The sequence below is a fragment of the Lactobacillus crispatus genome (genome assembly GCF_018987235.1).
GTDB classification, from domain to species: domain Bacteria; phylum Bacillota; class Bacilli; order Lactobacillales; family Lactobacillaceae; genus Lactobacillus; species Lactobacillus crispatus.
Map to the genome: position 1 here is coordinate 1,845,486 of NZ_CP072197.1, position 57,671 is coordinate 1,903,156.

At 37.5% G+C, this 57,671-nt stretch carries 45 protein-coding genes, 1 tRNA gene, 3 rRNA genes and 5 pseudogenes (1 of these 54 only partly in view); 12 read left to right on the forward strand and 42 right to left on the reverse strand.

From position 1 onward, the window contains the following. The 7 genes and pseudogenes from J6L97_RS08950 to J6L97_RS08980 form a co-directional block, all read right to left on the reverse strand. Nucleotides 1-920, reverse strand: partial view of an ATP-binding cassette domain-containing protein gene (locus J6L97_RS08950; RefSeq protein WP_081036399.1) — the 5' portion only. 268 nt of this gene lie to the left of the window's left edge; 920 of the gene's 1,188 nt are visible here — the first part of the coding sequence; its start codon is at nucleotides 918-920; its stop codon lies off the left edge, out of view. A gap of 52 nt (nucleotides 921-972) precedes the next feature. Further along, a complete protein-coding gene (locus J6L97_RS08955; RefSeq protein ID WP_057726134.1) occupies nucleotides 973-1,317 on the reverse strand; it encodes a hypothetical protein in 345 nt (114 codons plus the stop codon). Nucleotide 1,318: 1 nt separating this feature from the next. Then, nucleotides 1,319-2,860: an ATP-binding cassette domain-containing protein gene (locus tag J6L97_RS08960; protein ID WP_057726132.1), complete on the reverse strand. Its 1,542-nt coding sequence runs from the start codon at nucleotides 2,858-2,860 to the stop codon at nucleotides 1,319-1,321. A gap of 21 nt (nucleotides 2,861-2,881) precedes the next feature. After that, nucleotides 2,882-3,412 (reverse strand): lanthionine synthetase LanC family protein, encoded by a 531-nt coding sequence (locus J6L97_RS08965; RefSeq protein WP_081036398.1) that lies wholly within the window; start codon nucleotides 3,410-3,412, stop codon nucleotides 2,882-2,884. Nucleotides 3,413-3,430: 18 nt separating this feature from the next. Then, nucleotides 3,431-4,050: pseudogene (locus tag J6L97_RS08970) on the reverse strand (transposase family protein). A 42-nt stretch (nucleotides 4,051-4,092) separates the two neighbouring features. Next, a complete protein-coding gene (locus tag J6L97_RS08975; protein WP_118992340.1) occupies nucleotides 4,093-4,950 on the reverse strand; it encodes an IS982 family transposase in 858 nt (285 codons plus the stop codon). Nucleotides 4,951-5,029: 79 nt separating this feature from the next. Beyond that, nucleotides 5,030-5,686, reverse strand: a complete 657-nt coding sequence (locus J6L97_RS08980) for a lanthionine synthetase LanC family protein (RefSeq protein ID WP_057727091.1) — start codon at nucleotides 5,684-5,686, stop codon at nucleotides 5,030-5,032. Nucleotides 5,687-5,757: 71 nt separating this feature from the next. Between J6L97_RS08980 and J6L97_RS08985 the strand changes: the two genes are divergently transcribed. Further along, the gene (locus J6L97_RS08985) at nucleotides 5,758-6,936 is read left to right on the forward strand and encodes an IS256 family transposase (protein ID WP_005728142.1); all 1,179 of its coding nucleotides are present in this window, start codon (nucleotides 5,758-5,760) and stop codon (nucleotides 6,934-6,936) included. Nucleotides 6,937-6,974: 38 nt separating this feature from the next. Here J6L97_RS08985 and J6L97_RS08990 read toward each other — a convergent pair whose 3' ends face one another. The 3 genes from J6L97_RS08990 to J6L97_RS09000 form a co-directional block, all read right to left on the reverse strand. Then, complete coding sequence (locus tag J6L97_RS08990; protein ID WP_057727075.1) at nucleotides 6,975-8,666, reverse strand: lantibiotic dehydratase; 1,692 nt, start codon at nucleotides 8,664-8,666, stop codon at nucleotides 6,975-6,977. Nucleotides 8,667-8,777: 111 nt separating this feature from the next. After that, on the reverse strand, nucleotides 8,778-9,956 hold the full coding sequence (locus J6L97_RS08995) for an IS256 family transposase (protein WP_005728142.1): 1,179 nt from the start codon (nucleotides 9,954-9,956) through the stop codon (nucleotides 8,778-8,780). A 75-nt stretch (nucleotides 9,957-10,031) separates the two neighbouring features. Next, complete coding sequence (locus tag J6L97_RS09000; RefSeq protein WP_150398790.1) at nucleotides 10,032-10,523, reverse strand: lantibiotic dehydratase; 492 nt, start codon at nucleotides 10,521-10,523, stop codon at nucleotides 10,032-10,034. Nucleotides 10,524-10,688: 165 nt separating this feature from the next. Between J6L97_RS09000 and J6L97_RS09005 the strand changes: the two genes are divergently transcribed. Continuing rightward, a complete protein-coding gene (locus tag J6L97_RS09005) occupies nucleotides 10,689-11,723 on the forward strand; it encodes an IS30 family transposase (protein WP_123811765.1) in 1,035 nt (344 codons plus the stop codon). Nucleotides 11,724-11,938: 215 nt separating this feature from the next. Here J6L97_RS09005 and J6L97_RS11245 read toward each other — a convergent pair whose 3' ends face one another. From J6L97_RS11245 to J6L97_RS09020, 4 genes are all read right to left on the reverse strand, one after another. Beyond that, the gene (locus J6L97_RS11245) at nucleotides 11,939-12,070 is read right to left on the reverse strand and encodes a hypothetical protein (RefSeq protein WP_256381431.1); all 132 of its coding nucleotides are present in this window, start codon (nucleotides 12,068-12,070) and stop codon (nucleotides 11,939-11,941) included. 242 nt (nucleotides 12,071-12,312) lie between these two features. Then, nucleotides 12,313-12,726 carry a bis(5'-nucleosyl)-tetraphosphatase gene (locus J6L97_RS09010; RefSeq protein WP_054833081.1) on the reverse strand — a complete coding sequence of 138 codons (414 nt, stop codon included), beginning with the start codon at nucleotides 12,724-12,726 and terminating at the stop codon, nucleotides 12,313-12,315. Nucleotides 12,727-12,845: 119 nt separating this feature from the next. Further along, a complete protein-coding gene (locus J6L97_RS09015) occupies nucleotides 12,846-14,057 on the reverse strand; it encodes an MFS transporter (RefSeq protein WP_057726874.1) in 1,212 nt (403 codons plus the stop codon). 15 nt (nucleotides 14,058-14,072) lie between these two features. Further along, nucleotides 14,073-14,339, reverse strand: a complete 267-nt coding sequence (locus J6L97_RS09020) for a hypothetical protein (protein WP_054833080.1) — start codon at nucleotides 14,337-14,339, stop codon at nucleotides 14,073-14,075. A gap of 11 nt (nucleotides 14,340-14,350) precedes the next feature. Between J6L97_RS09020 and J6L97_RS09025 the strand changes: the two genes are divergently transcribed. Then, on the forward strand, nucleotides 14,351-15,193 hold the full coding sequence (locus J6L97_RS09025; RefSeq protein WP_057726875.1) for a helix-turn-helix domain-containing protein: 843 nt from the start codon (nucleotides 14,351-14,353) through the stop codon (nucleotides 15,191-15,193). A gap of 455 nt (nucleotides 15,194-15,648) precedes the next feature. On the opposite strand, the pseudogene J6L97_RS11355 reads toward J6L97_RS09025, so the two are convergent. The 3 genes and pseudogenes from J6L97_RS11355 to J6L97_RS11360 form a co-directional block, all read right to left on the reverse strand. Continuing rightward, a pseudogene (locus J6L97_RS11355) lies at nucleotides 15,649-15,771 on the reverse strand (P8 family protein); the annotation flags it as partial. A gap of 53 nt (nucleotides 15,772-15,824) precedes the next feature. After that, nucleotides 15,825-16,556: a carboxymuconolactone decarboxylase family protein gene (locus tag J6L97_RS09030; protein ID WP_054832963.1), complete on the reverse strand. Its 732-nt coding sequence runs from the start codon at nucleotides 16,554-16,556 to the stop codon at nucleotides 15,825-15,827. Nucleotides 16,557-16,737: 181 nt separating this feature from the next. Then, on the reverse strand, nucleotides 16,738-16,860 hold the full coding sequence (locus J6L97_RS11360; RefSeq protein WP_374197047.1) for a hypothetical protein: 123 nt from the start codon (nucleotides 16,858-16,860) through the stop codon (nucleotides 16,738-16,740). Nucleotides 16,861-16,951: 91 nt separating this feature from the next. Between J6L97_RS11360 and J6L97_RS09040 the strand changes: the two genes are divergently transcribed. Next, complete coding sequence (locus tag J6L97_RS09040) at nucleotides 16,952-17,401, forward strand: APC family permease (protein WP_081036425.1); 450 nt, start codon at nucleotides 16,952-16,954, stop codon at nucleotides 17,399-17,401. Between the two features lie 24 nt (nucleotides 17,402-17,425). Here the strand turns inward: J6L97_RS09040 and glmS are convergent, their stop codons facing one another. Both glmS and adhE read right to left on the reverse strand, forming a co-directional pair. Beyond that, entirely contained in the window at nucleotides 17,426-19,237 is a 1,812-nt protein-coding gene (gene glmS / locus J6L97_RS09045; RefSeq protein WP_054832964.1) for a glutamine--fructose-6-phosphate transaminase (isomerizing), read from the reverse strand. A gap of 196 nt (nucleotides 19,238-19,433) precedes the next feature. Next, nucleotides 19,434-22,057 (reverse strand): annotated as a pseudogene (gene adhE / locus J6L97_RS09050) (bifunctional acetaldehyde-CoA/alcohol dehydrogenase). 313 nt (nucleotides 22,058-22,370) lie between these two features. Here adhE and J6L97_RS09055 point away from each other — a divergent pair. Beyond that, complete coding sequence (locus J6L97_RS09055; protein WP_057726876.1) at nucleotides 22,371-23,744, forward strand: amino acid permease; 1,374 nt, start codon at nucleotides 22,371-22,373, stop codon at nucleotides 23,742-23,744. Between the two features lie 31 nt (nucleotides 23,745-23,775). Here the strand turns inward: J6L97_RS09055 and J6L97_RS09060 are convergent. Continuing rightward, nucleotides 23,776-24,295: pseudogene (locus J6L97_RS09060) on the reverse strand (DapH/DapD/GlmU-related protein). A 108-nt stretch (nucleotides 24,296-24,403) separates the two neighbouring features. Between J6L97_RS09060 and J6L97_RS09065 the strand changes: the two are divergent. Next, on the forward strand, nucleotides 24,404-25,285 hold the full coding sequence (locus J6L97_RS09065; RefSeq protein WP_081036426.1) for a LysR family transcriptional regulator: 882 nt from the start codon (nucleotides 24,404-24,406) through the stop codon (nucleotides 25,283-25,285). Between the two features lie 42 nt (nucleotides 25,286-25,327). On the opposite strand, the gene J6L97_RS09070 is transcribed toward J6L97_RS09065, so the two are convergent. The 15 genes and pseudogenes from J6L97_RS09070 to J6L97_RS09145 form a co-directional block, all read right to left on the reverse strand. Then, nucleotides 25,328-25,696, reverse strand: coding sequence for a DUF956 family protein (locus tag J6L97_RS09070; protein ID WP_057726877.1), 369 nt, complete (start codon nucleotides 25,694-25,696; stop codon nucleotides 25,328-25,330). A gap of 3 nt (nucleotides 25,697-25,699) precedes the next feature. Continuing rightward, a complete protein-coding gene (locus J6L97_RS09075) occupies nucleotides 25,700-26,620 on the reverse strand; it encodes a PTS system mannose/fructose/sorbose family transporter subunit IID (RefSeq protein WP_005720854.1) in 921 nt (306 codons plus the stop codon). Between the two features lie 28 nt (nucleotides 26,621-26,648). After that, on the reverse strand, nucleotides 26,649-27,458 hold the full coding sequence (locus tag J6L97_RS09080) for a PTS mannose/fructose/sorbose transporter subunit IIC (protein ID WP_005720853.1): 810 nt from the start codon (nucleotides 27,456-27,458) through the stop codon (nucleotides 26,649-26,651). Nucleotides 27,459-27,479: 21 nt separating this feature from the next. Then, nucleotides 27,480-28,487 carry a PTS sugar transporter subunit IIB gene (locus J6L97_RS09085; RefSeq protein WP_057726878.1) on the reverse strand — a complete coding sequence of 336 codons (1,008 nt, stop codon included), beginning with the start codon at nucleotides 28,485-28,487 and terminating at the stop codon, nucleotides 27,480-27,482. A gap of 295 nt (nucleotides 28,488-28,782) precedes the next feature. Then, nucleotides 28,783-28,855 (reverse strand) — tRNA-Asn (locus J6L97_RS09090). Nucleotides 28,856-28,868: 13 nt separating this feature from the next. Continuing rightward, nucleotides 28,869-28,985: ribosomal RNA gene (rrf, locus tag J6L97_RS09095) — 5S ribosomal RNA — on the reverse strand. A 70-nt stretch (nucleotides 28,986-29,055) separates the two neighbouring features. Next, nucleotides 29,056-31,963: ribosomal RNA gene (locus J6L97_RS09100) — 23S ribosomal RNA — on the reverse strand. A gap of 205 nt (nucleotides 31,964-32,168) precedes the next feature. Further along, nucleotides 32,169-33,732: ribosomal RNA gene (locus J6L97_RS09105) — 16S ribosomal RNA — on the reverse strand. Together the 16S, 23S and 5S rRNA genes with 1 tRNA gene alongside form the textbook arrangement of a ribosomal RNA operon. 710 nt (nucleotides 33,733-34,442) lie before the next feature. Further along, a complete protein-coding gene (locus J6L97_RS11135) occupies nucleotides 34,443-34,571 on the reverse strand; it encodes an LPXTG cell wall anchor domain-containing protein (RefSeq protein WP_198563424.1) in 129 nt (42 codons plus the stop codon). Between the two features lie 179 nt (nucleotides 34,572-34,750). Next, nucleotides 34,751-37,023, reverse strand: a pseudogene (locus tag J6L97_RS11380) (MBG domain-containing protein); the annotation flags it as partial. After that, nucleotides 37,005-37,340, reverse strand: coding sequence for a hypothetical protein (locus tag J6L97_RS09125; RefSeq protein ID WP_054832995.1), 336 nt, complete (start codon nucleotides 37,338-37,340; stop codon nucleotides 37,005-37,007). The gene J6L97_RS09125 and the pseudogene J6L97_RS11380, both read right to left, overlap by 19 nt. Further along, nucleotides 37,325-38,209, reverse strand: a complete 885-nt coding sequence (locus J6L97_RS11145; RefSeq protein ID WP_223876380.1) for a YSIRK-type signal peptide-containing protein — start codon at nucleotides 38,207-38,209, stop codon at nucleotides 37,325-37,327. Before J6L97_RS11145 ends, J6L97_RS09125 begins: the two co-directional genes overlap by 16 nt. A 211-nt stretch (nucleotides 38,210-38,420) precedes the next feature. Beyond that, a complete protein-coding gene (serS, locus tag J6L97_RS09135; protein WP_013086796.1) occupies nucleotides 38,421-39,728 on the reverse strand; it encodes a serine--tRNA ligase in 1,308 nt (435 codons plus the stop codon). Between the two features lie 230 nt (nucleotides 39,729-39,958). Then, nucleotides 39,959-40,510, reverse strand: coding sequence for a GNAT family N-acetyltransferase (locus tag J6L97_RS09140; RefSeq protein ID WP_005727319.1), 552 nt, complete (start codon nucleotides 40,508-40,510; stop codon nucleotides 39,959-39,961). Continuing rightward, entirely contained in the window at nucleotides 40,510-41,115 is a 606-nt protein-coding gene (locus tag J6L97_RS09145) for a TVP38/TMEM64 family protein (protein ID WP_005727220.1), read from the reverse strand. Before J6L97_RS09145 ends, J6L97_RS09140 begins: the two co-directional genes overlap by 1 nt. A gap of 157 nt (nucleotides 41,116-41,272) precedes the next feature. Here J6L97_RS09145 and J6L97_RS09150 point away from each other — a divergent pair, with 157 nt between their 5' ends. The 4 genes from J6L97_RS09150 (at nucleotide 41,273) to J6L97_RS09165 (ending at nucleotide 44,849) form a co-directional block, all read left to right on the forward strand. Next, a complete protein-coding gene (locus J6L97_RS09150) occupies nucleotides 41,273-42,067 on the forward strand; it encodes an alpha/beta hydrolase (RefSeq protein ID WP_054832998.1) in 795 nt (264 codons plus the stop codon). Between the two features lie 2 nt (nucleotides 42,068-42,069). Next, complete coding sequence (locus J6L97_RS09155; protein WP_057726973.1) at nucleotides 42,070-42,930, forward strand: helix-turn-helix domain-containing protein; 861 nt, start codon at nucleotides 42,070-42,072, stop codon at nucleotides 42,928-42,930. Nucleotides 42,931-43,075: 145 nt separating this feature from the next. Next, entirely contained in the window at nucleotides 43,076-43,690 is a 615-nt protein-coding gene (locus J6L97_RS09160; protein ID WP_425255973.1) for an ATP-binding protein, read from the forward strand. 124 nt (nucleotides 43,691-43,814) lie between these two features. Next, nucleotides 43,815-44,849, forward strand: coding sequence for an IS30 family transposase (locus J6L97_RS09165; RefSeq protein ID WP_123811765.1), 1,035 nt, complete (start codon nucleotides 43,815-43,817; stop codon nucleotides 44,847-44,849). A gap of 106 nt (nucleotides 44,850-44,955) precedes the next feature. On the opposite strand, the gene J6L97_RS09170 is transcribed toward J6L97_RS09165, so the two are convergent. Continuing rightward, a complete protein-coding gene (locus J6L97_RS09170; RefSeq protein ID WP_054833084.1) occupies nucleotides 44,956-45,459 on the reverse strand; it encodes a nucleoside 2-deoxyribosyltransferase in 504 nt (167 codons plus the stop codon). A gap of 166 nt (nucleotides 45,460-45,625) precedes the next feature. On the opposite strand from J6L97_RS09170, the gene J6L97_RS09175 reads away from it, so the two are divergent. Together J6L97_RS09175 and J6L97_RS09180 are read left to right on the forward strand one after the other, a co-directional pair. Further along, nucleotides 45,626-47,008: an NAD-dependent succinate-semialdehyde dehydrogenase gene (locus tag J6L97_RS09175; protein ID WP_057727067.1), complete on the forward strand. Its 1,383-nt coding sequence runs from the start codon at nucleotides 45,626-45,628 to the stop codon at nucleotides 47,006-47,008. Between the two features lie 271 nt (nucleotides 47,009-47,279). Continuing rightward, nucleotides 47,280-48,509, forward strand: a complete 1,230-nt coding sequence (locus J6L97_RS09180) for an IS110 family RNA-guided transposase (RefSeq protein WP_080668519.1) — start codon at nucleotides 47,280-47,282, stop codon at nucleotides 48,507-48,509. A gap of 234 nt (nucleotides 48,510-48,743) precedes the next feature. On the opposite strand, the gene J6L97_RS09185 is transcribed toward J6L97_RS09180, so the two are convergent. From J6L97_RS09185 to J6L97_RS09210, 6 genes are all read right to left on the reverse strand, one after another. After that, on the reverse strand, nucleotides 48,744-49,760 hold the full coding sequence (locus J6L97_RS09185; RefSeq protein WP_057726836.1) for a zinc ribbon domain-containing protein: 1,017 nt from the start codon (nucleotides 49,758-49,760) through the stop codon (nucleotides 48,744-48,746). A 113-nt stretch (nucleotides 49,761-49,873) separates the two neighbouring features. After that, nucleotides 49,874-53,632: an MMPL family transporter gene (locus J6L97_RS09190; protein ID WP_054832918.1), complete on the reverse strand. Its 3,759-nt coding sequence runs from the start codon at nucleotides 53,630-53,632 to the stop codon at nucleotides 49,874-49,876. 4 nt (nucleotides 53,633-53,636) lie between these two features. Next, nucleotides 53,637-54,212 (reverse strand): TetR/AcrR family transcriptional regulator, encoded by a 576-nt coding sequence (locus J6L97_RS09195; RefSeq protein WP_005727331.1) that lies wholly within the window; start codon nucleotides 54,210-54,212, stop codon nucleotides 53,637-53,639. 131 nt (nucleotides 54,213-54,343) lie between these two features. Then, nucleotides 54,344-55,288: a serine hydrolase gene (locus J6L97_RS09200; protein ID WP_057726835.1), complete on the reverse strand. Its 945-nt coding sequence runs from the start codon at nucleotides 55,286-55,288 to the stop codon at nucleotides 54,344-54,346. A gap of 15 nt (nucleotides 55,289-55,303) precedes the next feature. After that, on the reverse strand, nucleotides 55,304-56,221 hold the full coding sequence (locus tag J6L97_RS09205; protein ID WP_057726834.1) for a magnesium transporter CorA family protein: 918 nt from the start codon (nucleotides 56,219-56,221) through the stop codon (nucleotides 55,304-55,306). A 118-nt stretch (nucleotides 56,222-56,339) separates the two neighbouring features. Then, nucleotides 56,340-57,641 carry an extracellular solute-binding protein gene (locus J6L97_RS09210; RefSeq protein ID WP_005723945.1) on the reverse strand — a complete coding sequence of 434 codons (1,302 nt, stop codon included), beginning with the start codon at nucleotides 57,639-57,641 and terminating at the stop codon, nucleotides 56,340-56,342. Between the last annotated feature and the right edge of the window lie 30 nt (nucleotides 57,642-57,671).

Below are 57,671 nucleotides of genomic sequence, written 5' to 3' on the forward strand. Positions count from 1 at the left end.
ATCACAGATTCAATTTCTTTAACAGAAAGATCTAGATCTACTTTTTCTAGAATTTTATCAACTTCACTATTCAAGCGAGCATTAAACATAGTAATATTATTTTTTATACTGCTAGGAAAAAGTGTTACATCTTGTGCAATATAACCAATCCGATCAAAATCAGGAATAATATCTTGATTTTCACTATTGCGATATTGAATCTCACCTTCACTTGGTTTTTCTATACCTAGTAATAATTTGATAAACGTAGATTTTCCACAACCACTTACACCTGTAAGTAATATATGCTCTCCTTTTTTTATACAAATATCAGGATACTCAATCTTATCTCCATCAGTAAATTTCTTAACTAAATTGATTGATCTAATTAACTTTACTTTATCAGGATCCTTTTTATCCGTCGGTTCAGGCTGTATCTTAGTCAAATTAGTTATTTTACTTCTTAAATCATAGCTAGAATTTAACAGATTAATATTATTAGAGAAGTCCCATAATGAGTTGAAAATATCATTAGCAAAATAACTTGCTGTTACAATTGCACCAAATTTTATCTTGCCTTCAAAGTACAGTATTCCAGCTATTAATGGCACTATCACACGTCCCATAACATCTACTATTCCTTGAATAAATTGAGAAAAAGTAATAATGCGCATTTTATTTATTTCGCTATCTTCCAATTTACTTGATGAGGTAGCAATAACTCTAGGAAATATTTTCTTAGCATGATATCTTTTTAATTCACCAAGTCCCGATCCCCATTTTGCAATTGTATTAAGAAATCTATTGTTGGCAACAGAGACCCTATTTGTAGCATTAATATTTAACTTTTTCAGATATTTAGGTAATAAAATTGATATAAAACCAATCACTAGAGTTGAAAATACTAAAATCGGTGCTAAAGTAAACAACGTACCTACCATTAAGAAAATATCTAGCAAATCACACCAGAAATAAAATATATTAGTATAATAATTATCGTCTATCAGTTGTTAAGTTAGTTTCCATTTTTGCTAAGTCATGTTCATTTTTTCGGTAAAATGAATATACTATCTTTTCTCTATAACTATGAAAAAGATCTTGCGTCTGATTTACAAATAAAATCCTTCCATAATTATAAACTCCATTAGATAAGCCTACCAATACAAAATGCATGATGCTTAATTTTAAGAATAAATACCAATTATTATCTAAGATGGAATTCATTTGAGGATCAATTATATAAATGCTTAATGTTGATATAGATTGTGAAAATAATAGAATTATACTAATAATAAACGCCCGTATTCTATTTATTTTTAGCCAAGCTATAAAATTCATTCTATCCCTCCAATTCTTCTATCTTTCTTTTTAATGCTTTAATCTCATTAATTGATACATCTTCATCTTGAATCAGTTGACTCAATCTAAATTTCATTAATTGCAGATCGTTGTTAAATTTTGGTTGCTCATCTCTTACATAAAACTCATTAATAAGTTGATTATTTTGAATTTTTAAAGTTTTAAAATTCAAATTATTGACAAAACTTTGATCATGCGAAACTAATATTAAAGCAAACGGATACTTCTTTACAAACAATTCTAAAGCTTTAATAGAATTTATATCTAGAAAATTAGTTGGCTCATCTAATACCAGGAAATTATAATCTCCCAATAAAATCTGAGCTAATTTATAACAAATTAATTCTCCTCCACTCAAAGTACTAATTTTATTAGACATTACTCTAGTTAAATGCAAATCACCTAAAAGCTGCATTGTTGTCGTATTATCAAAAATACTTTGCTTTTGAATTTCAGATATTAATGTATTATCATCTTTAGCTTTTGAAGATATATTTTGACTAAAATATCCGATTTTAGCTTTAGAACTTCTCCAAGAATCTAATTTTTTTTCAACCAATTGTGCTAAAAAAACAGACTTCCCACTACCATTTTCACCAAATAGAACTAATTTATCACCATTAGCAATTTTGATTTCATTATTAATTTGAAACAGCCTCTTACCTTTAATACTAATTTCCTGCTTATTAATTCTCACCAAACTTTCTTTCTGATTTAAGGATTCATCTTTAATAAAATTCTTTAAAGTAATAGGATGATATATTTTTGGCTTTTTTAAATTTTGGCTTTTTTCAACAGCTCTATTTTCTAACTGTTTGCTAACTCGAAATAGCCTCTTTTCTATTCCACTACTATCCTTTATTTTCCAATCTGATTGCGAAATATTTTTCTTCTTCTTAGTAGCGTGTAGTGCACGTTCCCTATATATATATTGTGCTCGTCTTAATTTTTTTATCTCTCTATTTTCTTCTATATATACTCTTTCTTTTTCCTTTTCTTCTTGCCTTACTTTTTTCTGATATTGAGAATAGCTTCCTTTAAAAACTCTAATATTTTTATCCTTGATATCCCAAATAACATTAACTACCTTATTTAAAAAGTCCCTATCATGACTAACTATTATCATAGATTTATGTACTTTATTTAACTCACTAACCAACCATTTTTGCTGATTAATATCTAAATTAGAGGTAGGCTCATCCAGTAATAATAATGAGTCAGGAAACATTTTTAATTGAATCAATGCATTGATAATGCTAGCTTTTTCTTGCTCTCCTCCACTTTTTTCACTATATGAAATTATTTGTGGAACCATAATGAGCTTACAATTTTTTATAATATTACCTGAAACTGTAGCTAGATCTTTTTCTCCCATTAAAATTCTTAGAAAACTAGTCTTACCTACCCCATTATTACCAATAAGACCTATTTTCTGATCGTATTGTACATTTATGTTAACATTCTTTAGTAATACTTTATCTGAGTAGGCTAATTTAAAATTACTTAATCTTATAAGTTCCATCTTAATATTCACCTATTTTCTCTAATACAGTGCTAGCATTTTTAACCAGTTATCATTATTTTCATACTTTCTGTTAATTAATGTTAATACTACACCTGTAGACCCAGTCAAAAAGCCTATATCATCTTGAAATATTTCTTTAGATCCTAATTTAAATGGAGTTGGATAATCATAATTTCTAAACATAAAATCATAGTCATAATCAGCAAGCTCCATGATTTTACTTGTTATCTTATCTTCAAAATATTTTAAATTTGCATTATGCATCTTTCGATTTATATTTTCAACACATAATAGCAATCCCGAAAATCCATGGCAAATTGTAGCTGAATTTAAATCTAACTTTTTAGTATCTATCTTCGTTAATGTTAGTATCCCTTTCTCTGCATTTTTTTGAGTTTTACTATCTTTTAGTAAACTTGCACTATCATATAATGCATTAGCAATTCCTGGAGACCCATAACACCAACTTGCTCTAGGGAATTCATCATAACTATTAATGTCGTTTTTTCCTTTTCTTGTTGGCCACCAAAGCTTCTCATTTAAAACTATATTATTATACGCGTGGTGCTAGTTAAATCGTTCTAGACAATATGCCATATTATAAGCTAAAATAGCTATTTCTAGCCGCTGTTGAAAGCCTACTGGACTTCTTGCTCGATTATTCTCAGCGTTGTAATAACTAAGCAAAGAAAAGTCGCTTTCAATGCTTCTTCTAATTGCCATCATCGCTTACTATTGCGTGGACCTTGAAGCCATAATAATAGACTTTCTCGGTTGCTTTATAACCAATATCAGCTACGCCCCGAAAGATCTTGACACGATAATTGCGAACAGGCTGGGAAACTATCAATAATCAAAAATTCTCCAGCTGTCTTTACTTCTTGATTCCAAGCCTGACGGATACAACGAATTAGAGGCAAGAGCATTCGAGCTCGACGGTTAAAGCGAGAATGAGATAAGCCAACGAAGAATTTACAGAATCTTCGTTGAGATTCAATTCCAATTTCAGTTTGCCAAATGAGCATCGCTAAGATAGAACTATCAGGAAGCTTGGTCTGATCAACATTTTTACGATGTTTAAGTCCATCAGGCGCATAAAGCTTATACAGCGAGCGACAAATCACATTTAACCGATTAAAACTAACTTGTAAATGGTGAGAAAAACGCTTAAGCTTGAGATAGTTCAATTAGATCAGACTCTTTTCTATTTAAATTACTTACGCGTGGTGCTAGTTAAATCGTTCTAGACAATAAGCCAAATTATAAGCTAAAATTGCAATTTCCAACCGGCTTTGAAAGCCTATCAGACTACGTGCTCGATTGTTCTCGGCATTGTAATAGGTCAGAAGCGAAAAGTCGCTTTCAATTGTTCTGCGAATAGCCATCAATTGATGATCATTGTGCTTTTTAGCTCCTGTCATATTTTTACGATATGGTGTCCAAAGTTCATAACCCATTTGTTTTAGCTGTTGATGCAGTTCTTTGCCTAAATAGCCTTCGTCGCCAAGAAGATAGTAATTAGATGGATGTGCATTTTCCATCAGTTCAACTGTCTCCTTGGCATCATGAACTGATGCTTTTGTTACGACATAATCAAGAATGTAACCGTCATCGCTAACAATGGCATGAACTTTGAAACCATAGAAGTAAATTTTCTTGGTGGCCTTATAACCAATGTTGGCATAACCGCGAAAAATTTTAGCACGATAGTTGCGAATTGGTTGGCAAACAGGTACCGGAAAGCTGTCAATGATCAAGAAATGTCCATTCAGGTCAACCTTTTTATTCATTTCTTGCCGTATCTGATAAATCAATTGCAATAGCTGACGTGAACGCCGATTAAAACGTGAGTGTGATAAACAATTGAAACATTCACAGAATCTTCTTTGTGATTCAATTCCTGTCTTAGCTTGCCAGATAAGTAAAGCCAAAATCAGACTGTCCGTAGTTTTAATTTGATCAATATTTCGCCGATGAGTAAACTCAGCCGGTGCATACAAACGATACCAGTGCCGACAAATTATCACTAAATCTTTAAAACTAACTTGTAAATGGTGGCTAAAACGCTTAAGCTTAAGGCAGTTCAATCAGATCAGACTCTTTTCTATTATTACTATTTACAAGTCGAGTCTAACAAGATTGGACTTTTTTATTAACTAAAACGATTTAACTAGCACCACGCGTATTATTATCGTTATATAGGCTTAATAATTTACTTATAGCTTTTTTAGAATTAGCTGAACCCATTCTTTTGCGTTCTATTTCAGTTAATGCAGAAAGAGGTCCAGCAAGTCCGTGAGATAAACTAAAATTAACTGCTCCACTTGGATACATTTTAGACAAATATGGTAAAATCATTTTTTCAGATTTTATACAAAATGATCCACTATTAATAAAGTTCGTTAAATCATCCACCAAATAATTGAATATTAATTTATTATCTTGGTAAATATCTGTATTAAGCAAATATAAAATTATAGCTGTATATCCTTCAATTAAATCATAATCTGCTTCAACCAAATGACAAGTTAGAGAGCGCTTCAATTTCTTTCTATATTTTTGAATAACGCTGATATATAATTTGTTAAACTTATACTTAAGACTTTGTATTTTCTTATTTTTATCATCCGAATAATTTATTGCATATCCAATACCTGTTAAACCATTAAAGACACTCATAGTTACATTTTTCTTGGGAAAGTATTTTATTATTTGCTCTAAATAATATAACTTTAGATCAATATATTGTTCACCTGTAATTTTGAGACTGTAAAATAGTTTGTGTAAGGATGAATGATTCCTTAAATTTATTTCTTTAAACATTAGAAAAAGGAGTTCCTTTCTCGTATGATTGGTTTGAACAAAAAAACACATACAGAAAGAAGAACTCCTTCATGAATGATTTTACCAAAGATTTTGCTCAAGCTCTATTCAATCCAGACAAAATAAATGATTTATTGCGCAAAGAGCTACAACAGGCTGTTAATAACTTGCTAGAAGCTGAGTTGACTGCCTTTCTAGGCTATGATCCCTATGCCAGAAATGGCTGGAATACTGGCAATTCTAGAAATGGTGCTTATTTCCGCAAGGTTGATACCCAGTTTGGACCAATTGAAGTGCAAGTGCCTCGAGACCGCAACGGTCAGTTTCATCAGCACACGCTGCCTGACTACAAGCAGCACTCTGATGTTTTGGAAAGCACGATTATCAAGCTATACTCCAAAGGCGTAACTACCAGAGAAATCGCTGACTTGATTGAGAAAATGTATGGCAGTCATTATAGTCCAGCTCAAGTATCAAATATTTCCAAGCAGATGCTCCCCAAGATTGAGGCTTATCACAAGCGCAAGCTAAGCGACAAGTTTTTCTGTGTCTATTTGGATGCGACATACCTTCCTTTGCGCCGAGAAACGTTTGAGCGTGAAGCAGTATATATTGCCATTGGCATTAAACCTAATGGACATAAGGAAGTCATTGACTACTGCATTGCTCCTAGTGAGAACATTGAAGTTTGGACAGAGATGCTTCAAAACATGAAGTCCAGAGGCTTGAAGCAAGTTGAGCTTTTTCTTTCTGATGGTGTTGTTGGCATGAAAACAGCCTTGGCCAGGACTTATCCTAAAGCTCATTTTCAACGCTGCCTGGTTCATGTCATGCGCAATATCTGCGCTAAAGTACGCGTCGACGATCGTGAAAAGATCATGAACGAATTCAAGCAGATACATCAACAGACAAGCAAAAAAGAAGCTGCAGCTGTCTTGCACAAATTCTATGCCAAATGGAATAAAGCTTATAGCCATGTCATCAAAGGTTTGAAGGAAATTGAGCCCGATCTGCTAGTCTTCTACAATTATCCCAAACAAATCAGAGCTTCAATTTATTCAACCAATATGATTGAATCCTTTAACAACGTCATCAAGCGTAAAGCTAAGCCTAAGGCAGAATTTCCAACTGAACAGTCGCTTGATGCATTTATTGGCATCCAGGCAATGAGCTACAATGACCGTTATTTCAATCGAATTCATAAAGGCTTTGGTCAGGTTCAGGACACCTTAGAATCCTACTTTGATTAAATAAATAATTAAAAAATCAATTTACGAGAAAGATCTATTTACACAAAAGATTTGACAGTTTCTGGATCTCTAAATACTAAATAATGAAACAACTTTATATACTTTTCATCATGCATCTTTTTGTATAAACTAGACAATTTATATGTAATTAATGTATTTAGATCATTCCTAGAACAGTATACTTTTAAATATAACCAATCGTCTCCTAAAATAAATTTTCTTTCTCTACTATTAAAAGCGACATCTAATTCTCTAGTTATTAATGGAACGGATGTTGTATTTTTTAAATTGTTATCAGTAAGAGAATAAACATATTCTGCCAATTTATTACTATTTTTCAAAATTGGCTCATAAATTGAAACATTAGTTTTGCTCAGTATTTCCCTAATCAATTCATTTCTATGAATTTTTAAATTTAAATTCAATAATAATCTATTATCATTTCTTTCTAAAAATACTAACTTAGGTACTTCCCATCTTTCCATAAAGGCATCAAATTTTGCTGTTAACTCTGACTTAGAAGCGAAATTGCCTAATGTATACTTATTAAAATTCCATCTTAAAGGTGTCAAGATAATATTCTTGTAATAAAATGCAGGTATCCTTGGAAAATTATCAAAGTTTTCCAGTAATCTAATAATATAAAAAGGATTACTTTCCTTATTATGAGACGCTTCAATAAGAAAACTAGCAATATATGATAAGTACTCACCATTTTTATAATTTATCATAGACGTAGCAGAGAAAAACAATCTCTTTTTCGTCACTCTTGATTTGAAATAAAAATAATAACTCTCTCCATCCCTCTCTACACCAACAAGAATATCTTTTATATCTATGCTATTCTTATCTGGACCTGTCGTACCTACATTAACAACAGAATTATTGGTATTAGTTAGCATCACATTTAAAACACGTTTATTTTTAGGTGTATCAACAACTTCTATCTCTTCTGGCATATGACTAATAGGATTACTTCGATTAAACATGTAAGTAAATCGTCCAAAAGTTTTGCCACTTTTATCACTCCCTGAATTTGGAATGATCATTGTATTCAACGCGCTATTATCAGCACAAAATATTGTTTTAACATATAATTCTAAACTAGTAGGAAAGTTATTTATATGTTCTTGATCTGACAAATCTGGTAAATCACAATTTTCAATATCACAGTATTTATTTTTACTTACAATACTCTTTATAATTGCTTCTTTTAACAAAATACTTTGTTTAGTATTCGAAGTATCTGAGATACTAAATATCTTAGAATATGGAGAACCTAATCCTTTATCAGGATCCAGTAAAACTAATAATGGGACTTCAGTGTAAGGTCCATATTTATCAAGAAAAGCCTTCGTATAATTTTCTAAATAATCAGATTTTTTATAATCAGGTGTTACCTTTTTCAAAAAAGTCACTAAATTTGATAAATTCTTAGGTTTTTCTTTAATCGACAAAACCTGATCTTCTTTTTGAAAATCAACATGAATATAATTTACAGATTTTTGAATCATACTCATCTTTAAAACTATTTCTTTTAAAATTTCGATACCATTTCCTAATTCTGTCTTATGATATAATCTCATTTTCTTTCTAATATCAACTAATAACTCATAAGTTGATCTTTCCTTAGGAATATTTTTAATATTCTTAACTAAAGTATTAAAATTATCTTTATTTACATTGCTCAACGAAATATTAGTTAATAAAAAATCATTAACCACTAACATTTTAATAACTCTTAAAATACTAGTTTTATCATCAATATGCAGAGAATATGAAACTGTCAAATCTTTTGTGTAAATAGATCTTTCTCGTAAATTGATTTTTTAATTATTTATTTAATCAAAGTAGGATTCTAAGGTGTCCTGAACCTGACCAAAGCCTTTATGAATTCGATTGAAATAACGGTCATTGTAGCTCATTGCCTGGATGCCAATAAATGCATCAAGCGACTGTTCAGTTGGAAATTCTGCCTTAGGCTTAGCTTTACGCTTGATGACGTTGTTAAAGGATTCAATCATATTGGTTGAATAAATTGAAGCTCTGATTTGTTTGGGATAATTGTAGAAGACTAGCAGATCGGGCTCAATTTCCTTCAAACCTTTGATGACATGGCTATAAGCTTTATTCCATTTGGCATAGAATTTGTGCAAGACAGCTGCAGCTTCTTTTTTGCTTGTCTGTTGATGTATCTGCTTGAATTCGTTCATGATCTTTTCACGATCGTCGACGCGTACTTTAGCGCAGATATTGCGCATGACATGAACCAGGCAGCGTTGAAAATGAGCTTTAGGATAAGTCCTGGCCAAGGCTGTTTTCATGCCAACAACACCATCAGAAAGAAAAAGCTCAACTTGCTTCAAGCCTCTGGACTTCATGTTTTGAAGCATCTCTGTCCAAACTTCAATGTTCTCACTAGGAGCAATGCAGTAGTCAATGACTTCCTTATGTCCATTAGGTTTAATGCCAATGGCAATATATACTGCTTCACGCTCAAACGTTTCTCGGCGCAAAGGAAGGTATGTCGCATCCAAATAGACACAGAAAAACTTGTCGCTTAGCTTGCGCTTGTGATAAGCCTCAATCTTGGGGAGCATCTGCTTGGAAATATTTGATACTTGAGCTGGACTATAATGACTGCCATACATTTTCTCAATCAAGTCAGCGATTTCTCTGGTAGTTACGCCTTTGGAGTATAGCTTGATAATCGTGCTTTCCAAAACATCAGAGTGCTGCTTGTAGTCAGGCAGCGTGTGCTGATGAAACTGACCGTTGCGGTCTCGAGGCACTTGCACTTCAATTGGTCCAAACTGGGTATCAACCTTGCGGAAATAAGCACCATTTCTAGAATTGCCAGTATTCCAGCCATTTCTGGCATAGGGATCATAGCCTAGAAAGGCAGTCAACTCAGCTTCTAGCAAGTTATTAACAGCCTGTTGTAGCTCTTTGCGCAATAAATCATTTATTTTGTCTGGATTGAATAGAGCTTGAGCAAAATCTTTGGTAAAATCATTCATGAAGGAGTTCTTCTTTCTGTATGTGTTTTTTTGTTCAAACCAATCATACGAGAAAGGAACTCCTTTTTCTAATGTTTAAAGAAATAAATTTAAGGAATCATTCATCCTTACACAAACTATTTTACAGTCTCGAGAATATTGCAAATTACTAATTAACTTCTTTACAGAAATATTATTTTGTGTAAATTTATTTATTGCTTTTGTAATCGATGTGATTTTTAATTTTCTCTGCAGATTCTTTCTTTCATCATCTTTTACAAAGAGCAATTTAAAATATGTCTTATTACATACCACAACATTATTCCATTTTACATACAAATAATTAAGATCTTCCAAGTCAATCTCAATTTTTCGAATTACTTTACTAAGCCATTCCATATCAGGATAAATATGCTTAAATAATTTGTTATCACAATTCTTTTCATTTTTAGAAAATTTTCCTAAAGATACCATAGCATCTAATCCATACGGTGTTGCTCTTGTACAGATTCGATTAAAGTAATTGCTCAATGAATTTATCAAATGTCTGTATCTTTTGCCGTCAGGATTTAACTCAGTTATTTTCATTAATTGATAATATAGTTTTTTATTATTTACAAATAAAATTTCTTTAAATTGGTTATCTTTTAAAAGACCCCGGATTTAAAATTGAAGTGCAACACCAAGTGTTAAACAAAAAGGCCATGAAGACCTAAACTTGAAGTGACGAAAAATCAAGAAAGGAAGATCTTCATGACCAATTCAAATTCTAGCATTTCTAAGCACTATCATCAATTAACCAGCGTACAACGTGGACAAATTCAAGCAATGCTGGATTCCGGCATAACTTCCCGTACTGTTATCGCTCAAGAAGTCGGCTGCCATAAGTCGACAATCAGTCGCGAAATCAAACGCGGAAGCGTCCTGCAAAGAGACAGCAGCTATTTATTGTATGAGCACTATTACGCTGATACTGCACAGCTTTATTATGAGAAGCGTCGCAAAAACTGCTATCAGCGCAATCCATTGAAGCATTATGCTGTCTTTTTGAGAATGCTCTCCAGACGCTTCAAAGCTAAATTTGATGCCACCAGCATCGATGAATTCGTTGGTGAATTCAAAAGGACTATGCCAGGCTACCCTTGTCCCAGCACACCAACTGTCTATCGCTATATTGATCAGGGCTTGCTGGACATAAGCAATATTGATCTGCCTATGAAGCTCAAAAGACGCAGGAACAAGCGTCATCACGGCCAGAGCGGTCATGCTTTGCACAAGAAGAATCTTGGCAATTCCATTGAACAGCGTCCTAAAGAGATTGAAGACAGAAAAACGCCGCTGCACTGGGAAGGAGATCTGGTTAAAGGCGTCAGACGCAAGAATCAGCCTGCTTTAATGACTTTGACCGAAAGAACCACACGCTTTGAAGTAGTTATCAAGATTCCTGACTATCGGGCAAGCACATGCCAAAGGCTGCTTCAAAATGAGATTGACAGACATCCTGCCTGGTTTAAATCGATCACGTTTGACAATGGCTCTGAGTTTGCGGATATGACCAAGATCAAAGGCTGCCAGATCTACTTCGCCCACCCATATTCTCCATGGGAAAGAGGCACCAATGAGAACTGCAATGGACTTCTGCGTCAATTCTTCCCTAAAGGCAAAAGCATGAAAGATAAGTCAGCTGCTTATGTTCAACAGGCAACTGATGCCATTAACCGCAAACATCGTCGAATCCTTCAATATCACACAGCAGAAGAACTCTTCAAGCAATATATTTCCTCATAGCCTAACTGTTGCACTTAATTTGACAATTCAGGTCTTTTAAAAGACCAATTAAATTCTGATCTACATCTTCATTTTTTGAAAAAATAGAATTATACTTTTTCAAATCATATACTGGTTCTCTAATCATAAATTTGTCTTCTAATTTATAAAAAGTCATATAATTCCCCTCTTTCAAAAAATCAATATGTAGCCAAATGCATATTGATTTTTTCTAACTAATTATGACCACAACATGCTGAGAATGTTGCACCTGAACCTCTACGTGGTCCTGTTAAGTCCTCAACATCTTCAAGATTGATATCTTCAACTTCTACGGTCAAATCTAAAGAAATGTTTTTCTCATCCATGTTTTTTTCCTTAACCTTTCTAATCCAAATCCTTCATTTGGATTAGATTAAATATACTACCACAAAATTATATTTGCAATAGTTTTTTTATTTTTTGTTAATTTTAAATTAATAAAGCAATATTTTGTAGTAAACAAATCTCTTAGTTTATCCCTCTTATATGGGATTAAAGTATTTTGCATCAATTAAAATTTAGTTTCTTAATGACGAAAAGACGAGAGTTGATTAAGCTCCCGTCTTTTTTATTGTTCAATGTAATTCTGTGCTTTCGTCAAAACAGCCATCTTCCCATGCACAGTTAGATACTGTTTTGCTTCAGCTAAGCTAACCCATTTGCTTGCTAAAATTTCTTCCTTTTGTGTTTTTACTTCTTGACCTGCAACATAGCTAGCGACAAAATAAACTACTGTCTTAGCCTTATCTGCTGTTAACTGATATTCAGTTTGGGCTTTAAAGGCAAAATCAAAATTCGGCTTTAGGCCAACTTCCTCAAAAACTTCTCTTTTAGCAGCTTCTTCAGCATTCTCATCATTTTCCAAATGCCCTTTTGGAAAGCCCCAATTATAATTTACGACGCTCTGCACGATCAAATATTCCAGTTCGCCGTCTCTACGCTTTCTGTAAATAACTGCACCTGCAGAATGTTCCATCTTCATTTTTGTCACCCAACCTTTATATTGAACAATTATTAAATATTTATTAATGCAGGTCAAGCGATTGGGATCAAAAATGACTGTCATAAATTGAGATATCCTGATTTTACTAATTATTTATCTTAGAGCATCTTCAATCTAAAAATTAAAAATACTGAAATACTGCTTGCTAAAATACAAAGTGCAAAAATCCAGAAAGCAATATATAAATTAAAATTTAATAACCTTGAAAATACTGGAATCATTATCAAATTTGAAAAGGCAACCATAGCATCTCTTAAACTAGAAATTTTTCCTTTCATTGTTTCATCAAAAGATGTATGTAACTGTGTTTGAAATAAAGATTGCGATGCACCATTAAATATTCCAATAATAAAGATAAAGATTGTAGCTATATAGATTGAACTGGTTAGAGTTAGCCCGATAAAAGCCAAAGCCTGGAAGAATAAACCAGACCAAGAAACTTCAGAGAAATTAAATCTTTCAAATAGTAAATAAATGATCGTAAAATTTAACATTGCACCTAGTGCAAAAAATCCATCTAAAGCTGTTAGATAAACGGAATTCTTTAATATAACTGTTGCATATTTTATCTCCATCAAATTGATAAAAGCAACAATTACTGAATCGATTGAAGAAAAAAATACTAATAAAAGTAACTTTTTACTTATAAATAAAGCTCTTAGTAGCTTGAACCATTCAAAATACATTTTCTTTAACTTATTATCTGAAACTTTAATTTGAACTGGATGTTCCTTATTAAATTTTAAAAAGATAGTACAAATAAATGAAGTAAAAAAAGTAAGTGCATCTATCAATAAAGCAGGAATTGTTAAATTAAATGCAATTAAAGGTGTAGCAATAGCCACACCTAATAATTGACCACTTTGATTTAATGAACTGCGTAACCCATTTAATGGAAGTAATCCCAAACTTCCTCTTTGAATACTAGCAATGATTTTAAAATTAGCAGCTCTAAAAAATGGCACAATCAAGTTTAAAATGAGCATTAATATCATTAAAACTACGATTATATTATTTGATAATCTTAAAAAGATAATACCCAAAATAATCATAATTCCGCGTAAACTGTCTGCAATTTCTGAAATAAATTGTGGCTTTTTAATGTCAGCAATATAACCAGCCAATAAATTTAACATAAAAGATGCTACATTTTGAATAATTAACACTAATCCAAAAGCCGAAACCGAACCAGTTTTATCATACAAAATTTTAGAAATTATCAGTGTAAAAATCCCATCACCCAGATTCGACACAAAAGTTCCAAGTAGATATAAGTAAACTGAGGATGACGCTAGTTTTAGCTTTTTCATTAAAACCGCCTCCATCTAAATCGGTGGCTCATCTATAAAATTCAGAACATCTTTAATTGAAATCAAATTTTTATTTGCTTCAAATGCTCGTCCATGATCCAAAATAGAATTTAAAGTAGCTGCTATAGGCTCAATTGTACTTCTTATCAATTGATTGGCATAAATAACAATATTTACACCTGTTTGTTCTAATTCTTTTTCGCCAATTTGAGTTGACAAATCTGTCATCAACTTATAAGGTATATCTAAAATTTTATATTTGATAATCATTTTTTTATTCATGGTAAGACCTCATGTACGGAAAATATTTTAAACAATTAAGAAAAAAACAAGATATTTCTTTAAAGGATGCTGCTGCAAATGTAATCTCGACTTCTCAATTATCCAGATGGGAAAATGGAAGAAGCAATATATCTTTTGAGACCGTAATCAATCTTTTGGATAATATTCATATTCGAGCAAATGAATTTATAATGTACTGTAACCTTAATCCAACAAATTCTTTAACTCACAAAATATTTAATGCTTATCAAAGAAAAGGTATTACCGAGCTTAAACATCTAACTTTAAAGCAAATTAAACAAAGTAAAACTAGTAAAAACAGATTTGATTTATTTCTAGCTGTAGCCGCTGCTAATTTCTATTTTGACTTAACCAATATTCGTTTAATTTCAAAATTTGATATTTTAAATGTAAAATCAATTTTATCGTCTACTTCATATTGGAATTATTATTACATTAGTGTTTGGGGTAATACCTTAGCATTCTATGATCCTACATTTAATTTCAAAATCGCTTCAAGAATACTTACTATTTTGAAAAATCAAACGACATTAGAATTTGGTACGGAGTATTACACCTGGTGTACAATTTTAAATGCTTTAATTAGAATAATTCCAGAGAAAATTGAACTAGCAAAAAAACTCTCACTCAAAATAAATAAAGTTTCAATTCCCAACTCCTTTTTATCTATTCGACTTAAGAAAAGATTTATGGATATATACATAAAATATCAGCTACATGAATCAGATAAAGAAGAATTGAATAAATTTCTTTACTCATTAGAAAATTTGCAGTTAATTGATTTAAAGAATGAACTTGAATATTTCTTATCTAACACAAAAATGAGAAATTAGCCTCCTTCCTTTAATTTTTAATTTAAATATACTCTCATATTTCTTTAAAAGTGATATATTTGCATATATGCAAATATTTTTGAATTATTGTTGCCATCTTTTCGATAATATCAACAATAATCTAATGTCTTGTTGCTAAATACTAATACTAGACACCATGATTAACTTTTTCCTGTACAGGTAATTTTTCACGTGCACAATTATCCTTTACTTATCTCCATAAAACGCTAATAAAATCAGCAAACATAGACTCTAATAATGACGAGTAGTTTTCTTGACTTCCTTAGTCTAAAATTGAAAAGTATTCCTTAAAAATACTTTTTCTTACCATGAACGCTTCTCTTAGAAAGCTCCTTCACAGTTAATCGATTACACAAAAAAATGACCAGATCTTTGGCGATCCGGTCATTTTCGTTGCAGACGAAATTATTAAGCCTTTTAGTAGAATATTTTAGTTACTTCTTTAAGTTCTTTTCGCAGTAATCCTTGATCTTGTCATCATCAGCTTTAAGCATCCACTCACAAGCTGCTTCGGTCTTCATCGTGTCACGACCATTTGCTTCCATTTCGTGATCCCAGGTAGGTCTATTAGTAGTCGTTGTTAACTAAAAGCGCTTATTTTATTAATATTCTAATTTTTGTCATTAACTGCTTCATCAGCTTGGTTGATCACAGTAACGGCATTTAAACTTCTTGGGTAACCAATAAATGGTACATTTTGTTCAACAACTTTTGTCAAGAATTCCTTGTCATTGCCCAGCTTAATATTAGCTTGCGCATGTACCATTAATTGTGGCTCACACCCTCCTTGAGCAGCAATATAGCAAAACGTAATCATTTCCCGGTCACGATCATCTAATCCAGTCCTTGTATAATAATCACCAAAGCAATTATCTACAAGCCACTTATTAATGGTTCCCTTCTTAGCGAAATCCTTCATCTGTTTTCCAAATAATCGTATTTGCGTCTCTTCACCTTTCTCTAAACGATTCTTCATCGTTGTAGTCGACTGCGACTTTAAGGGAAGTTTTACTCCTCTAGCAGTTAGTATTTCGTTAGTAATTTTGAAAAATGGAAAAACGCGGCCTAAACCTAAATAATCTATTGCTTGATACAAAACTTCCTTAGCTTCAATCGGAGTAACATCGTTATCAAGTGCAACTGGAAGCATTACTTTATATTCAGCATTTGCTTGCATCCCTAATAAATAAGCCAAAGTTGACAGCATCTTAACTCTATCTGATAAATCCACTTCATTTTGTACTTCATTAAATGTAAAGTGATTAATTCGTTCTATAATATCTGGATCCGTTGTTTTTAACAAATTAGCATGAACTCTTTGTGCATCATCCTTAATTGACATAATATTTTCCTTTCTAAAATGCCCTCTTTACTATTCATTTAAATACGTTTTAGTGTTAAAGAAAAATATCTATTTCTTATTTCATAGGATAACTTCTACTTATAATCATTTTTAACAAATAAACATCCCTAACCAATTCAATTGTTGATCAGGGATGTTTATTTATTTTATTGAAAATATTCTAGCTATCTTGCCTCGGTAGCTCATTTTCTTCAGCTTCTTCAAATTCTTTTTCGGAAACCTGTTGATCTGGACTATATCTCCGTTTGATCGGCATTCCCATCGGATTCTGATCTCTAGACATTACACTAGTTGGTACCTTTACCTGGCTTATCTAGGCCTTCAATCTCCCAAGTAAACGGAGAAAATTTATTATTAGGATCAACCCAATCTGTATGCTTCCTAGCTGGATTGGTAAAAAGAACAAATATGATGCTGCTTGGGTAGCAATTTTATTTAGTGCTGCAATCACTGCCTTTTTAATAACCCAATCTTATTTATTCTTGGTATCTTGTATTGTACTTGCTTCACTTATTCAATACGTACCATCAATTTTGGCAGTTATCAAATTCAAACATACAAATGAATTTCCTAACCATGGTTTCAAACTTCCAGGTGGTTATACCATTACAATTTTAGCTTTAATTATTTCATGTTACATGGTAACCAACTTTACTTGGAAAACTATCTTTCTTGGTTTAGTAGTCGGTGTATTAGCTGCTATAGCTTACTTCTTCATTGATAAGGACAAAGCGGCAGAACATAAGCACCAACTATACCTAAAAAAATGCGAAAGAAATAATAAAAAATATTTAATAGACAAAAAAGGAACGGATCAAAATTGATTCGTTCCTTTTATTTATACTTGTTTATTCAACAGTTACACTTTTAGCTAAGTTACGAGGCTTATCAACGTCTAGTCCCTTGTCCTTAGAAGCGTAGTAAGCTAGAAGTTGAGCAGGCACTACTGTCAACAATGCTGACATGTAGTAATTAATTTCTGGCAAAACAATGTCATCGTCGCCTCTAGCAAAGTCCTTACCTACAATTGTAATAACACTAGCTCCACGGGAAATAACTTCTTGAATATTACCACGGGTAAGATCTGCAGTTACTGGATCATTAATCAAGGCAATTACAGGAGTGCCTTTTTCAATTAATGAAATGGTACCATGTTTAAGTTCAGCTGCTGCAAAACCTTCAGTTTGAATATATGAAACTTCCTTTAACTTAAGAGCAGCTTCAAGTGCAACTGCATAGTCAATACCTCGACCAATGTAGAATGCATTTCTAGACTTTACTAAGTATTTATCTGCAAGCTTTTTCAACTTTTCTTTACCATCCACAATTTGTTGAATACCTTCTGCAGCCATTGCTAAGTCTTTTTGTAAATCCCATTCCTTAGCATTTTCATTATTTAACTTTTCACCTAAAGCCTTAGCCAGAACAGCTTGTAAAGCAACTTGAGCAGTATATGCCTTAGTTGAAGCAACTGCGATTTCAGGACCAGCACCCAAAAGCATAGTATAGGTAGCTTCACGAGAAAGTGTTGAGCCTTCCACATTAGTCATAGTTAAACTTGGGATGCCACGTTTATTTGCTTCTTTTAATACAACACGTGAATCAGCAGTTTCCCCTGATTGAGTCAAGAAGATAAAGAATGGGTTCTTGCTCAACATTGGGAAATGATATCCTGCTTCAGAAGCCAAATCAACTTCAGTTGGAATACCAGTATAGTGTTCAAAAAGAGTCTTACCAACCAAACCTGCATGATAACTAGTTCCTGCAGCAAAGATATATATTCTATCTGCTTTAGAAACAACATCCAAAATATCTTGATCAACTTGTGGTTCCCCATTTTCATCAAGATAATTTTGTGACATATGACGCATTACACCAGGTTGTTCATCAATTTCTTTAAGCATATAAAATTCATAAGCACCCTTTGAAGCAGCGTTTGGATCAATATTCAAAACATGAGGTTCGCGATCAACCTTTTTACCATCGATGGTCTCAATAGTGTAAGAATCTTTAGTGATATCACCAACATCGCCATCATGTAAGTCTACAAAAGTTTTGGTTTGATCTAAAACAGAAATAGCATCTGAAGCGATAATATTAAAGCCATCGCCGATACCAAGCATCATTGGTGATTTATTTTTAGCGATGAAAACATGATCTGGTTCAGTATTATCAACTAGCAAAAATGCATATGAACCCTTAACCAGTTTTAAAGCTTCTTTAAATGCTGAAAAACCGTCTAAATTCTTGTCACGAGCAATTTTACTAATTAATTGCACAACTACTTCAGTATCAGTATCTGAACGGAACTTTACACCTTGCAAGTACTTTTCCTTCAATTCGGCGAAGTTCTCAATCACACCATTATGAACTAAATAGAAGCGCTTGGTCTCATCAAAATGTGGGTGGGCATTATCAACAGTTGGCTTACCGTGGGTAGCCCAACGAGTATGACCAATCCCCACTAAGCCTTGTTCATCTGGAGTTAACTTTTCCTTTAAGTTAGAAATACGACCAACAGCCTTAGTTAAGTATTCATTACCATTTAAATCATTTAAGTAAATACCAGCTGAATCATAGCCACGGTATTCCAAATTAGTTAATCCATTTAAAATAATATCTTTTGCTGGTTTACCAACAACCCCAACAATTCCACACATAAAATTTTTCTCCTTTGGTCTAGTTCGCCTTTGTTGTAGTGGACTAGTTTAAATTCATTGTTACAGTAGCAATAATATTATTTTTTAATAAAGCGGTCAAGTAATTGTTGCTAAAATTGGTATAATTAATTTCTAAATCAAAAAATAGCATTCAATATCTTTCATTGAATGCTATTTACTATTAATATATTATTTCTTACTTAGTTGAGATTCCCTTGCCCTCATAGCTATCTCTCATTAATTGGGCAATTTGACTGATTAATGGAGCTGATGGGTTAGTAACCGTATTTTGATCGCCATAAGCTTCAACAGCTAATTGGTCCACCTTCTTGTCAAACTCAGCCTTATCAACGCCATAATCCTTGAAGGCCATCTTAATGCCAACTGATTCAGCCAAATCAATAATCTTTTGTACCAGCTTTTCAACCAATTCTGCATCACTTGAACCAGTTAAACCGATTGCTCTAGCAATATCAGCATAGTCGCTTTCAGCACGGTAAACTGAGTAATGTGGCCACATAGCAAGTTTTTCTGGACGCTTAGCATTAAAGCGAATGACTTGTGGCAATGCAATTGCATCGCTGACACCACTTGGAATATCAAAGGTTGAACCAACAGTGTGAGCAATTGAGTGTTCCAAACCAAGGAAGGCATTTGAGTAAGCCATCCCTGCCAAAGTTGCAGCATCATGCATTCTCTTACGTGCGTCAAGATCACCGTCATAAGACTTCTTTAAGTTAGCAAAGATTGTCTTAATAGCTTCAAGTGACCAACCGCGGGTAAAGTCTGTAGCCATAGTCGAAACATAGCTTTCGATAGCGTGACCTAATGCTTCAAAACCTGACCAAGCAATTAAACGTTTGGGCAGCGTTTGCACAAATTGATCATCAACAATTGAAACATCAGGTGTTAAAGCATAGTCACATAAGGTGTGTTTAATTCCAGTTTTGGCATCGGAAATAATAGCAATTGGGGAAACTTCTGAGCCAGTTCCTGAAGTAGTTGGGATACATACAAGTTGTACACCATTAATCTTTGGGAAACGGACTACTCTTTTTCTAATGTCTAAGAATTTTTGGTAAGCCTCTTCAAAACTCATTTCTGGGTTTTCATAGAATAAGCGCATTGCCTTGGCTGCATCCATTACTGAACCACCACCGATGGCAATAATTACATCTGGCTTGAAGATGTTCATTCTGTGAACACCATCTTTAATTACATCAGTATTAGGATCAAGCGTTACAGCTTTGAAGACTTCATATTCCTTTTGTCCTAAACGCTTAGAAATAATATCAGTGATTTCATCAGCAAAGCCTTGGTCAGCTACGCCTTCATCAGTAACGATAAAGAAGCGGTTAACATTTGGCATATGACGCAAGTAGTTAGCAGCATTATGTTCAAAATAGGTCTTAGACGGAACTTTTACCCATTGCATATTGTCACGGCGCATTGCTACGGTTTTAATGTTAAGCAAATCTTTGGCACCAATGTTATGTGAGAAGGTGTTAGCACCATATGAACCAGTACCCAAGGTAAGTGATGGCAACATATTGTTGTAAAGATCACCGATACCACCAAGGGCAGCTGGTGAGTTAACTAAGATACGACAAGCATCCATCTTCATTGCAAACTCATCAATGATCTTTTTATCAGTTGAGTGCAAACCAGCAGTATGTCCACGACCACCGTAGTTTAACAAGTCAGTACAAATCTTAAATGCATCATCGTGACTCTTAGCCCGGTACAAAGTAAAGACTGGTGAAAGTTTTTCTGCTGAAAGTGGGAAGTTTCTACCTACGCCTTTATATTCAGCGATAATTACTTTAGTTGTCTTTGGCACATCCACACCACAAAGCTTGGCAATTTCATAAGCTGACTTACCAGCTACTGGACCAGCAACCGTACCACGACGAGGATCAATAAAGTGTTCCTCAAACTTCTTAATTTCTCCTTTGTTTAAGAAGTAGCAGTTCCACTTCTTAAATTCTTCTTTAACTTTGTCATAAATTTCAGTATCAACGACAACTGAATTTTCAGAAGCACAAACCATACCGTTATCAAAGTTCTTTGATAAAACAATGTCATAAACTGCACGGTCAATATTAGCAGTCTTTTCAATGTAAGAAGGACCATTACCAGGACCAACACCAATAGCTGGCTTGCCTGATGAATAAGCAGCTTTAACCATACCTGGACCACCAGTTGCCAAAATAGTTTGAACACCTGGGTTAGTCATCAAATCGGTCGTTGCATCAAGGCTTGGTTCTTCAATCCATTGAACGGCATCCGCAGGAGCACCTGCAGCAACAGCAGCCGCACGAATGATTTTACCAGTTTCTACACAACATTTTTGAGCCTGTGGGTGGAAACCAAAGATAATGGTATTTCTCGTCTTCAAAGCAAGCATTGCCTTGAAAATAACAGTTGAGTTGGGTTAGTTACTGGAGTAACACCTGCAATAACACCTTTAGGTTCAGCAATCTTAGTCAAACCTAATTCCTTGTCTTCTTCAATTACGCCGACGGTCTTTTCGTGACGCAAACTGTTCCAGATATTTTCTGAAGCATACATATTCTTGGTAGTTTTATCTTCAACTACACCACGTTTAGTTTCTTCAACAGCCATTTTAGCTAGTGGGTAAGCATTTTGTTCACCTGCAGTAGCAACTGCTTCACAGATCTTATCAACTTGTTCTTGTGTGAAGTTAGCCATTTGATCTAAAGCGACATGTGATTTCTTTACTAAGTTATCGACCATGTCGTAGATTTGCTTTTTCTTTTCGTCCTCTGTAAGAGTCTCTTTTTGTTGTGTCTTAGCCATTGTATTATTACCTCTAAGATCTACTAATTCTTGTGAACTAATTTACAATGTCAACTATAGCACAATAACTTTATTTGTAAATGCATGAATTTATGAAAATAGTGAATTAACAAGGATTCACATTCCCTCATAATTTTGCTCTAATGCAAATGAAAGCGATTCCTTAATTATTTGTTTGTTAATTAACAAACTTATTTTAAAAAAACAGATTTTTGATATTTTTTTAAATCTAACTATAGGGTCTGGTCATACTAATTGATAATGATAAAATATTAAGTATATGTGAAAAGATTGAGAACACTGGGGGGCTTATATGAGTGAGAAAAAAACACAGACCGCTTCTGGTTATAAACGAACCCTAAGCAATGCACACATTCAGTTAATTGCTTTAGGTGGAACAATTGGGACCGGCCTTTTTCTGGGGGTTGGTGACAGTATTCACCGCGCCGGTCCTAGCGTTATCCTGATATATATTATTGTCGGTATCTTCCTCTTCCTGCTAATGCGGGCACTGGGAGAACTAATTATGTCCGACTTGAACAAGCACACATATATTGATTTTATTGAACAATATTTGGGTAAAAATATTGGCTTTATCACAGGCTATTTGTATTGGTTAAGTTGGATTACCTTGGGTATGGCCGAAACCACGGCCCTAGGAATTTACTTCAAGTATTGGTTTCCAACACTGAAACCTTGGATTCCAGGAATTATTACCATTGTGATCTTGCTGTTAATCAATTTAATTTCAGCTCGTGTCTTTGGCAACTTGGAATTCAGTTTTGCCATTATCAAAATTGTCACGATTATTGCCTTCGTCATCTTGATCCTTTACTTACTAGTAACTGGTGGCAAAACCAGCTTTGGTCCTGTTAGCTTTGCTAACCTTGACGATCATGGCGGCTTCTTCGCCCGTGGCAGTAAAGGATTCTTACAAGGATTTCAAATGGTAATCTTCAGCTTTATTGGAGTTGAATTAATTGGTTTAACCGCGGCTGAAGCACAAAAGCCAGAGACAACGTTGAAGCGAGCAATCAATCAATTACCAATTCGAATTATTTTGTTCTATGTCATGGCTATTTTAGGAATTTTGTTAGTAATTCCATGGTCCAAAGTTGCTACTAACGCTAGTCCATTTGTTGAGGCCTTAGGCGCTACTGGCATTAAAAATGCTAGTTCTATTATTAACTTTGTAGTTATTTCAGCCGCCGTCTCATCAACTAACAGTTTTTTGTATAGTGCTGGTCGATTACTTTTCTCTGTTACTTTTGATGGTAAAGGAAAATGGAACAAAACTTTTGGACATTTATCAAGAAGGCAGCTTCCACAAAATGCATTGATTTTATCCGCATTATTGATGGGATGTGCACCACTAATCACCTTGGTTATTGGCGATCAGGCCTTTAATTTTATCTCATCAACTTCAACTAGTATGTTTTTAATCATCTGGAGTTTGATGATTTTAACTCACATGGCTTACAGGAGAAAAACACCAGCTAATCAGCTAAACGATTTTCAAATGCCAGGTTACCCTTATATCGATTATGTAATCTTGTCATTCTTCGTTTTAATGATTATCCTGCTATTGATTTTACCAAGCTACCGAGTACCAATGGTCGCTGCAATTGCAATCTTTATTGTTTTATACATCATTTCCAAAATTTGGAGTAATGAAAAAGCTGTTTAAAGCAAAAAGTCGAGTTTTTTAGCTCGACCTTTTATTTTGCAATTTTTTTAATTATTTTAGCAGGATTTCCGGCAACTACCGTATTAGCTGGCACATCTTTGGTTACAACGGCATTAGCCGCTACAACGGCGTTTTTACCTACCGTAACGCCAGGCAATATCGTTGCTTTAGCGCCAATCCAGGCGTTTTGTTTGATAACAACTGGCTTTAATTCCAGTTCTTTTCTATGCTGTGGATCCAGCTTGTGATTAACTGAAATCAGGTAGGCTCCAGGCCCAATCAACACATCGTTCTCAATTGTAATCCCGCCTAAGTCGACCATCATCACATTGGCATTAATAAACACGCGCTCGCCTAATTTGATGTTGTGCCCATAATCAGAATAAAATGGTAACCGAATCTCTATACTAGCCAGCTATTTTTTGACCAATTATTTCACTAACCAATTGTCTAACTTCACAGCTACAATGCCGTTGTGTATTTAAATTCTGCAATAATCGCTGATTCTGTTGGGCTAGTTTTCGACGTAAATCGTGATCTTCTGTTTCCATTATTACCACTCCTTTTTCTTGCTCTACTCCAGTTTAAAGGGTAAGCTTATCAATGTGCAAAGCTTATAAGGTATGAAGTATAATAACAATTGTTTATAGGTGATTTAAATGGAATTACGTGTTTTAAATTATTTTGTCGCTACAGCGCAAGAATTAAATATGACGCGAGCTGCACAAAAACTATTAGTCTCACAACCTGCTTTATCGCGTCAGATAGCAGATTTAGAGGATGAATTAGGCGTTAAGTTATTCAACCGCCAACCGCGGCACTTAACCTTAACCCCTGCAGGACAGTATTTATATGAACAAGCAAAAGAAATTCTTACTTTAGCTTCCAAAACCAAGAGTAACCTACAATCTAGTGCTGTCATCAGTGGTGACCTAACTATTGCTGCCGGCGAAAGTTTTGCCATGCAACGTCTAATGAATATCGTCAGCAACATTATTCGGGATTATCCTACAGTTAAAATTCATATTCTAAGTGGCGATTATGAATTTGCAGAAAGGCGTTTAAACACGGGTGCAGTTGATTTTGCCGTAATCATTGGTAATCTACCTTTAGATAATTATCCTTCTCTGCAACTCCCTGAGAAGGATACATGGGGTGTTTTAATGACTAAGGATGATCCTCTAGCAAAAAAGAGTGCTATTACAGCTGAAGATTTAGTTGGACGAAACGTCTTAAATTCACAACAAGCCGAAAATCGAAAGTACTTTGATTCATGGTTCGGTAATTATAAAGAGCAAATTAATATCATCGGTACTGTTAACTTGAATTTCAACGGTACACTTTTAGTTAAAAATAAAGCAGCTATTATGCTCACACTCGATAAGCTAGCCAATATATCAGATGAATCCAATCTAACTTTTAGACCAATTACTCCAATGTTAAAACAGCCGGTCACAGTAATTTGGAAGCGAGAAACCAATTTATCACCTGTAGCTGATTTATTCCTAAATCGTTTACGAGCATCAATTGATGACGATTAACAAAAATAACCTAGATCGAATTGATCTAGGTTATTTTTTACTTTATTTCTTTTTACGACTAAAACGTTGCTTCAATCGTTGCCATAAGCTTAATGCCCTGCGCATATGATCAGCTGGTACATATTTTCTTATTGCTCGCAATATCTTTTTAGGATCACGTGCCGCAAAAATAAATTTACCATTTGACTTAGTTCTGATTTCAAAACGCGGAATATAACGTCCACCAAAGCGGACATCTGCAACCACATAAGTTACTTCATTCCAAGGAATCTGAACATAATCTTCAACGTTTCGTTCGTTATAAAATTCAAAAGCTCTATCGCCGATCATGATTTTGCCGTATGATGCAATTCCTCTAAACCAGGTTGCATCAACAGTGAGATCGACTTTTGTATTAATTGACTTAGCCATTTATTAAAGAATGCCCCATACATGGAAGAGAACACCGACAACGAAGATACCGATGATAATCCAGATTGGTGAAACTTTCTTCTTCAATAACCACATACAGAAGAAAGTTAAGAGCAAACCAGCTAAACCAGGAATTAATTGGTTCAAGTTGTCTTGTAAAGTAGTAACTTTAGTACTGCTTAAAGCTTTACCGTTACCCATATCCCATTGTTGAAGAGCGGATTGGATACCTTTAGCACCTGATGGAAGCTTGTCCCATTCGATGTAACCACCCTTTTGAATAGGAGTTTGAGAAACAATTGGAGTGAACTTGATGTTTACCCAACGTTCAATTAAGGCACCCAAGACGAACATACCCATCATTGAAGCACCACGGGTAACCTTTTGAAGCATACCACCTGACATATCACTGGTGATAGCTGAACCAGCCTTGTAACCAAATTCTTGTGTGTACCATAAGAATGCGATTCTGATAATATTCCAGATAACGAAGAACAAGATAGGACCCATTACGTTACCTGCAATGGCCATTGATGCACCTAATGCACCAACAATTGGACGAACAGTGTACCAGAATACAGGGTCACCAACACCGGCCAAAGGTCCCATCATACCAACCTTAACACCTTGGATAGCGTCATCAGTAACTTCTGCACCGTTAGCCTTATCTTCTTCCAAAGCCAAGGTAACACCAAGAACAGGTGATGCTAAGTATGGGTGAGTGTTAAAGAATACTAAGTGTCTTTGTAAGGCAGCAGATAAATCTTTCTTGTTTGGGTATAACTTTCTCAATGCTGGAATCATTGAATAAGCGTAACCACCGTTTTGCATTCTTTCATAGTTCCATGAACCCTGAAGGAATTGTGAGTGCCACATAACGTTAAAACGGTCGCGCTTGGTTAATTTAGTTTTCTTATCAGCCATTATATAAATCCTCCTCTATGCGTTCATTTTAATAGTCATCAATGATATCGCCGAGTGGATCGCCAGTGCCGGCATCGCCAGAATTATTGTTTCCACCGTTGCCACCCTTAGCTTCAAGAGCTAAGTACATCAAAGCCATTGAAAGGCCAATAGCACCAAGGGCGATCAAAGTTAAGTCTTTGATAGCAGCAAGGGCAAAACCAATTGCGAAGAATGGCCATACTTCCTTACTTGCCATCATGTTAATAACCATAGCGTAACCTACGGCTACAACCATCGCACCACCGATAGTCATACCTTCGTTTAACCATTGTGGCATCATTGCAAGCCAACTTCTAACAGTACCTGAAGGGATTGCTAAAAGAAGTGCAGCTGGGATAGCAATTCTCAAACCTTGTAAACATACGGCAATCCATTGCCATAAGTTGATCATACGCCAGTTACCCTTCTTAGCTTCTGCGTCCATGATGTGAACGATAGCAGTTGAAATAGTACGTACGATCATAGTTAAGAACAAACCAGCAACAGCTAATGGGATAGCGATACCAGTAGCAGTACCAATACCCTTAATACCTTGACCACCTTCGATCAAGATAATAGCTGAAGCTACTGATGCTAAGGCAGCATCTGGTGCAACAGCGGCACCAATGTTAGCCCAACCTAAAGCGATCATTTGTAATGAACCACCTAAGGCAACACCTAAATCCAAGTGACCGGTTACTAAACCGATCAAAGTACAAGCAACTAATGGTTGGTGGAATTGCCATTCATCCAAGATACCTTCCATACCGGCAAGAAAGGCAACAAACACAACCAAAATCATTTGAATAGCGTTCATTTATTTACTCCTAATTATTTATTACTTTTTTTCGTCAAGTAAAGTTTGAGCCTTCTTCAAGATAGCATCCATATTACTTGGAGCATCTGAAGGAACTTTTCTTACATCAAACTTAACGCCCATCTTTTCAAGTTCACGGAATGTATCAACGTCTTTTTGATTCATTGATAATACGTTGTTGGCGTTAACATCGCCTTCCTTATATGACATTGAACCAACGTTGATATTCTTAAGATCAATACCGCCTTTGATAGCCCTCAATACATCTTCTGGATTTTCAAACAAAAGAAGTGCATGAGTGTTTCCAAATCTTGGATCTTTAGCAATTTCTTCCATCTTCTTGAGTGGAACAGTATGAGCCTTAACACCAGCTGGTGCAGCTTCACGAATCATACTCTTACGTAAATCATCCTTAGCTACACTATCTGAAACAACAATTACTCTATCAGGCTTCATAGCTGGAATCCAACCAGTTGCCACTTGACCGTGAAGCAAACGTGAATCAATTCTTGCCAAAACGTACTTGATATGACCATCACCAATAACAGTACCTTCTGGAATGCTCTTCTTACTGCCCTTAGCAGCAGCTTTGTCAGCTGCTGGAGCTGCAGCAGCCGTCTTAGGCATTAAGTCAGCTGGCTTAGTCTTAATTCCATCTCTACCAGGTTGAACAACTGCAGTGGCGATGTGCTTTGCAGTTGCATTAGCATCCATCATTCTCTCAGTTAATGCTTGTACAACCATTGGTAAATTCATACCAGCAACAATTGCCCATTTATCATGCTTTTCAGCAAGTCCATTTGCTTGGTTAAATGGAGTACCACCCCATAAGTCAACCAAGAACAAAACTTCATCCTGGTTATCAAATGAAGCAATTGCTTTTTCCATTTTGCCACGAATGTCATCTGGACCTTCATCAGGCTTTAAGATAACATGTGCAAAATTATCTTGTTCACCGAAAAGCATTTGCGCAGATTGTGCAATACCATCGGCAAAGCCACCATGGCTGGCTAAAACAATTCCTACCATGTAATTTCCTCCTCTAGATCAAAAAATGAATCCGCTTTTATTATACGATAAATATAGACTTTAAAAAAGCGTTTTTTGAAAATAATTTCATAAAGTGCCAATTTGTTTCAAGCAGTCCAAATGCCTTGTCTCCCAAGCAAAGACAGAAATTAGTCTAATAAAAAAAGAAAGCCTGTTTTCATGATTTGAGTCGTTTTTCACAAATTTGGCTTCCTATTAAAATATATGCTGGTTGGATAATTTCATTTTCATAAAATAACAAAAAAGGAAGCCTTCCGCTTCCTTCTTCCCTTTACTCCGGCTGTCAGACTCGAACTGACGACATCTTGATTAACAGTCAAGCGCTCTACCAACTGAGCTAAGCCGGAATATTAAAAAAGAGCACGGCAGCTTCCTTTCCTCGCAGGCAGTTGCCCACCAACTACTTTCGGCGTTAAGAAGCTTAACTTCTGTGTTCGGCATGGGAACAGGTGTATCCTTCTTGCTTTCGCCACCGTACTCTTTTGAGCTTTTACACTCAAAACTAAACATAATCCTCCTCGCAAAAAAACTTCCAGTTTGCTTCGCTTTGGTCAAGTCCTCGACTGATTAGTACTGGTCCGCTCCATCCTTCACAGGACTTCCACTCCCAGCCTATCTACCTCATCGTCTCTGAGGTGTCTTACTGCTTACGCAAAGGAAATCTCATCTTGAGGGGGGCTTCGCACTTAGATGCTTTCAGCGCTTATCCCTTCCGCACATAGCTACCCAGCGATGCTCCTGGCGGAACAACTGGTACACCAGCGGTGCGTCCATCCCGGTCCTCTCGTACTAAGGACAGCTCCTCTCAAATTTCCTACGCCCACGACGGATAGGGACCGAACTGTCTCACGACGTTCTGAACCCAGCTCGCGTGCCGCTTTAATGGGCGAACAGCCCAACCCTTGGGACCGACTTCAGCCCCAGGATGCGACGAGCCGACATCGAGGTGCCAAACCTCCCCGTCGATGTGAACTCTTGGGGGAGATAAGCCTGTTATCCCCAGGGTAGCTTTTATCCGTTGAGTGATGGCCCTTCCATACGGTACCACCAGATCACTAAGTCCTAGTTTCCTACCTGCTCGAGTTGTCTCTCTCGCAGTCAAGCTCCCTTATACCTTTACACTCTGCGAATGATTTCCAACCATTCTGAGGGAACCTTTGAGCGCCTCCGTTACACTTTAGGAGGCGACCGCCCCAGTCAAACTGCCCACCTGACACTGTCCCTGGCCTGGCTTACAGGTCGAGGTTAGAGCATCCTTCAAACAAGGGTAGTATCCCAACATTGCCTCCAATAAGACTAGCGTCCTATCTTCTCTGGCTCCTACCTATCCTGTACATGTTTAAAAGATACTCAATATCAAGCTACAGTGAAGCTCCATGGGGTCTTTCCGTCCTGTCGCGGGTAACCCGCATCTTCACGGGTATTATAATTTCACCGAGTCTCTCGTTGAGACAGTGCCCAAATCATTACACCTTTCGTGCAGGTCGGAACTTACCCGACAAGGAATTTCGCTACCTTAGGACCGTTATAGTTACGGCCGCCGTTTACTGGGGCTTCAATTCAAACCTTCGCTTACGCTAAGCTCTCCTCTTAACCTTCCAGCACCGGGCAGGTGTCAGCCTCTATACGTCATCTTACGATTTTGCAGAGACCTGTGTTTTTGATAAACAGTTGTTTGGGCCTATTCACTGCGGCTAACCAATCTCTTGGCTAGCACCCCTTCTTCCGAAGTTACGGGGTCATTTTGCCGAGTTCCTTAACGAGAGTTCTCTCGCTCACCTTAGTGTTCTCCACTCGACTACCTGTGTCGGTTTGCGGTACGGGTATGTCATCTCTGGCTAGAAGCTTTTCTTGGCAGTGTGATTACCACACCTTCGCTACTTTTAATTCACTCCTCTTCACAACTCGTGTTGCTGGTTAGAAGCATTTGACTCTTAACCGCACTTGTTGCTTGAACATCGTTCCATCGCGATGCGTGCTTCACCTCCTGCGTCCCTCCTTCGCTCTTAACGATTTGACACAGTACAGGAATCTCTACCTGTTATCCATCGACTACGCCTCTCGGCCTTGCCTTAGGTCCCGACTTACCCTGGGCGGACGAGCCTGCCCCAGGAAACCTTAGTCTTTCGGCGGATAGGATTCTCACCTATCTTTCGCTACTCATACCGGCATTCTCACTTCTAAGCGCTCCATTGATCCTCTCGATTCAACTTCTCCGCCCTTAGAACGCTCTCCTACCACGTGCTCTTTAAAACACATCCACAGTTTCGGTACTATGCTTAGCCCCGGTAAATTTTCGGCGCAGCGCCACTCGACTAGTGAGCTATTACGCACTCTTTGAATGATGGCTGCTTCTGAGCCAACGTCCTAGTTGTCTACGCAACTCCACATCCTTTTCCACTTAGCATAGATTTGGGGACCTTAACTGGTGATCTGGGCTGTTTCCCTTTCGACTACGGATCTTATCACTCGCAGTCTGACTCCCGTGTATGGATATCTGGAATTCGTAGTTTATCTGGATTCAGTAACCCCTGACGGGCCCCTAGTCCAAACAGAGCTCTACCTCCATTATCCTCTCCACGAGGCTAGCCCTAAAGCTATTTCGGAGAGAACCAGCTATCTCCAAGTTCGTTTGGAATTTCACCGCTACCCACAACTCATCCCCGCAATTTTTAACTTACGTGGGTTCGGCCCTCCAGTGCGTTTTACCACACCTTCAGCCTGGTCATGGGTAGGTCACTTGGTTTCGGGTCTACGTCACCTAACTTTTCGCCCTATTAAGACTCGCTTTCGCTCCGGCTCCGTCTTTTCTGACTTAACCTCGCTAGATAACGTAACTCGCCGGTTCATTCTACAAAAGGCACGCCATTGCACTTTAATGTGCTTTGACTACTTGTAGACACACGGTTTCAGGTTCTTTTTCACTCCCCTTCCGGGGTTCTTTTCACCTTTCCCTCACGGTACTGGTTCACTATCGGTCACTAACTAGTATTTAGCCTTGCGAGATGGTCCTCGCGGTTTCAACCGGGATTCCTCGTGTCCCGGCCTACTCAGGATTCTGCTAGGCGTGCTTGAGATTTCGCTTACGGGGCTCTCACCCTCTCTGGCTTACCTTCCCAGATAATTCAACTATCTCTTACACTGCCACGTCGCAGTCCTACAACCCCAAATGATAAATCACTTGGTTTGGGCTCTTTCCTCTTCGCTCGCCGCTACTAAGGAAATCGATCTTTCTTTCTCTTCCTGCAGCTACTTAGATGTTTCAGTTCACTGCGTCTTCCTTTGATTAGCTATCTATTCACTAATCAATAATGCATCTCTGCATTGGGTTCCCCCATTCGGATATCTCCGGATCACTGCGTACTTACCGCTCCCCGAAGCTTTTCGTAGTTCGTCACGTCCTTCTTCGGCTGTTAGTGCCTAGGCATTCACCGTGCGCCCTTTTCTACTTGACCTTACTCAAGAATTCTCTTCTCGGTCGCTCTACAATCTGTTCTCTTTGATTGTCTCGGTTTTTTGCTTGGATTATATTCAGTTTTCAATGTACTAGCTCTTTTTGAGGTACTACCCTCAAAACTAAACAAAGTTTCTCAGTGTGCTTCCGCTTGCTCTGGATACTTCTCTTAGCATTCCTGCTCTCCATATCCTTCGCTTCCTTAGAAAGGAGGTGATCCAGCCGCAGGTTCTCCTACGGCTACCTTGTTACGACTTCACCCCAGTCATCTGCCCTGCCTTAGACGGCTCCTTCCCGAAGGTTAGGCCACCGGCTTTGGGCATTGCAGACTCCCATGGTGTGACGGGCGGTGTGTACAAGGCCCGGGAACGTATTCACCGCGGCGTGCTGATCCGCGATTACTAGCGATTCCAGCTTCGTGCAGTCGAGTTGCAGACTGCAGTCCGAACTGAGAACAGCTTTCAGAGATTCGCTTGCCTTCGCAGGCTCGCTTCTCGTTGTACTGCCCATTGTAGCACGTGTGTAGCCCAGGTCATAAGGGGCATGATGACTTGACGTCATCCCCACCTTCCTCCGGTTTGTCACCGGCAGTCTCATTAGAGTGCCCAACTTAATGCTGGCAACTAATAACAAGGGTTGCGCTCGTTGCGGGACTTAACCCAACATCTCACGACACGAGCTGACGACAGCCATGCACCACCTGTCTTAGCGTCCCCGAAGGGAACTTTGTATCTCTACAAATGGCACTAGATGTCAAGACCTGGTAAGGTTCTTCGCGTTGCTTCGAATTAAACCACATGCTCCACCGCTTGTGCGGGCCCCCGTCAATTCCTTTGAGTTTCAACCTTGCGGTCGTACTCCCCAGGCGGAGTGCTTAATGCGTTAGCTGCAGCACTGAGAGGCGGAAACCTCCCAACACTTAGCACTCATCGTTTACGGCATGGACTACCAGGGTATCTAATCCTGTTCGCTACCCATGCTTTCGAGCCTCAGCGTCAGTTGCAGACCAGAGAGCCGCCTTCGCCACTGGTGTTCTTCCATATATCTACGCATTCCACCGCTACACATGGAGTTCCACTCTCCTCTTCTGCACTCAAGAAAAACAGTTTCCGATGCAGTTCCTCGGTTAAGCCGAGGGCTTTCACATCAGACTTATTCTTCCGCCTGCGCTCGCTTTACGCCCAATAAATCCGGACAACGCTTGCCACCTACGTATTACCGCGGCTGCTGGCACGTAGTTAGCCGTGACTTTCTGGTTGATTACCGTCAAATAAAGGCCAGTTACTACCTCTATCCTTCTTCACCAACAACAGAGCTTTACGATCCGAAAACCTTCTTCACTCACGCGGCGTTGCTCCATCAGACTTGCGTCCATTGTGGAAGATTCCCTACTGCTGCCTCCCGTAGGAGTTTGGGCCGTGTCTCAGTCCCAATGTGGCCGATCAGTCTCTCAACTCGGCTATGCATCATCGCCTTGGTAAGCCTTTACCTTACCAACTAGCTAATGCACCGCGGGGCCATCCCATAGCGACAGCTTACGCCGCCTTTTAAAAGCTGATCATGCGATCTGCTTTCTTATCCGGTATTAGCACCTGTTTCCAAGTGGTATCCCAGACTATGGGGCAGGTTCCCCACGTGTTACTCACCCATCCGCCGCTCGCTTTCCTAACGTCATTACCGAAGTAAATCTGTTAGTTCCGCTCGCTCGACTTGCATGTATTAGGCACGCCGCCAGCGTTCGTCCTGAGCCAGGATCAAACTCTCATTTTAAAAAGTTTGAATGATTGCTCATTCCTTATTTAAGATCTTTGTCTCAAATTTATTGCTTGCGAATTGACTTCGCTTCTTGTTTGGGTTTTTACACCCGCACACTTTTAGCGAAACTTTGTTCAGTTTTCAAAGTACTACCTCTGTCTTGCTTTTTGTAAAGCAGACAGCTTTTATATTTTATCAAACCATCATTTCTTTGTCAAGAACTTTTTGATTTGTTTTTTCGTCTTGCTCAAGCTTTTTCTGCTTTCACCTGACGACATTTAAATATATTACCAGCTTATTTACTTCTTTGCAAGTACTTTTTTCTTTTTATTTGTTTTCTTTCCTTGCATGTCTGTTTTTAAGCTCTCGTCGCATCTCTCGAAGCGACTTTATTAATTTACCTTATTTTCTCCGCTTTGGCAAGTCTTGCTTTTCGTTCGCAATCTTTTAGAAACGCTTGGACGCGTTGTAATTATTTCTTTATTTATATTTCAATCTACTTTTTCTTTTTGCTTACTTTATTTTTATCCTTACGCTTATTATTCGAGTTTTACTGTTTTTTCTCTTAATTTTAGTACAAAATTTTTCGAATTTTTTTCAAAATAATTCAAAAAAACAGTGTTTTGCCTAATTTTTCACTCAAAAATGCAAAAAAAGACGTTTATCAAATATAATCATTCGATAAACGTCTCATTTTATATCTTTAGATGATCAATTTTTAGTGTCTATTCATCTTTTTTCTTACGTTTTTCAACGCCAAGTAAACTAATCCAACCTAAACCAGCGAGTAATGTACCAATCAAACCTAGTGTGTGTTTGTGTTCACTACCAGTTTGAGGCAATAAGTCTTGCACGGACTTCGGTTTTGCATTTAATTTGTTAGCTAATTGCTTTCTTTCTGCTTTGCCGGTTTATCTGGCTTAGCAAGCTTGTTTGGCTTATCCGGTTTATTTGGTTTGTCAGGTTTATCTGGCTTCGGCTCTGGAGCTGGTACTTCATCTTGCTTGTAAGTAATTTTAATATTACTGTCAGCCGTATCTACTGAAACCTTTTCCGCTGCCACCTTACTTTGTGAAGCAGTGTAGCCACTAAATGTTGGAGCAGTATATGCATCCCACTGAGTATTACCATCTACCTTCCACTCACTGTATGTAACTTTGCCAGTAACTTTATCAAACGTTACTTTTTGAGTGATAATCAGCTTAGCACCAAAAGGCGTAATGACTGTAATTATTCTAGTTGGAGTCTTAGTCAAAGTATCGAAGTGATCATAGTTCTTACTTGAATCACCTGGCACTGGACCTGTTGGAACATCCCTTGGTGGAGTTTCTGGAGTAACAATAATGGTGTCGTGTTCAACCCTTACAGTTATAGTTGGAATGCCATCAGCAGTTGCAACTACTGTCTTAGGAATATCCTGTCCTGAAACAATCTTCCATCCTGCTGGAACTTGTGGATTTACATCTACTGTTTCACCGGTCTTGCCACTAAGCGGAGTTTGCCCTACTTCTTTGCCATCACTATCAACGTAAGAAATCTTCCCCGTTTGAGTGTTGACAGTATAAGTAACAGTGACTTCACTATCCTTATCATTGCCAGTTACTTTCACTTGTTCAACCTTGTTAGGATTTGTGGTATAGCCAGCAAATTCCTTCGGCGTAAATCCAGCAAATGTATCCTTACCATCTACCGCAGTCCATTGGCCTTCACTATTGGCAACCAGCTTTCCAGTAACCAAATCATATACGGCAGTCCGCGTAAATTCAACGGTCTGTTTCTTTTGATCTTCTGAAATCTGAGCTAGTTGTTCTTCACTCAAACCTTCGTAATTAATGGTTCGGGTGACATCCTTAACTAGGTCATTTTTCTTGAACCAGCTTTCATCCTTAGTAGGATTGGTTGCTGAATCAGTTGGATCAACGATTGCTGTCTTGTGAACTAATTTAATGTACAAGTTCTGACTTAATGCCTTGCCAAAAGTATAGCTAGTTGGCAATTCTTGATCTGGTGCTAACTCGTAGTTCTCTGGAAGCTTCAAATCAAGGTTATCAACAGTTGAGCCAGCAACGCCAGATTCAGCTGGAATTCCATTTGCAAATTCATAAGTCAAACCTGCCGGAACTGTAATAGCAGTTGGAACATTAACTTTAAAGTTTGTTCCATCAATTACTGGTACAGTGCTTTCTTGACTATAGTTAGGATTATCATCTTGCAATTTTTTCAATCCCTTAGCAGTTAAGGCAATGTAGTAAGTACCGGCATTTGTTGGCGCAGAAATTGGCTTACCATTGGCATCGACCTATTCATAATCACCAGCTGCTAGGTTAGCAGTATTCAACGTTTCACCGCTTACTAAACCAATTGGAGTGAATACACCGAAGTTGGTAGCTTGAGTGTTAATCGTTGCAGGTTGACCATCGTACGTCTTGCCATCTGCGCCCTTACTATTACCGTCAAGAACTACATTAAGATCCTTTTGTTTAATTGTGTAAGTGGCAGAGCCTAGCAGGTCTTCAGCATCCAAGGTGACATTTCCTTGACCAGCGTATTGGTTAAGGGCTTTTTGCAAGTTAACAATACCATTGGCACTCAGCTTAATCGTGTAAGTACCAGCATTAACTGGTGCGCTGCCAGCATTTCAAATATAATCACCGTCTTGCAGAGCATACGTACTTTCGGTAGTTGGACCTGGGAAAGTAAAGTGAACTAAAATTTGACCATTGCTGTTAACTTGTGCAGTTGTTACAGCTGTACCATCAAATGTCTTTTGGTTAGAGCCATTAAGTTTTGCGTCAGCAGTGGCTGCAGTAACTATGTAGTTAGCTGTTGTCTTAAATGTCCACTTGTAGTTAGCACCATTATTACCAGTTAGTTGCTTAAGCTTTTCTTGACCAGCCTGTGACAATTTAACTTGGTAAGTACCGACATTCGTTGCATTACCAACAATTTGCAAATCGTCAGCAGTTAACTTAAGTGTCTGAGCTTCACCATCAGCGGAGTAAACCGTCGCATCGTAGGTTACGTTGTACTTATTCAAGTTAAGTCCACTTGGTAAGGTTTGCTTAGCATCATAAGTCTTGCTGTCACCACTATTCAGGGTAACAGTAGCTTCGCCCTGGTTAATGTACCCTTAGTAGTTACATCAGCTGCTACTTGTGGGTATGCGTAGTTAGTACCCAAAGCTTTTTCAATGTTAGCCAACCCTTGCGCAGATAATTCCACGTGGTATTCACCGACATTGCCTGGGGTTTGATCAAAGATCAAGTCACCATCTTTAGCAGTGTAGCTTAAATTAGTACTATTTTTACCATACGTATATTTACAACAACATAATCCTTGCCTGGATCAGGAACATTAACTTGCCAAGTTTGTCCAGCTTCTTTAGGTAGACTCCATGAACCAGAAATCACTTTAAATCCTGGCGTTGTTGAATCACCTGCTGTTTGATCCCATTGCCAATTACCATAAGTAATCGTGTTATTAGCAACATTTAAACTACCAGTCTGGGCATAGAATACCTGTATTTGTGAATCAGGTGCAAATTGTTGACCATTTTTGTCACCACCAGCAATTACATATTTAGCCGTTACTGTTCTCGCTTGCTGTTTTACTGGAATATACAAAACAGTGTGAACTGGACGGGCTTCATAAACTGATGCGTTAGGAAGATTTGCGTAAAAGCAGGCAAAGTGCATTGTCCTGGAATTGACGCACCGTTTGCTAATTCGTAACCATAACCTTCTGGATCAGTTGGAATGGTCATATTAAAGTTGAGGTTAGTTTGAACACCAGGGATAAATTCTTGTGAATAAGTTTGACCGACAACCGCATTATTGTTGTACTGGTCTACAAATTCAAACGTCACCTTTTGCGCAACATTAACATTAGCATTCAATTCGTAGTAGTAATACTTACCATCTGCATCATATTGAGCACCAAGCGTACCATTTGGAACAGTAACGCGAATAGTAGCATTTTGCTTGCCACTCACTAAGCCATCAGCATTTGTTTGCAAGCGGGAAATAATATAGTTTGGCTGATAACTGTCGGTGCCTTGAGTGAAAGTAGTTTGCTGACCTGAATCGCCGCTCTTATTGTAAGCACTATAAGAAACTTCCTTATTATTTTGAGTAGAAACACCTTTAGTATCTTCTGGACTAGTAGCTTTTTTATCTTCTGCCTGTTTAGTTGAATTCTGCTCGGTTGAATTTTTGCTAGTCAAAGGATCGGTACCGCTAACTTCTTTTTGAGCAGTAGTATCGTTATCATTCTTATCAGCTGTCGTAGTCTGATCATTTCCAGTATCTGTGGTAGTCTTCTTAGCCGACTCAACCTCTTCTGTTTCTACTGGATCCGTAGTATCCGCATGAACCGTTTGACTTGTATTCATCGTCCAAAGCAAAGTTGAAAGCAAAACGGAACAAACTCCAATGTTCAATTTTCTAATACTAAAGCGCTGCTTGCCTTCAAAGTCATTTTTATTAAAAGTCATAGTCTCTCAATCCCCTTAAGTTATGTTTTATCTCTAACTTATAGTCTTTCTATTACGCGGTTTTATTCTATTCATCTATTTTAATCCCTAACATAAATCACAACAAAAAGCAGGCTTAAATTATATGCAAAAAAATCGTTATTTTAAGTTGTCAGTCACAACAACTAAAATAACGATTTTATTGTGCTCATTTTTTAATTAAATTTAGGAATTAAATTAAACCTGATTCTTTAGTAATCTTCTTCATACCATTCATGTAAGGAACAAGTACATCAGGAACAGTTACTGAACCATCTTCGTTTTGGTAATTTTCCAAAATAGCAGCTACACAACGACCAACAGCCAAACCTGAGCCATTTAAAGTGTGTGCCAAGTGAAGCTTGCCGTCTTCATCACGGTAACGAATTTGTGCACGGCGAGCTTGGAAGTCAGTACAGTTTGAACAACTTGAGATTTCACGGTACTTGTCTTGTGCAGGCATCCAAACTTCAAGGTCGTAAGTCTTAGCACTAGTAAAACTTGCATCCCCAGTTGAAAGAGCAACTACGTGATATGGCAGGCCCAACTTTTGCAATAAGTGTTCCGCATTATGAGTTAACTTCTCGAGTTCATCCCATGATTCGTCAGGCTTACATACCTTAACCATTTCAACCTTACGGAATTCGTGCATTCTAATCAAACCACGAGTGTCCCGTCCTGCTGACCCTGCTTCACTTCTGAATGCTGGTGACAATGCAGTAACATTGATTGGCAACTTGTTTTCATGAATAATTTCATTTCTGAAGTAGTTTACCAATGGAACTTCAGCAGTTGGGATCAAAGTTAAGTCACGTGGCTTATCTGGATCATCATTATCAACGATGGTATAAACATCTTCGTGGAACTTAGGGAATTGACCAGTTCCTTGCATTGATGCATCGTTTACCAAGTATGGTGGGATAATTTCGGTATAACCTTCCTTAGTGTTTTCATCAAGGAAGAAGTTGAAGACAGCACGTTCCAAAAGCGCACCAGCACCGATGTAGTAAACAAAACGTGCACCTGAAACCTTTGAAGCACGGTCCCAGTCTAAGATGCCAAGGTCAGTACCAATATCCCAGTGAGCCTTTGGCTTAAAGTTAAATTCAGTAGTTGGGTGCCACTTACGAACTTCTTCGTTGTAGCTATCGTCCGGACCAATTGGGTCTGAATCAGCTGGGAAGTTAGGCAATCTAAGCAAGATGTAGTTTTGCTTTTCAGTTAATTCCGCAACTTCCTTATCTAAGTCTTTGATTTCCTTACCTACTTCACGCATAGCAGCAATTGCATCGCTAGCATCTTCTTTGTTACGCTTTTTTTCTGCAATTTGCTTAGAAACGTCGTTACGCTTAGCCTTTAATTGTTCACTCTTAGTCAAATCCTTACGACGCTTAGCGTCAATTTCAACTAATTCATCTAATTCTTCTGGCTTAATGCCACGTGTAGCCAATTTCTTCTTTGACCAGTCAAGATTCTCACGAATCACTTTAATATCAAGCATATAAAACCTCCATGATATGCATAAAAAAAGAGCCGACTTATCCCTACACTTGGGACGAATCGGCTCTTACACGGTTTCGCGGTACCACCCAGCTTCAGTCTATCTAGACTGCACCTCTTTACCAGACGAGTAACGACGTCAAACCGTGCAACTATTAATTGCCCACATTATTGAAATCTGGAAGCGACTATGCATTCACTCGCACCAACCGTGAACTCTCTGAAGCAGTCTTAGGATTTCGTGTTTGCATTTATTTTAAGCCATTCTTCTTTTTTGAGCAAATAATATTTTTCTTTAAACGAAAAAAGTGCACTAACTTGTGTGTAATCGACAGTATAAACATACTGAAATCCTAGTGTTTTAAGCAATTTCTGTGATTTTTCATTATCGGCAAAAGTTCCAGCCCAGACTTCTACTTGCTTTTTCTTTTTAAAAGCATAGGTCAAAATCAATCGTAAAGCTTCAGTCATATAGCCGTGACCTTCAAACGACTGATCTAGCAAAAAGCCAACTTCTTTAGTCTTTAATAGGCCACTCTTTTCATCTAAGCCGCGTTCATACAATTCAACCAGACCGATCACTTCATTGTTCTTGCGCAAGCAAACGACATAACTTTCAGGACGCGACATATATTGCTTCACGCCATTAACCGCCTCAGTCAGATTGCGGTATTCCTCAAAGCCAGCCATCTTGTGGTAGCGGGGATTGCCACCCCACTTCAGTAATTGCTGCGCGTCCCTTTCTTCAAAAGGTCTCAAATATATTCTCTTAGATTCAAGCATTAGTTACCCATCAGCTTCAAGAGCCACTTTGCACCAAACTGTAGGCCTATACTATAGGCCGCAATTGTCCATGGCTTACACAAAATAATAATCCAAAAATAAGTCCAAAACTTCATTTTAGTCAATCCTGCTAGCAGGCAAAGCACGTCATCGGGAGCTGCTGGGGCGAGAATACATAATGCAAAGAACCAATTAAATTTATTCTGATTCTCTGTCCACTTCATATATTTATCAAGCGTTTCTTCCGAAACAATATGCAAAATAAAGGGCCGGCCGTAGTGTCTAGCTAAAAAGAAGTTGATAATTGAGCCAATACAAATCCCCACGTAGTTATAAATAAACCCAGCAACTGGGCCAAAGAAGACCACGCCTCCTAATAAAGACACGCCCCCAGGAATAATCGGAATAACTACCTGAACAATTTGAATCAACACGAAAATAATCGGACCAACAATTTGTTTATTAGCCAGATAAGCCCGCATTTTAGCTTGATCGGTAAAGATCCCCAAACGGTACCAATAAATCACCAGCAACACGATTGCGATTCCACAAACTATAGTTGCAATATTGATTAATTTACGACTAGCCTTAGTCGATAGATGCATTTTCTCGCCTTCCTTCATCGCCTAGTAGTTCAATTTTAACAAAAATCCAGCCCAGATACCGTAAACATGCAAATCTAAAAAAAGTTTTATTATTTTAGCTACTTTGGGCAGATACTATATAATAAAGTTAATAAGTTATTAGAAAGGTAGGCATCTTATGGTTGTAATTAAGAATGATATTGTTTATGACAAGACTAAAGAATTAAAAACGGATATTTACTATCCTAATGATACATCTTCTAATACCAAGATTTTAATCTTCTGGCATGGCGGTGGCTGGTTTAGAGGTAATAAAGAAAGCGTAAAAAATCTAGGTATTCGCTTTGCTAATGCGGGCTTTATGACCTTCATCCCCGACTACTCCTTAGCACCTAAATACCACTTTCCTGCTGCTCATGAAGATGCATTGCACTTTGTCGACTGGCTGTTGAATTCTGAATACACTGATCAAGACGATGTCAAAAACATTGTTCAAATTGGAGCCAGCGTTGGCGGTGAAATGGCAATTGAGGTTGCTGGGAAATACGGTTTCCCTACTGTCACCTGGTCTGCTCCAGTTGAATATTCAAACTGGATTAAAGATCATCAAGATACTAAAGCATCCTCAGATGCCGCTAACGATTTTGGCATTACCGATCCTGAAAAGATCAGACAATCTTTCTACAAGTACTTCACATTAACCTACACAGGTACTGAAGATGAGGCTGTATTACAAAAATTAGACGCTAAGTCATTTGACTATAGCCATCTCAAGCAATTAATGATGATTAATTCCGCAGATGAGTTGACACCACTAGCTACAGTATTGGATTTTGTTAAGTTCTTAGCTGACAAAAACTTAGGCGTACAGCTCCTCGTAATTCCTGGTCACGGTCACGCCATGGCTTATGGTCCCGATTATGTAGACGAATCGCTCGATTTTTTATATCAAACTATTAAGAGACAAGATTAAGTATGATCAACATAGAAAAATTTGTTCAAGCCAGAAAAAAATTAAGGCTATCGCAAACTGAACTTTGCCGCGGCATTTGCACGCAGTCAACCTTAAGTAAGTTTGAAAACAACGGACAGGTACCTTCATTTAAAATTCTTAAGCAGCTTTGTGAACGGATGGATATTGATGTTAGCGATATTATGGACAGCAGTGAGCACAAATATATCGCGCATATCCTGTTTGAAGCGGATTTTGCCTTTATCAATTTTGATTACAGTAAAATTTTTACTTTACTTTCACAAATCAACCCCGAAGTAGACCTAAAACGCCAAACAAATCGGATTCATTATCACTATTTGCGCGGACAATATGCTCTAAGAAGTGATCGCAATCAAATGAGTGCGCTCTTTTATTTCAACAATATCTTGACCACCCAGGAATTGCCTGAAAATGATATTTACCGCTTGTTGGCATTAAATGGTTGTAGTCAAATCTATGCTAAACAAGGTGAAACAGAGAAAGCCGAGCACTATTATAGTCAAGTATTAAAGAACATTATGGACGTCAAGATCGATAACATTTTGACTACAATGCATGCCTTAAGTATTTTATGTGATGCCGGTGAATTCTATGGCGAACGAAAAATGTATCGTGAGTCTAATGCATTGTTGCGCTATGCCTATAAGATTGGCGCTGAGAAGCACGTGATTTTTTACATGGCACGCATCCTATTGCGGCAAGGCATGAATGATATTGATCAGTCAAAAAAGAAAGCAATTGCTATCCAACATTTGCATGATGCCTGTGCTTTTGCCCGAATCAACCGCAACACGATTACGCTAAATCAGGCTAAAAAATTACTAAAAAAATTAAATGACTAAGATCCAATTTGAAATATAGTAATAAGAGTTTGTTCATTTACTTGAGCAAGCTCTTTTATTTTCGTAAAAGTGATCAATTAAATGATCATTTTTATAGAAATCAGCAAGATTGTTCATTTGATTTTTCAAAAATGATAAAATTAGTATAAATGATCAATTAAATGAACGCTGTTTAGGAGTTTCAGATAGGTTGACTTTGGAACGAATTATCAAGTTTATGTTTGACAGTATTGGTAGCTATTTATCCATTCGAAAAATTGCCAATACGTTAACTTCAATGGGACATAAAATCACACCAAATACGGTAGAACGGTATATTAATGCGTTACTCGACAGTTTGATTATCTATGACGTTTCACGATTCGATATTCATGGAAAAGAGCAGCTAGGTTCGCTAAAAAAATATTACATTGTTGATACTGGGCTTATATATCATTTGTTGGCAAGTCACAAAAAAGATCGTGGACATATAATTGAAAATATTGTTTATCTTGAGTTGCTTAGTCGTGGATATAACGTTACTGTAGGTAGCATCCCTAATGGTGAAATTGATTTTGTCGCAAGAAAGAATAACGAAATTTTTTATTATCAAGTGTCCGAAACAGTGCTAGATGAAAAGACCTTAGAGCGCGAATTAAAACCGTTTAACAAGATTAATGATCATTATCCAAAATTTCTATTAATAATGAATGAATTTGGAAAAAATGATAATTTTAACGGAATAAAGCAACTTAATATTTTAGATTGGTTATTAGAATAATTAAGCTAAGATTAAGAATAATAATTTCCCGGATTTAAAATTGAAGTGCAACACCAAGTGTTAAACAAAAAGGCCATGAAGACCTAAACTTGAAGTGACGAAAAATCAAGAAAGGAAGATCTTCATGACCAATTCAAATTCTAGCATTTCTAAGCACTATCATCAATTAACCAGCGTACAACGTGGACAAATTCAAGCAATGCTGGATTCCGGCATAACTTCCCGTACTGTTATCGCTCAAGAAGTCGGCTGCCATAAGTCGACAATCAGTCGCGAAATCAAACGCGGAAGCGTCCTGCAAAGAGACAGCAGCTATTTATTGTATGAGCACTATTACGCTGATACTGCACAGCTTTATTATGAGAAGCGTCGCAAAAACTGCTATCAGCGCAATCCATTGAAGCATTATGCTGTCTTTTTGAGAATGCTCTCCAGACGCTTCAAAGCTAAATTTGATGCCACCAGCATCGATGAATTCGTTGGTGAATTCAAAAGGACTATGCCAGGCTACCCTTGTCCCAGCACACCAACTGTCTATCGCTATATTGATCAGGGCTTGCTGGACATAAGCAATATTGATCTGCCTATGAAGCTCAAAAGACGCAGGAACAAGCGTCATCACGGCCAGAGCGGTCATGCTTTGCACAAGAAGAATCTTGGCAATTCCATTGAACAGCGTCCTAAAGAGATTGAAGACAGAAAAACGCCGCTGCACTGGGAAGGAGATCTGGTTAAAGGCGTCAGACGCAAGAATCAGCCTGCTTTAATGACTTTGACCGAAAGAACCACACGCTTTGAAGTAGTTATCAAGATTCCTGACTATCGGGCAAGCACATGCCAAAGGCTGCTTCAAAATGAGATTGACAGACATCCTGCCTGGTTTAAATCGATCACGTTTGACAATGGCTCTGAGTTTGCGGATATGACCAAGATCAAAGGCTGCCAGATCTACTTCGCCCACCCATATTCTCCATGGGAAAGAGGCACCAATGAGAACTGCAATGGACTTCTGCGTCAATTCTTCCCTAAAGGCAAAAGCATGAAAGATAAGTCAGCTGCTTATGTTCAACAGGCAACTGATGCCATTAACCGCAAACATCGTCGAATCCTTCAATATCACACAGCAGAAGAACTCTTCAAGCAATATATTTCCTCATAGCCTAACTGTTGCACTTAATTTGACAATTCAGGAGAATAATAATTTAAAAAAAAGAATTCGAAAAATCCCCATTTGTAGTGAAAATGCCTACAAAATGGGGATTTTTTTAGATAATCTTGTAACCAGTAACTGGCTTAGCAGGTACTGTATTGAAATCAAAGTTAGCAAGTTTGTCCAGTTCAGTATTACCATCAATAATTGTAGTAACACCTTGAGCAATCATCAGGTTCATTACTTTATCCTTGTCTAGATCCTTAGTGAAGGTTACCAAGACTACAGGCTTATGCAAAGCACGCATGAAACCAATTTCAAAAGCACTACCATCATCTACATTGTCCATGTCATACAAGAAGACGCCACATGTAGAGTTAACTAAACCTTCCAGGTCATTGTTATAAGTGGCAAGGCGCCAAGTCATGCTGCGAATGCCACCAATTTCAGGATTCTTTTCATCCGGATCAACAAAATTTTGATCAAACGGAAAATGCACTCTGACCACTGTCGGATTTTCTTCTAACAAGGCACGAGCCTTATCAACTCTAGCACGTTGATCATCATTGTAAAATGGAGTGCCTAAATAAATCTTAGCAGTTGAAACTTGTTTGTTCATGCTTTTGTCCCTTCAATGTTTAAAACTTACAAAATAAAATTATTTTTCATTTTAGCATGACTTTTTTACAACTAAAAGCACAAATAGCTGTGTTTTCATTGTAAACGCTTTATAATAGAAACATAACTTATTAAAGCTAAACATAAAACTTATTGGAGGAATTATTTTGTCTAGATATCAATCAATTAATCCATATACTAACGAAGAATTTGCAAGCTATGACAATTCTACTGCCGCACAAATTGACGATGCCATTAACTTAGCACACGCTTTATATAAAAAATGGCGTCATGAAAATCCTGAGACCCGCAGTCGTCAATTACACAAGATAGCAGATGCTTTGCGCGAGCATGAAGATGACTTAGCCAAAATGATGACTCTGGAAATGGGAAAGCTTTTGCGCGAATCAAGAGAAGAAGTTGAATTATGTGCTTCAATTTGTGATTACTATGCCAAAAACGGGGTCAAAATGTTGGCTCCTACTCCAATCGAATCAGACTTAGGCAATGCCTATTATTTGAAGCAATCAACTGGCGTTATTATGGCTTGTGAACCATGGAATTTCCCACTTTACCAAGTTATCCGGGTCTTCGCTCCTAACTTTATCGTGGGTAACCCAATCTTACTGAAGCACGCCCACAATGTTCCAGGTTCTGCTGCTTTAACCGCTAAAATCATCAGACGTGCTGGTGCTCCTGAAGGCAGCTTAATTAACCTTTATCCAACCTATGATCAATTAAGCGATATTATTGCCGACCCTAGAGTTCAAGGCGTTGCATTAACTGGTTCAGAACGTGGCGGTTCAGCTGTTGCCGAAGCTGCTGGTAAAAATTTAAAGAAATCAACCATGGAGCTTGGCGGCAATGACGCATTTATCGTTTTAGATGATGCAGATCCGCAAGTATTGCGTAACGTTTTAGGCGATGCTAGAACTTATAACGATGGCCAGGTATGTACTTCATCCAAGAGAATTATTGTTGAAAAATCTCATTATGAGGAAGTGCTACATACGCTTAAAAACGTCTTCTCTAACCTTAAAGCGGGTGACCCACTTGAAGCCGATACTACCTTGCCACCAATGAATTCCGAACGTGCTAAGGAAAAATTAAAAGCTCAGGTTAAAAAGGCCGTTGACGCAGGAGCCGAGATTTTTTACCAATATCCAGAGATTGATTCTAAAGGTGCCTTCTTCAGACCTGTAATTTTGACTAACATCGACAAAGAAAATCCTATTTATGATGAAGAATTATTTGGCCCTGTAGCAGAAGTCTTTGTAGTTGACGATGATGACGATGCCATTCAGCTTGCAAATGATTCTAGCTATGGCTTAGGTTCATCTGTTATCTCTAACGATATCGAACGTGCTCAAAACGTGGCCGCTCAAATTGAAACTGGTATGACTGTCATCAATGGCCGCTGGATTACCTCTGGTGAATTGCCATTTGGCGGCGTGAAGAAGTCTGGCTACGGTCGTGAATTAAGTGACTTGGGCATGATGGCCTTTGTTAACGAACACTTAGTAATTGATGTTACTAAGAATAATCAATAGTAATTTTTCGATAAAAGAAACATACTAACCTAGTGTTGGATCATGAATCGACGGATTCACGATCTGGCACTTTTTATTTTGTCTAAAATAGAAAGTGAAGATAAAGCAAATCAAGTCTTCAGCTTTTTAGACACTTGATGTCGTAAAAGAAACGGACTGCTTTACCACCTATTCTTAAGTCTCTTCGAAGTCTGTGGGCACTTAGATGCCGTGTTTAGAAAATTAGAATTAATAGGTTGATAAAGAGGTTTATCTTCACAGCGGAGGTTATATTATGGAATCACAAATTATTTTCGGTATTGATGTTAGCAGTAAATCTTCCACAGTTTGTGTGGTTAATGACCGGATCAAACAAGGCGAATCTTTTAGAATCTCTAATGATTCCTTTGGCTATCAAAAACTTTATGAGCAACTGAACCAATATTTGATAACTCCTTTAGTTGTTTTCGAAGCTACTGGTGTTTATTCTCTAAGCCTGCAAGCTTTCTTAGAGGATTATCATATTAAGTATTTGAAGCTTAATCCGCTTAAAGCGAAAAAGCTAATGGACAATAATTTACGCCATAATAAAACTGATAAGGTAGATGCTTATCGCCTGGCTTTAATTCAATTTAATGCCCCGCAAAAGCTGCGTGATCCACAGCCCAGAGAGTATCATGAACTTCAGAATGCCAGTCGCTATTATGAAGAACTTACTAGGAGTATAGTTACTACTAAAAATCAATTGCACCGCAACCTCCAATCCACTTTCCCACAAATTGAAGAAATACTGTCTCATCCATCTGGCAGAATTTATTGGGCGCTTGTTAGTCTTTTCCCACATGCTGGATATGTTCTAGAAAAGAATGAGACACAGGTAACTCAAATGCTTAATTCTATTTCTGGAATAGGACAACAAAGGGCACGGTACTTAACCACAAGATTATACGCTTTTGCTAGAGAAGCTTATCCTTATGATTCCAAAGATAGTATTATCGTTAGAGCTATTCAAAGGAACATTTCTAATTTATTTTCACTCCAGCAAGAACGCGACTATGTAATTAACTACATGGAAAAGCTGGCTAAAGCAGTAAACGCTCGTGCTTTATCCATCTATTTGAGTATCCCAGGGGTTGCTAGAATTACAGCAGTGAGATTAGTAGCAGAGCTCGGTGATCTAAGACGGTTTAGCACTTCAGCTCAAATTGATGCGTTTGTTGGCATTGATCCAGGAAGGTACCAATCTGGTGAAAAAGACAGTTCTCTTGGCATTACCAAGCATGGCAATCATATTGCCAGAAAAATACTTTATCGAGTTATTACTCAAATGGAGACGGTAAAGGCTACGCAGCCTTGCCATATAACTGATTATTATGACAAGAAAAAACGATCTTCAAATAGCCAAGGCTATAAGAAAATCGCCATTGCATCAGTCCATAAACTGATACGCACAATGTTTGCTCTTATCAAACATGATCAATTATATGATTACAACATAGCCACCGAAAATAAAAGACTTTAGCTGAAATCAAATAATCAACTTAAGTATAAGCAACCTATGGAAAAACTACAAGTATTCATAGGCTTATTTGTGGTACTTTCGCTTTTTCTTAAATTTAAACTCTTATTTGCTTTAACCTTATTCGCATCATTAAAACAAGTAAATTTATTTTCTTAAATCATTGATAATACTTGACTTTGGGTAGAAAATACGCTGGCAACTTAACCAGCGTATTTCTTTTACTTATTATTAATTCTATTTCTTTTTAAAAAGATTATATCCAGCCAAAATCGTGGTCAACACGCTAGCCAAAATCATAAAGTAAGCTGAGGCCCCGAGAGAAACTGCATATGACATAAGCTGACTCGTCAATTGAGCCAGCACCCCAGTTGAAGCATGTGCTGCGCTTGATATTTGAAAAATCATATAAATCAAAAAGATTGATTCAATCAAAGAAAGGAAGAAGGCCAAAGTCTGACTAGCCTTAGTATTTTTCAAAATATTATAAATAATGAAAATTGGGAACAAGAATAGTAGCAACCAGACAATGTAAAGAATAAGTGCATACCATGATGTCACGCCGGATGAAAGCAAGCGCCCTGCTAAACCGAACAGTACATTGGAAATAGATATTCTCTGCGTATAAGCCGAAGCACCCGAGTCGGTAAAGAGAACGATTAGACTAACTAAAGCCGTAAAAATAACTGAAATCTGCACATAATTAAAGTGATGTTTGCGAACATTTTTTATTTCACGTACATGATTTTCAACCCGAGGATATTTTTGCACAAATTCTCGGTTTTTCGCTTTGACTTTACTTTCACGTGCATCCACCCGGTTAAAGACATCGGAACCAATTCGGTCAATCTTTTGCGTTAATCGCTTATCAACCGTATACTGCTCGATCTTATCTTTACGATCACACACAATATAAAGCCAAACCATTAGGGCTAAAAAGCCAGTCCATCCTGCCGCTCTAGAAAAACTCATTAGGATTAAAAGTAAGACTCCCAATAAGAAGACTAAGGTCGCATTTTTCCTAACCCACGCAATCATTCTTTGGACAGTGGTATTTTGCTTTTCAGGAATAAATTCTTCCCGATAGGCTGCACGGCTGATAATCTTTTCGCCTTCATCTGGTTCTTCAAACTTTGCTTTTTGGTGCTGATCTGTGAAAAAGTCGTCTCGATATTTTTTTAGATTGAAGCCACAGTTTGGACAAATATCATCTGTTTCACTAATTTTATGGCCACAATTTGGACAAGTAGTCATATAAGAATTCCCTTCTTTTTCAATCTGTTAGTCATTATTATAACATGTATCAGAATTTGAAGATCAAAACAAAAAAAGACCGAATCATTGCGATTCGGTCGAAAAACTATTTATTAATTATTTTTCTTATTTCTTCTTTTGGCGAACTTATTAAGGTCGATTCCCTCATATGTCAACTTAGTAGCTGCTGACATAGTAATTGGCAAAATGAAGACCAAGATGAGCAAACCAATATCCACGGCTAAGGCAACTTCAATCAAAGTTGGAATACCTGATGGAATCAAGGCTGCAAAAGTACCACCCAAGATAATTGCGGCTGATATAACAACCGTACCAATGATAGCACATGCCTTCAAGATTCTTGAACTTGGAGTAGTGTAGCCCTCAGACTCAAGTTCACGATAACGAGTCATCAGGAAGATACTGTAGTCAACACCCAAAGCGATCAACATAATGAAGCTGAAGAATGGTGTGTTCCAAGTAAGCATTGACTTACCAAGAACTGCTTTAACAATCCATTGATTGATTGAAAGTGAGCAGAGGTAAGCAATAAGCAAAGTCCCAAGAATGTAGATTGGTTGCAAAAGTGAACGAGTTACAAACATCAAGGCAATGCCGATACCGATTAACATGATGGCAGCAGTTCTAAGGAAGTCGCCACTGGCAACTGTCTTAGTATCTTCAATCTTGGAACTTTGACCACCCATAGCTACCTTAGCATTCTTCAAAGCAGTACCTTGGAATGACTTCTTAGCCATAGCACTTAATTCTTGTGACTTCTTAGTAGCTTCGGTTGCACTTGGGTTTGAATCAAAGACAACAATAATTTGAGCTGACTTCTTGTCTGGGCTGAGGTAAACATCCATTGACTTCTTGAACATATCGTTCTTCAAGAATTCCTTAGGGATGTAGAAAGTATCAGCGGCAGCTGATGAACCTAAACCTCTGAGGTAGGTTTCACCTTGACCTAAACCACTATTAACAGTGTCAATACCTGAAGTCAATTGTGGAACTTTGCTTGCCAACTTACCAGCGCCAGCACTGAGTTGTCCAGCACCTGTGTTAAGTTGACTGATACCTGAAATAAGTTGTGGAGCTTGACCAGCTAATTGGCCGATACCACTATTAAGCTGACCGGCACCAGTGGCAAGAGTACCTAAGCCATTATTCAAAGTTCCAGCACCATTTGCAAGAGTGCCAAGACCATTGTTCAACGTACCTGCACCGCTTGCAAGAGTACCAAGACCATTATTTAATCGGCCGGCACCATTATTAACTTGGTTTACACCTGCACCAAGGCGACTAGCACCTGATGAAAGTGAACCAAGGCCGTTACTCAATTGACCAGCACCGTTATTAAGCTTTTGTGCACCAGCTACACCTTGTGAAGCAGCAGATTGAACTTGAGTTAAGCCTGAACTTAATTGGTTCAAAGCTGTTGCTGCACCTGGAAGAGCCTTGTTTGAAGCTTGAGCTAAAGCATTAACCTGAGCCTTTAAAGTTTGAAGCTGAGTCATCAAGTTACTTTGTTGCATTGCAGCCATTGAGCTTTGCAAGCCCTGAGCTGCTGAAGTAGCATTTGCCATTGCTGACTTCATCTTATCAGTATTAGCACCTGATTGAGCCTTTTGAACAACAGATTCAACCGCTTGAGTGGCAGCCTTAGTTGCTGCTGCTTGAGCCGCTTGTCTTTGATCAGCTGGTACTGATTGCACAGCTGATGAAACAGCCGATGAAATTGCTGATTGAATTTCAGATTGATTTACTGAACTTGAGTCAGCATTACCTGCTGCACTTTGCAATTCTTTCAAGCTATTTTCAAGATCTGCAGCTTGTTTTTGAACTGTAGCTAAACTATTAGTTAACGATGAAGTATCAACCCCACCACCAATAGCTTGATTCAATTGTTGAATACCACTATTGATTTGTGGCAAAGCAGTTTGAAGTTGGGCAAGTTGTTGCTTGTTAGAGCCACTCAATTGAGTTGAAAGTTGTGAACTCAATTGTTGCAATTGGTTAACCATTTGTTGGGTACCACTTTGCAAACTGTTAGCACCATTCTTCAAACGATTTGCACCGCTAACTAAGCTGCTTGCACCACTTTGCAATGCATGAGTACCACTTTCTAAACGACCTGCACCAGTTTGTAAACGAACAGCGCCGCTTTGTAATTGAAAAGCACCACTACGTAAGCGATCAGCACCACTAACTAGTTGGCCTGAACCACTTTGCAGGCGAGTTGCACCACTTTGTAATTGACTAGCACCGTTTTGCAAACGATTAGTACCACTAACTAATTGGCTAGCGCCACTTTGAAGACGACTAGTACCATTTTGAAGTTGATCAGCACCATCTTTTAAGCTGTTAGCACCGTTAGCAACCTTGTTTGAGCCTTTGCTCAATTTACCCAAACCTGAACGAGCTTGATCAACACCGTCGTTAACCGTGTTTAATTGATTGTTGACATAAAGCATATCAATTGGTTCGCCGTAAGGTTCTGTAACAGATGTCGCAAATGAAACGTCTTTTGAAGCTTGAAGTTGCTTAGTCACTTGATCAATTAACTTCAAATTTTCTTCGTTGTCTAATCTATGCTTGCTTTGAATGTACAAGTATGATGGTTCAGCCATCCCTTTAGAGAAGTGCTTTTGTACTATCAACAAACCTTGCTTAGATGGAACTGAATCTGCAATTTCATCAGTATCATCGTAGTTCAAGTGACCTGAGTACATTAACATGAATGGCACAACAACAACTGCTAACACAACCAAGTAAATAATTGGATGCTTCAATGTGGCAGATGAAATACCATGCCATAACTTGTCATCACTTTCACCAGTAAATTTCTTAACTGGCCAGAACATTTTCTTACCAAGCGTAGCCATGAAGAATGGGTTGAGTGTCAAAAGCACTACCAATAAAACAGCAACGCCGACCGCAACACCAACAGCTGATTGGTAAACGGAGAATTTAGCTAAACTTAAAGCAGTAAAACCAATTAAGATGGATGAACCTGAGTAAAGAATTGTTTTACCAGCATTGCGCAAAGCGTCATGCATGGCCTTATACTTGTCCATCCCTTTTCCTAGATTTTCTTTAAACTTGTCATACAGCAAAATGTTGTAGTCGGTACCGATACCGAAGAGCACGATAACCATAAACACTTGCGTAAAGTTTGAAAACGGGAAATTGGCGCTTTTAACTAAATTAGTAACAATTGAGAAGGAAGTAAGGAATGAAACACCAACTGTCAACAATGAAATAAGTGGAACAATTGGTGACTTAAATACGATAACCAAAACAATAAAGATAAAGACAACTGTAATGGCTTCAGTCTTCTTAATTCCCTCTTGAATTGAAGCGGAGAAGTCGTGCTGCAAGACATCCGCACCCGTTACATAAGTACGAAGCCCTTGCGTTTTCGCGGCCTTGTTCATTTCGTTATAAACTTTTTCAATCGTACCATGACTCTTAGCCACATTAAATTGTGCTACCCAAGTCGTGCCATCTTTTGATTGAAGTTTCTTTCTTGTAGCAATATTGGAATCTGGAAGTAATGAATCCTTGATTCCGTACTTGCCTTTATCATTAGTGAACTTATCAAGCGTATTATTAATAGCCTGTTTATCGGCATCAGTTAGCTTGCCACTCTTTTTGTTAAAAACAAGTGCTACTGCATAAGTGTTTTTCTTTTTCGAGCCCCAATTGTTCTCTATTGATTGTGCCACATTGCTTTGCACATTACTTGGCAACGTAATGTTAGAGTGATCATTAGTCAGCTGCGTAATGTTAGGCAAAGCAACAACGGAAATAATCAATATTAAAATCCACGCAATCAGTTCGAAAACATGGTTCTTCAGAAATTTCTGCACTTTCCTATTTCCTCCCTATTTGTTGTAAATCAGGTACTGGTTCTACAAGTCGTAAAATCATTTCATGATAATTACGATTAGATTCATCTTCTGTTTCATCTCCAAAAGACTTCGATTTATCCAAAAAAACGTACCCTAATACGGCGCCAATTAAAGCATGAAATGAAATGACACTTTCTTTTTTAAAATTAAGTCTTTCACCCATTTTAATTAAATCCAAGATTTCTTGATTGATGGCCGCATCCTTTGGATATTCGTTCAAATGATACAGAATACTTGATAAAGCCGGATCACTTAATAAAAAGTCGCGCACAACATCCGCAAACTTAAGCAACGCATCCCTACCTGACATACCGATTAGATCGTTCATCAACTCATGACGTAAGATCTTAATCTGTCTTGCACCAACTAGTGATAGCAATTGTTTGCGTCCTGAAACGTAATGATAAAGCGACTGTGAGCGGACATCGAGCGCCTTAGCCAATGCTGGCAAAGTTGTAGCTGTCAGTCCTTTTTTAGAAATTAATTCAGTAGCTTGATCAATTATTTTATCCAGATCAAGATTTCTTTTCTGTGCCATTTTCATCCCTCCTTTGTCTTAGCATAGTAAATAATATACACCTACAGTGTGAAGATTACAATCTACATAGTGTAAATAATTTATTTTTTCTATAAAAAATAATGAAGCTTTCTCGGACTTCATCATTTTCGTTACTTATGCTTTTTTATAAACCAAGCATTAACCGTTTTGCCCAATTTATTAAAATTCTTGTGTTGCGTGCTCCAAACAGACATACAGTAAGCACGTCCGTTAGTCTGAACAATTGCGACAGCAAAATCATCATCACCAATTGCATAAATGCCGCCACTTAAGCCAGAAACTAAACTTGGTCGCTCTTTAGCTAGGGTTGCTAAAACTCGGCTAGCATATTGCCGATTTAATACTCGACCTTGATACAAGCCAATCATTGTCTTAGCTAAATCATTAGCTGTTGTCTGACCAGTCATATTTGAATTGACCTTAGTTTGAGTGGCACCCATTTTTTTAGCAACTTGGTCAATATTATTAACTCCAATTTTTCTAGTTAAGGCACTAGCTGCAGTTTTGTTACCCTTAAGCATTGCGCTGCGCAAATAACTTACACCATAGGTAATACCAACTTGAAACATCTTATCACCCTTGGCTTTGTCTTTTTTGCTAATCTTAATCGCAGTTCGCGACCCCATCTTGCCTTTTTGTTCTTGCTCATACAAGGCGATCAGTAAAAATAACCGCATTGTTTTTCCTGCGTCATGAGCCTTATTAGTATTAGAAACTACGGCAAAGTGACTAGAGTTAGTTAAATCCTGTGCTACTACCTGGAAGCTATCATCAATGCCCATAACTTTTTTGATTTGCTTGACTAGCTTCTGATTACTGCCTTTTTGAGCTTTAACATGGTTAGAATATTCAATCGAATTAACCTTGGGCTCCTTAGGCTTTTCTAATTTTTTAACCTTTGGCTCCTTGGTCTTCTTTTTATTCTTAGCGACCTTGCTGTTATTTGGTTCAACAATCTTTAACTGCGCGTTTTCCACCCGCTTTATGTTTGATGTATACAAAATGAATGCAAATAAAGTCACAATTAAAGAACCAATTAATATTTTATGTTTCATTAAAACGCCTCAATTTTAGAAGAAATGATGCCTTTTCATCAAAATGACTAACCAAACCATTAAAACAACCATCAAAATAATGATTAAAACCCAGTCAAATGAATTTTTTAAAATTGGTAGACTAACATTCATCCCATAAAAACCGGTTAAAATAGTTGGAATAGTTAATACCAATGACCACACAGTTAAGAATTGCATGGTGTCATTCAAATTATTGTTCATCATATTATCACTGGTAGCTGATAAAGTCTTAGTTACCTGCTGGGAAATCTGCACCATTTCTGCAGACTGGCTTGATTCAATCAAGACGTCATCCAAGCGTTCACTGGCTTCTTTAGTGAAGTCTAATTTGCTGTGATTCAGGCCATGCAACATGATTAAATCCGTCTGAATTGAACTTGATAAATAAACTAAACTTTTTTCAATATTCGAAAGTTCCACCAAATCTTTATTGTTAATGTCATCAGACAACTTCTGATCTAGGCTGTTACGTTCAACGTCAAGTTGCGTTACGGCACGCTGGAAGTATTGTGATGAATATAGGAAAAAGAGCATCAACAACTCAGTAACATCTTTAGCTTCAGACAAACGCTCCCGCATATGTTCATCGTTGAATTCATCAAACACATAGCTGGTTGATTCTGTATGGAAAGTAAAGATATTTTCACCCACTACTAAAAAAGTGATTGGGTGTGAGGTAAAGTGCTTAATCGTGTTGGTCGGCCAAATTGGCACATCGTAAACAAGCAAGTGGCTCTTAGTATGGACGTCATAGTCATAGTGAGGACGTTCGTGACGGTCAGAAATATAAGAGATAATGTCAGGCGTAAAATTAAAATCCTGCTGCAATCTCTCACTGTCTTCTTCACTTAAATTATTGATGTCATACCACTTATACTTTGTTCTTACCGGGAAATTTTGTTGTCTAATCAACCAGCTCACCTCAACTTTTATTTTATTACCTAGTAAATGGTACCATTTTTCTCAATTCTTTTTCCACAAAAAAACAGACCTTACGGTCTGCTCTTTGAAATCTAATTGCTATTTAATTTTATTGCTTCCAAGCAGCATCAAATTTTTGCTTACCAGTATTAATTTGGCTGTTAGTATTTTGACCCTTTTGGGCTGCAGCAAAGATATTTTGCAAAATGCTGTTCAATTGGTTGTATGCAGCATTTGAATTCTTAGCAACAGGAACACTGTACAAGTTCTTCATAGCATCTTCAAGTTTAGCAGGAAGCTTGATGCTCTTGTTATTCTTGTATTCACTAGATTCGATTGCACTAGTGTTTACAGGAATGTAACCAGTAGCATTAGCCCACTTAATTTGGCTTGACTTAGATACTAAGAACTTAATGTACTTAAATGCAGCAGCTTTTTGTTCAGCGCTAGCGTGGTTAAACATGTAAATATCAGTACCTTGTTGCATGGTGTATTTGCCAGGACGTGGAGCAACATCATAAGTAAACTTGTTACCTACACCTTGCTTAACAAAGCCTTCACCTGCAGAAGTACCAACAAACATTGCAACCTTTTCGTTAGCAAATGGACCTGAAAGGTAGTGTTCTGAACCAGCTACTCTGAAGTAACCCTTCTTAATACCATCTGCATAGAAGTTGAGAACTTTCTTTGAAGTTGAACCACTGAAGTTAATCTTATCAGTAAAGTTCACGCCTTCGTCCTTCATACCAAGAGTGTAGTAGTTGGATAGTGAATCAAAACCAGCACCTACAACTTTGTGGTTACTCTTCTTGTAGATAGTTTCTGAAACATCCTTAAGTTCTTCCATAGTAGTTGGAACTTTCTTGATGCCATATTTCTTAAACATGGTCTTGTTGTAAGTCAAAGTTTCAATTGACTTGTTAAATGGGATACCGTATTGAGTTCCCTTAATTTTTGCACCATCAAGAAGTTCAGTTCTAATGTCAGATGCCTTTGCACTGCCCCAACCAACATTCTTGTTGTTGATATATGGGGTCATGTTTACAAGCATCTTGTTTTGAGCTGCGTTCCAAAGCCAACCTGGATAAGCTTGAGTAATAGTAGGTAAGTTATTTGGTGATTGCAAAGTTGAGTTGATCTTAGCTTGCAAATCATTGTATGCACCTTGGTTTTCAAGCTTAACAGTAATTTTAGGGTTCTTCTTTTCAAATTCATTAGTTAATTGCTTTAAAGTAGAACCTTGTACTCCCGGCATAGCGTTCCAGAAGACAACTGTAGTCTTCTTAGTAATCTTTGATGGAATCTTCTCTGAACTTGATGAAGAAGAATTGCCACTCTTTGAACAAGCAGCAGTGCCAACTAGGGCCAAAGTAGCAACGGCAGCCATAGTAAGTTTCTTACTAAACTTCATTTGGATAAATCCTCCCAAAAAATAAAACTA

Bases quoted from the DNA above. Each gene is read 5' to 3' on its own strand.
- J6L97_RS08955 (WP_057726134.1), bottom strand. From the start codon at position 1,317: ATGAATTTTATAGCTTGGCTAAAAATAAATAGAATACGGGCGTTTATT.
- J6L97_RS08960 (WP_057726132.1), bottom strand. From the start codon at position 2,860: ATGGAACTTATAAGATTAAGTAATTTTAAATTAGCCTACTCAGATAAA.
- J6L97_RS08980 (WP_057727091.1), bottom strand. From the start codon at position 5,686: ATGTTTAAAGAAATAAATTTAAGGAATCATTCATCCTTACACAAACTA.
- J6L97_RS08985 (WP_005728142.1), top strand. From the start codon at position 5,758: ATGAATGATTTTACCAAAGATTTTGCTCAAGCTCTATTCAATCCAGAC.
- J6L97_RS08990 (WP_057727075.1), bottom strand. From the start codon at position 8,666: ATGTTAGTGGTTAATGATTTTTTATTAACTAATATTTCGTTGAGCAAT.
- J6L97_RS08995 (WP_005728142.1), bottom strand. From the start codon at position 9,956: ATGAATGATTTTACCAAAGATTTTGCTCAAGCTCTATTCAATCCAGAC.
- J6L97_RS09000 (WP_150398790.1), bottom strand. From the start codon at position 10,523: ATGAAAATAACTGAGTTAAATCCTGACGGCAAAAGATACAGACATTTG.
- J6L97_RS09005 (WP_123811765.1), top strand. From the start codon at position 10,689: ATGACCAATTCAAATTCTAGCATTTCTAAGCACTATCATCAATTAACC.
- J6L97_RS11245 (WP_256381431.1), bottom strand. From the start codon at position 12,070: ATGGATGAGAAAAACATTTCTTTAGATTTGACCGTAGAAGTTGAAGAT.
- J6L97_RS09010 (WP_054833081.1), bottom strand. From the start codon at position 12,726: ATGAAGATGGAACATTCTGCAGGTGCAGTTATTTACAGAAAGCGTAGA.
- J6L97_RS09015 (WP_057726874.1), bottom strand. From the start codon at position 14,057: ATGAAAAAGCTAAAACTAGCGTCATCCTCAGTTTACTTATATCTACTT.
- J6L97_RS09020 (WP_054833080.1), bottom strand. From the start codon at position 14,339: ATGAATAAAAAAATGATTATCAAATATAAAATTTTAGATATACCTTAT.
- J6L97_RS09025 (WP_057726875.1), top strand. From the start codon at position 14,351: ATGTACGGAAAATATTTTAAACAATTAAGAAAAAAACAAGATATTTCT.
- J6L97_RS09030 (WP_054832963.1), bottom strand. From the start codon at position 16,556: ATGTCAATTAAGGATGATGCACAAAGAGTTCATGCTAATTTGTTAAAA.
- J6L97_RS11360 (WP_374197047.1), bottom strand. From the start codon at position 16,860: ATGTCTAGAGATCAGAATCCGATGGGAATGCCGATCAAACGGAGATAT.
- J6L97_RS09040 (WP_081036425.1), top strand. From the start codon at position 16,952: ATGCTTCCTAGCTGGATTGGTAAAAAGAACAAATATGATGCTGCTTGG.
- glmS (WP_054832964.1), bottom strand. From the start codon at position 19,237: ATGTGTGGAATTGTTGGGGTTGTTGGTAAACCAGCAAAAGATATTATT.
- J6L97_RS09055 (WP_057726876.1), top strand. From the start codon at position 22,371: ATGAGTGAGAAAAAAACACAGACCGCTTCTGGTTATAAACGAACCCTA.
- J6L97_RS09065 (WP_081036426.1), top strand. From the start codon at position 24,404: ATGGAATTACGTGTTTTAAATTATTTTGTCGCTACAGCGCAAGAATTA.
- J6L97_RS09070 (WP_057726877.1), bottom strand. From the start codon at position 25,696: ATGGCTAAGTCAATTAATACAAAAGTCGATCTCACTGTTGATGCAACC.
- J6L97_RS09075 (WP_005720854.1), bottom strand. From the start codon at position 26,620: ATGGCTGATAAGAAAACTAAATTAACCAAGCGCGACCGTTTTAACGTT.
- J6L97_RS09080 (WP_005720853.1), bottom strand. From the start codon at position 27,458: ATGAACGCTATTCAAATGATTTTGGTTGTGTTTGTTGCCTTTCTTGCC.
- J6L97_RS09085 (WP_057726878.1), bottom strand. From the start codon at position 28,487: ATGGTAGGAATTGTTTTAGCCAGCCATGGTGGCTTTGCCGATGGTATT.
- J6L97_RS11145 (WP_223876380.1), bottom strand. From the start codon at position 38,209: ATGACTTTTAATAAAAATGACTTTGAAGGCAAGCAGCGCTTTAGTATT.
- serS (WP_013086796.1), bottom strand. From the start codon at position 39,728: ATGCTTGATATTAAAGTGATTCGTGAGAATCTTGACTGGTCAAAGAAG.
- J6L97_RS09140 (WP_005727319.1), bottom strand. From the start codon at position 40,510: ATGCTTGAATCTAAGAGAATATATTTGAGACCTTTTGAAGAAAGGGAC.
- J6L97_RS09145 (WP_005727220.1), bottom strand. From the start codon at position 41,115: ATGCATCTATCGACTAAGGCTAGTCGTAAATTAATCAATATTGCAACT.
- J6L97_RS09150 (WP_054832998.1), top strand. From the start codon at position 41,273: ATGGTTGTAATTAAGAATGATATTGTTTATGACAAGACTAAAGAATTA.
- J6L97_RS09155 (WP_057726973.1), top strand. From the start codon at position 42,070: ATGATCAACATAGAAAAATTTGTTCAAGCCAGAAAAAAATTAAGGCTA.
- J6L97_RS09165 (WP_123811765.1), top strand. From the start codon at position 43,815: ATGACCAATTCAAATTCTAGCATTTCTAAGCACTATCATCAATTAACC.
- J6L97_RS09170 (WP_054833084.1), bottom strand. From the start codon at position 45,459: ATGAACAAACAAGTTTCAACTGCTAAGATTTATTTAGGCACTCCATTT.
- J6L97_RS09185 (WP_057726836.1), bottom strand. From the start codon at position 49,760: ATGACTACTTGTCCAAATTGTGGCCATAAAATTAGTGAAACAGATGAT.
- J6L97_RS09195 (WP_005727331.1), bottom strand. From the start codon at position 54,212: ATGGCACAGAAAAGAAATCTTGATCTGGATAAAATAATTGATCAAGCT.
- J6L97_RS09200 (WP_057726835.1), bottom strand. From the start codon at position 55,288: ATGAAACATAAAATATTAATTGGTTCTTTAATTGTGACTTTATTTGCA.
- J6L97_RS09210 (WP_005723945.1), bottom strand. From the start codon at position 57,641: ATGAAGTTTAGTAAGAAACTTACTATGGCTGCCGTTGCTACTTTGGCC.